Source organism: Methylobacterium sp. E-065, from assembly GCF_022829605.1.
GTDB lineage: Bacteria > Pseudomonadota > Alphaproteobacteria > Rhizobiales > Beijerinckiaceae > Methylobacterium.
Genome location: NZ_JAKSYD010000074.1, coordinates 111,180 through 166,941 on the forward strand (window position 1 = coordinate 111,180; position 55,762 = coordinate 166,941).

Below are 55,762 nucleotides of genomic sequence, written 5' to 3' on the forward strand. Positions count from 1 at the left end.
CTCGACGAGTTTGACCTGCCCGAGGACGTGGTCAACCACCTTTTCCTCGAACAGGGGCGCGCGGAGTTCCGCGAGCGCCTGCGCATTCTTCCGGTAGAAGTCCCAGACCTGCTGCTCCTGGCCCGGGAACTGCCGGACCCGGGCGATGAGGGCCTGGTTCACCTCGTCATCCGAGACCTTGATATCGGCGCTCTCGCCGACCTGCGCAAGCACGAGACCGAGACGGACGCGCCGTTCCGCGATCTTGCGGTATTCGGCCTGGGCCTTCTCCTCGGTGGTGTCCTCGTCCGCGAAGGTCTTGCCCCGGGTCTTGAGGTCCTGCTCGACCTGCGCCCACACGGCGGCGAATTCCTGCGCCACCAGGGAGGGGGGCAGCTCGAAGGCGTACTTGGTGTCCAGCGCGTCGAGGAGGTCCTTCTTGAGGCGGCGGCGCGAGGCCGTCTCGTAGTCCCGGCCGATCGCCTCGGACACGGCCTCACGGAGCTTCTCCAGCGACTCCATGCCCATGGTCTTGGCGAACTCGTCGTCGACCTTGGCCTCGCCCGGCGCCTGGATCTTCGTGACGGTCACGTCGAACTCGGCATCCTTGCCGGCGAGCTGCTCGGCTCCGTACTCGGCCGGGAAGGTCACCTTCACGAGGCGCTTGTCGCCGACCTTGGCGCCGACCAGCTGCTCCTCGAAGCCCGGGATGAACGAGCCCGAGCCGAGCTCCAGGTCGATGCCCTCGCCCTTGCCGCCCTGGAACTCCTCGCCGTCGATCCGGCCGATGAAGTCGATCGTGGCACGGTCGCCGGTCTGAGCCTCGGCGCCCTCATCCCGATCGGCGAACGGACGGCCCTGGCCGGCCATGCGCTCCAGCGCCTCGTCGACCTCCGTGTCGGAGGGCTTGGCGACCTGCTTGGTGAGGCTGACGTCGGACAGATCGGCGAGCTCGAAGCTCGGCATCACCTCGAGGGCCACCTTGAAGGCGAGGTCGCCCTTGGCGTCGAGCGCCTTCTCGACCTCGGCCTGATCGGTCGGGAACTCGACCTGCGGCTCGAGCGCGAGCTTGAGCCCGTTATCGGTCACGATCTTGCGGTTGGCCTCGTTGACGGCGTTCTGCACCACCTCGGCCATCACGGAGCGGCCGTAGACCTTGCGCAGATGCGCGACCGGCACCTTGCCGGGGCGGAAGCCCTTCAGCTGCACCTTGTCCTTCATGCCGGACAGCTCTGTAGTCAGGCGCTCCTCGAGTTCCTGGGCGGCCAGATGAACCTGAAACTCGCGCTTCAGGCCATGGGTGGCGGTCCCTTGGGCGTTGATCTCGGTCACCTGCATCGTCGTCGTCGCTCTTCAAAAAAACCTGGGTTCGCCGACCGGGCCGGCGTCGTGCTCGCGCGGACCGGGATGCCGAGATGTCGGGTGACGGGATCGGGGCGGCCCGCTGGGACCACACCTTCAGGAAAGGCCCTGGTGCGGGCGGAGGGGCTCGAACCCCCACGTCTTGCGACACTGGAACCTAAATCCAGCGCGTCTACCAGTTCCGCCACGCCCGCGCGCGCCGACATCCGGCGCATCGCCGGCCGCCGGAAGCGGGCCCTATAGCATGGGCCGGCGGGGCCGCAGCAAAAAACTTGTGCTGTGGCGCCCGGGCCGCCGCACCGCTATGGAGCGGGTCCGTCGCGAGAAGCAGCCGAGACTTCATGCCGCCATCCCGCCCCGTGCCGCCAGCCGATTCGCAGGCCGGCGCCCCGTCGCGAAGGACCCTGCTGGCGGCTGCCGCCGCCTTCGGGCTCGCGCCCGAACCGGGGCAAGCCCAGCCCCCTGCACCTGCGCCCGCCGCACCTGCGCCCGCCGCACCTGCGGCGGCCCAGGCGGAGCCCCCTGCCCTGCCGGCGGCTCCCGGGAAGGCGCGGTTCCGGCCGGAGCCCGCGCCGGAGACGCCAATCTGGTGCTTCGACGGCAAGGCCCAGCCCCCGACCATCCGGGTGAAGCTCGGCCAGGCGGTGCGGTTGAAGGTCGAGAACCGGACCGACAAGCCCCTGTCGCTGCACTGGCACGGGGTGCGCAACATCAACGCCATGGACGGCGTCGGCGGCGTGACCCAGGCGCCGATCCCGCCCGGCGGCGACTTCCTCTACGCATTCACGCCGCCCGACGCCGGCTCCTTCCTGATCCGGCCCCTGGTGGTCGGCGGCGCGAGCGAGCCCTCGGGCCGCGGGCTCGCCGGCATGTTGGTCGTCGAGGAGATGAACCCGCCGGCGATCGACGCGGATGTCGCCGTCATCCTGCAGGATTGGCGGCTCCAGGACGACGGCACGCTGATGCCGTTCGGGCAGGTGCCGCTCGCCGCGAGCAACGGGCGGCTCGGCAACCTCGTCACGGTCAACGGCAAACCGGTGCCCGATACCTTCGAGGCGCGCCCCGGCGCCCGGGTCCGCCTGCGGCTGGGCAATGCCTGCAACGCCCGGGCGACGCGCATCAAGTTCGAGGGCGTGAAGGTCTATGTGGCGGCGGTCGACGGGCAGCCGACCGACACGTTCGAGCCGCTGCGGGCCACCCTGCCCTTCCCGCCCGGCACCCGCTACGACCTGATGGTCGACTTGCCGGACAATGAGGGCGCCACCTGCGAGATCCAGGCGCTGATCGGCAAGGGCCTGACGCTGGCGAGCGTCACCACGAAGGGCCCCCGGATCACCGAGAAGCGGCCGCCGATCGGACCGATCGGCGAGAACAAGCGGCTGCCGGCCGAGGTCAAGCTTCAGAACGCCCTGCGCCGCGACGTGCTGATCACCGGCGGTGCCTTCGTGCCGAAAGACAAGAAGGACGGGGCCGCCCCCGATCCGGTCTATACCGGCGACCCGCAGAAGATCTGGTCTGTGAACGGGATCAGCGGCACCACCGGCCTTCCGCCGATCTTTACGGTGAAGCGCGGCCAGGTCGTGGTGCTGGCCCTGCGCAACGAGACCGCCTTTCCGCAGGCGCTCCACCTGCACGGGCACTGCTTCCGCCTGCTGCACCCCCTGGATGACGGTTGGGAGCCCTACTGGCTCGACACGTTCCAGTTGCTGGAGGGCCGCACCGCCCGGATCGGCTTCCTGGCCGACAATCCCGGCCGCTGGCTGATCAGCGCCACCGTGCTGGAGCGGTTCGACACCGGCCTCTGGACGTGCTTCGAAGTCACGTAGCGCAGGTTCTTCGCGATCAATCCGCCGAACCAGCCGCAACTTCGAGATCGTTCAGCACCGCCGGCATCAGCTCCGGAATGTCCTCGGCGATCAGCCCCGGCCCGTGACGCAGGCCGGCATCCCCGTGGAGCCAGACGGCGGCGGCGGCGGCCTCGAACGGCTCCATGCCCTGCGCCATCAGGCCGGCGATCAGTCCAGCCAGGACATCGCCCGACCCTGCGGTCCCGAGATAGGGGCTGCCATGATCGTTGATCGCCGCCCGCCCATCCGGGCTGGCGATGACGGTATCGGCACCTTTGTAGACCACGACGGCGCCGGTGAGGGATGCCGCGGCGCGGGCCCGGGCGACCTTGTCGGCCCCCTCGGCCATGGCTGGCGTGCCGTCGAACAGCCGCGCGAACTCGCCGGCATGCGGCGTCAGCACGGCCCGCGCCGCACCGTCCTCCAGATGCGCGGCAAGGAGCCGCGCCTGACCAGAAAAGCTCGTCAGCGCGTCGGCATCGAGGACGAGGCCGCGTCCCGCAGAGGCCGCCACCGCGACGCGTTCCCGGGTCGGCTCGCCGGCGCCGAGACCGGGCCCCGCCAGCACCACGTTGAGGCGCTCGTCGGTGAGCAGGTCATCGAGGTCGTCGGCGATCTCGCAGGGACGCAGCATGATCGCCGTGAGGTGGGCGGCGTTCTCGGCCAGCGCGCCGGCCGGTGAGGCGATCGTGACGAGGCCGGCCCCGATCCGCAGGGCGCCCCGTGCGGCCAGCCGCGCGGCGCCGGTCTTCGTGGCGGGGCCCGACAGCACCAGGGCGTGGCCACGGGTATATTTGTGGCTGGCTCCGGTGAGCCGCGGAAACGCCGTCGCCCACAGGTCGGGGCCGTTCCGGTCGAGCGGCGCCCCGCAGGCGGCCAGACCCGCCTCCAGGGCCGCCGGTCCAGTGCCGATATCGGCGACGCTCAATCGACCGCAGAGGCTTCGCCCCGGCTGCAGCAGGTGGCCCGGCTTGAGTGTCACGAACGTCACGGTCTCGGTCGCCCGGATCGCCGCACCGCGGACGGCCCCGGTATCGCCGTCGATGCCGCTCGGAATGTCGACGGCAAGGATGGGATGTCCGCTGGCGTTCACGGCCTCGACCAGCGCGCGGGCATCCCCGTCGAGGTCCCGCGACAGACCCGCACCGAACAGCGCGTCGATCACGAGATCGCAGGGCGGGAGTTCCCCGGAAACGATCGGTCCGACCGGCCCGGTCCAGGCATTAGCCGCCAGGGCGGCATCGCCCGTCAGCGTTCCGCGATCGCCAAGCAGCCGCAGATCGACCGCGTAGCCGTCCTCGGCCAGGAGGCGCGCGGCCACGAAGCCGTCGCCGCCGTTGTTGCCGGGTCCGCACAGGACGAGGGCGCACCCGCCCGCCGGCAACCGAGCCCGGGCCCGGGCCGCCACCGCGGCGCCGGCCGCCTCCATGAGCGTGCGCCCCGGGATCCCGCCGGCGATAGCCGCGGCATCGACCTGTCTCATGGCCGCAACCGTCAGCAACCGCATGTTGGCCTCCTGTTTGCCCGTGAGCCGACCAGACTTGGCGAAAAGCGCGCCAGAAAACCAGGAAACGCCCGCATGATGTGCAAGAGTCGCACAGAGATCGGGCATTCTGGTTGGACACGCCGTCAAATCGGCATGGCGAACCCGTCACGGGGATGTTAGAAATACTCCGCATCGTAGCGCGGGCCCGGGCGGCATGAAGAAGATCGAAGCGATCATCAAGCCTTTCAAGCTCGACGAGGTGAAGGAGGCGCTCCAGGAGGTCGGCCTCCAGGGCATCACCGTCATCGAGGCGAAGGGTTTCGGCCGCCAGAAGGGCCACACGGAGCTCTATCGGGGCGCCGAATACGTGGTCGACTTCCTTCCGAAGGTGAAGCTCGAGATCGTGCTGTCTGACGCGCTGGTCGAGGGCGCCGTGGAAGCGATCCGCAAGTCGGCCCAGACCGGTCGGATCGGCGACGGCAAGATCTTCGTGTCGACCATCGAGGAAGCGATCCGCATCCGCACCGGTGAGACCGGGACCGACGCGATCTGACGGCGACCGGCGCGCACATCCGTAGCCGCCGCTCCCGATCTGCCTAAGAATGCACACTGCGCGAATGTCCGGCATCGGCGCGCTTCGCCCTGGAGCGCAGCCTCCGGCACCCCACATCCTCGGGAACGGCCGGCACGATCGGTCGCTTGAATTCCGTGCAGGAGGATGTGCAATGGCCGATATGGACCTACGCGAGACGGCCAAGATCTACGATCTGACCGCTTTCCGCCGCGCCCGGGCGTTACCGCGGGTGACCGCGGCGATCAAGCCGGCTGCTGTGCCGAGCTTCGGAGGCGGCGCGTGGTATCATGATGCTGCGATCCGCGAGGACGAGCGGCCGCGCCGATCCTGAGCCATCCGCTCCCGGCACAGCAGGTGACGCGTCCCGTCGGCTCACAGAGCGCGCTCGGCGTCATCCTCGATCGATCGGTTTCGAACTGTCCCTCTGCAGGGTCCGAAAACGGCGAAGCCGGACCCGAGGGCCCGGCTTCGTTGATGGTAGGGTGGGCTCCGCGTCTTACGCGGCTGCAGCGGCCTCGGTCGGCACGGAAGCGACGGTCTTCAGCACCTGCGAGGCGATCTGGTAGGGGTCGCCCTGAGAGTTCGGACGGCGGTCTTCCAAGTATCCCTTGTAGCCGTTGTTGACGAACGAGTGCGGCACGCGGATCGAGGCACCGCGGTCGGCCACGCCGTATGTGAACTCGTGGATCGAGGCGGTCTCGTGCTTGCCGGTCAGGCGCATGTGGTTGTCCGGACCGTAGACAGCGATGTGCTCCTCACGGGCGCTCTTGAACGCCTCCATGAGCTTCTCGAAATACGCCTTCCCGCCATGCTCGCGCAGAAAGGAGGTCGAGAAGTTGCAGTGCATGCCCGAGCCGTTCCAGTCGGTGTCGCCGAGCGGCTTGCAGTGGTACTCGACGTCGATGCCGTACTTCTCGCAAAGGCGCTGCAGCAGGTAGCGGGCCATCCACATCTCGTCGGCGGCCTTCTTGGAGCCCTTGCCGAAAATCTGGAATTCCCACTGCCCCTTGGCCACCTCGGCGTTGATGCCCTCGTGGTTGATGCCGGCATCCAGGCAAAGGTCGAGGTGCTCCTCGACGATCTGGCGGGCGACGTCGCCGACGTTCGAATAACCGACGCCGGTGTAGTACGGGCCCTGCGGAGCCGGGTAGCCCGAGGTCGGGAAGCCGAGCGGGCGGCCGTCCTTGTACAGGAAGTACTCCTGCTCGAAGCCAAACCAGGCGCCGGCATCATCCAGGATGGTGGCGCGCTTGTTGGATGCGTGCGGGGTCGTGCCATCCGGCATCATCACTTCGCACATCACCAGCACGCCGTTCTTCCGGGCCGGATCAGGGAAGTGGCGCACGGGCTTGAGCATGCAGTCGGAGCTGCCGCCCTCGGCCTGCTTCGTGGACGAGCCATCGAAGCCCCACATCGGGAGCTGCTCGAGGGTCGGGAAGCTGTCGAATTCCTTGATCTGCGTCTTACCGCGGAGATTCGGGGTCGGCGTGTACCCGTCGAGCCATATGTACTCGAGCTTGTATTTGGTCATTCCGGTTCTCTCGTCCGTATCGATGCGCGACCGGGGTACCCCTGGGCAACGCGAACGGCTTGCCGCCTCTCCGACGGCCGCCGTCGCGCACGCATAGGTCGTGCCAAACGGACGACCACGCGCTGCGGGTACCGCCTTCGATGTTGGTTTTCGCGATCACGGACGCGAGAGTGCGCCACCATCGAGCCCGATCGTCCCACCACCGCGCCGATTCCCGCGCCCTGCGGGTGGCAACACGCGCCCGTGACGGATATCAAGCGCCGCTCGCTGGTGCTGCCCGACTGAGATCGGGTGCGTCGCGAGCGCGTTTCCGAGCAATCCCTGGAGGATGCCCACGATGACCACTGCGGCCGAGGTGCTGAAGACGATCCGGGACAACGACGTGCGCTACGTGGACTTCCGGTTCACCGATCCGCGCGGCAAGTGGCAGCACGTCACGTTCGACGTGTCGCTCATCGATGAGGAGATCTTCGACGAGGGCACCATGTTCGATGGCTCCTCGATCGCCGGCTGGAAGGCGATCAACGAGTCCGACATGCTGCTCATGCCGGATCCGGCCACCGCCACCCTGGACCCGTTCTTCTCGGCCGCGACCCTGTCGATCGTCTGCGACGTGCTGGAGCCGGCCACCGGCGAGCCCTATTCCCGCGATCCGCGCGGCACCGCCAAGCGCGCCGAGGCCTACCTGCAGCAGACCGGCATCGGCGACACGATCTATGTCGGCCCCGAGGCCGAGTTCTTCGTGTTCGACGACGTGAAGTTCGCCGCCGACCCGTACCGCACCGGCTTCGAGCTCGACTCGACCGAGCTGCCGACCAACGGCTTCACCGATTACGAGGGCGGCAACCTCGGCCACCGGGTGCAGACCAAGGGCGGCTACTTCCCGGTCCCGCCGCAGGATTCGGCGCAGGACATGCGCGGCGAGATGCTGGCCGCCATGCAGTCGATGGGCGTGAAGGTCGAGAAGCATCACCACGAGGTGGCGAGCGCCCAGCACGAGCTCGGCATGAAGTTCGACACCCTGACCCTGCTCGCCGACCACATGCAGATCTACAAGTACTGCATCCACAACGTCGCGCAGAGCTACGGCAAGTCGGCGACCTTCATGCCCAAGCCCGTCTACGGCGACAACGGCTCGGGCATGCACGTCCACCAGTCGATCTGGAAGGACGGCCAGCCGGTCTTCGCCGGCGACAAGTATGCCGGCCTCAGCCAAGAATGCCTCTGGTACATCGGCGGCATCATCCGCCACGCCAAGGCGCTCAACGCCTTCACCAATCCGTCGACCAACTCGTACAAGCGTCTGGTGCCGGGCTACGAGGCACCGGTGCTGCTCGCCTACTCGGCCCGCAACCGCTCGGCGTCCTGCCGCATCCCGTGGACCAAAAGCCCGAAGGCCAAGCGCGTCGAGGTCCGCTTCCCCGACCCGATGGCGAACCCCTACCTCGCCTTCTCGGCGCTGCTGATGGCCGGACTCGACGGCATCCGCAACAAGATCGACCCGGGCCCGGCCATGGACAAGGATCTCTACGAGCTGCCCCCGCGGGAGCTGAAAAAGATCCCGACCGTGTGCGGCTCCCTGCGCGAGGCCCTGACCAGCCTCGACAAGGACCGGGCCTTCCTCAAGGAGGGCGGCGTGTTCTCGGATGACCAGATCGACTCGTTCATTGAGCTGAAGATGGCCGAGGTGCTGCGCTACGAGATGACCCCGCACCCGATCGAGTTCGTCCAGTACTACTCGCTGTAAGATATGAGGAGCCGGGCGCGACGCCCGGCCTGACGTTGTCATGGGCCGGGGCCTTTTAGGAGCTCCGGCCTTTTGTTTGGGCTTCGCGCCAATCGATTACCCGCGGGTCGGGGCAGCAACCCGTTCAGAGGATGGCCGCATGCTCACCCTCGACCATCTCGTCATCGTCGCGCCGGATCTCGCGGAGGGCGTGGCGCATGTCCGCGACAGCCTTGGTCTGTCGATGCCGGAAGGCGGGCGCCATCGCGAGATGGGCACCCGCAACCATCTGCTACGTCTCGGCGATGCGGTTTTCCTGGAGGTGATTGCCGTCGATTCCGAGGCGCCCACCCCATCCCGCGCCCGCTGGTTCGGCCTGAGCGGCCCGGCACGCGTGCGGGCGGACTGGGAAGCAGGCCGGCGGCTGCGGGGCTTCGTCGCCCGCACAGACGATCTCGTCGGCGTGCTCGCCGCCCAGGGCAACTTGCTGGGACAAGCCGCCACGATGACCCGCGGCGCCCTGTCGTGGCGTTTCGGCGTGCGACCGGACGGGGCTTGGCCGGCGGATGGCGCCGCGCCGCACGTAATGGATTGGGGACTCAGCAGCAACCCCGCTCGGACGATGCCGGATTTCGGGGCCCGGCTCGATGCGCTGATCCTGACGCATCCGGATCCGGACGCTGCGCGAGAGCTTCATACAGCGCTCGGGCTCGTGGAGCCTCCGGAGATCGTACGGGGCGACGGCCCGCGCTGGACCGCCCGGATCACGACGCCATCCGGCTTCCGGACGCTGACCTGACCGTCCGGTAGTCCGGCACGGCTTCTCAACTGTGCGAAAAGATGTCCACCTCGGGCCAGCCTTCGAGGTCGAGGCGCGCGCGGGTCGGCAAGAAGGCGAAGCAGGCGGCGGCGAGATCGGTGCGGCCTTCGCGGGCGAGCATCGCGTCGAGCCGATCGCGGGCGGCGTGGAGATGGAGCACGTCGGACGCCGCGTAATCGAGCTGCGCCTGCGACAGGGTCTCGGCGCCCCAGTCGGAGGATTGCTGCTGCTTCGACAGGTCGACGCCAACGAGTTCGCGCACCACGTCCTTGAGCCCGTGGCGGTCGGTATAGGTGCGGGCGAGCTTCGAGGCGATCTTGGTACAGTAGACCGGCTGCGGCATCACGCCGAGGGCCTTGTAGAGCACCGCGACGTCGAACCGCGCGAAGTGGAAGATCTTCAGCACACCCGGATCCGCCAGGACGCGCTTGAGCACCACGGGCTCCAGGCCGCCCTGCGGGACCTGCACCACGTCGGCCGTGCCGTCGCCGGTGGAGATCTGCACCACGCAGAGCCGGTCGCGGTGGGGGTTGAGGCCGAGCGTCTCGGTGTCGATGGCCACCGCCCGGCCTGCATCGTAATTGGCGGGCAGGTCGCCGCGGTGAAGGCGTACGGTCGGGCTCGGCATCTTTTCGGACCTTGAGGGTTTTCGGCCGGTAGCATCGGTGCCAAGTGGCGGCAAGCGAATGGGGTCAGCGGCGGGGAGACAGATATGACGGCAGCCGAGGTGATCGCGACCCTGGGGCTCAAACCCCATCCCGAGGGCGGCCACTACCGCGAGACCTTTCGCGATCCGCGCACCGTCGGCGGCCGCTCGGTCGGCACGGCGATCTACTTCCTGCTCGACCTCGGCGAGGTCTCGACGTGGCACCGGGTCGACGCCACCGAGATCTGGCATTGGCACGCCGGCGCGCCGCTGGTGATCACTACGAGCCCGAACGGGCACGATGCCGAAGCTCGGCATCTCGGACCGGATCTCGCCGCCGGCCAGCGCCCGCAATGCGTGGTGCCGGCGGGCCATTGGCAGACCGCCACCAGCCTTGGCGCCTGGACGCTCGTCGGCTGCACGGTCTCACCGGGCTTCGACTTTTCGGGGTTCGAGATGGCGCCGCCGGATTGGCGGCCGACGCCGCGGAGTTAGACCTGTTTCGGTGCCGCCCGCGAAGCCCGCACCGCCGTCAGCGCGCCAGCCACAATCAGCAGGCAGGCGAGCGCAAGGGCCGGCCCGGGGCTGGCATAGCCCGTGACCACGAGGATCAGCGTCGAGAGAACCGGCGCCGCGTAGGCCGTGACGCCGAGCAGCCGGACGTCGCCGCGCTTGCAGCCGATATCCCAGAGATAGAAAGCAGCCCCGACCGGTCCCAGGCCGAGCAGCAGGACCGCACCCCACTGGATCGCGTCGGCCGGCCAGACCGTCGTCTCGAAGGCGAGGTGGCAGACGAGGCTGAGCGCGGCCGTCGCGAGGCAGAAACCCGCGACCGCGTCGGTCGGCACCTGTCCGACCCGGGCCGAGAGAACCGAATAGCCGGCCCATACGAAGGCCGCCGCGAAGGAGGCCGCGTAGCCCGGCAGCGCCCCGGCGGGGAAGTCGAGATCGCCCCGCCCGGTGAACAGGGCCGCGACGCCGGCGAGACCCAGGAGCGCACCGGCGAGGTGGCCCGGACGCAGCCCCTCGGATCCCGGCAGGCGGGCGGAGAACAGCACGATCAGCAGCGGCCAGAGATAGTTGATCAGCCCGGCCTCGGCCGGCGGCGCGAGGCGCAGGGCGCTGAAGTAGAGGGCGTGATAGCCGAACAGGCCGCCGACCCCGAGCAGCCAGACCGGCCATGGCTGGAGCAGGGCGCGGGCGCGGGCCGGACGCGCGATCCAGACGGCACAGCCGCACAAGCCGCCGAGCAGGAACGTCATGGCGGCGAGCTGGAACGGGGGCACGGCGCCCGACGCCGCCGTGAACAGGGCGAGGAGCGACCAGAGCGCGATCGCGCCAAAGCCCGCCAGAGTCGCGGCGGAGCGGCTCATCGGGCGGGACGATATCGGCGCGGATCCACTCATGACCGGCCGCTACCATGCGGGGCTCTGAGTCGGCGAGACCGCGGGTCAAGCGGGCTTGGCTCGGCCTGATCGCCTCGTCCCTGGGGCACTCCGGCCCGCGGGAGGATTGCGGCTGCGATCATCGAGCGATCGAGCCGGTCGTGACCGGGGACGGCGCCATCCTCCGCCTGCCCCACCAGCTGTGCGGGCAGGTTGGCATCACGGGCGTATTGTAGGACCCGCTCAGGACGGCCTTCTTGTGGTGGCCGCCAGCGCGGCTCAGTCGGCCCACAGCGCCACCAGGGAGAAAAAACCGGCCATCAGGACGTTGACGACGAGGATGCCGGCGATGATCAGGGCGAGCGTCATGGTGGCCTCCGAAGCGGGGCGATCGGGCGAGACATGTGGATTCGGGCGCGGCCCGATCTTCTCGGACCTGCGCCGCATGTGTCGGTTGCCGCTTCAGTGCGGGCTGATCACCCGCATGAGATCGGCGAGGTAATCGACGTTCAGCGGCGTCCAGCCGAGCCGGCGCCGGATCAGGCTGTAGGCCGTGCACAGCGCGGCAACCGAGCCGATGACGGCCAGCGTGAACCAGCGGATGTCGCCGGTGCCGAAGCCGACCGCGACGCCGATCAGCGCCGTCGTCACGAAGATGATCCGGCTCGGGTTGGCCGGGCCGCGCGGCGTCACGTTGGACATGGGAACCTCCCTCGATCCGGATCAGCGGGCGCGGCAGTTGGGGCCGAACCAAGTCATGGTCCGGTGATCCCTGCCGCCGTCAGACGATGCGCCGCAGACGGGAAAGCGCGTGTCGCCGCTCCGCTGGAGGCTCATCACCTTGTAGAAGTCACGCTGGGCGTCGCTGCGTCGGTTCTGCTCGGCGCGCTGGGCCGGCCAGTACCGGCCGCTGGCGGCCTCCGCGGCCGCGCGGTCCTGGTGGAGGCCCATCATGCACTCCGCGAACGCATCGGTGCCGGGCTCGAAGCCGAAGCCGAAGCATTGGTTCTGGTCCATCGCGTGCCGCTCCTGCGGCGTGACGCAGGCTGCGAGACCCAGGGTGCAGGCGGCGGCCAGCGCGATCTTCGCGGCGGTCGGGAGCCGCCACGCGTGCCGGCCACGCGTTTCATCGCGGCACCGCACAGACGAAGCGTTGTTCTCAGAAACAGATTGAACGGAAACTCCACCGTAAAATCGTTTCGTCATTACCCTCGCGGCCCCGTTCTACTATCGGCGCGAACATCCGCGGCGCGATGGAACGAGACCTATACGGGCGCGCCCGGTTTGTTCGTGCCCCAGAGCACGTGAACAATCTGTTCTCCGACAACCCGGCGTGCGCATCCACCCGATATGTAGATGACCGTGAGACCGAGATGCGACAGGAGTCACAGAACCCAAGGCATAATCGATTTACGTAAACTTCTAACGAAATAGTAAGCGGCGATCAGTGTCATTGAGCCGATAAATATTATCTCGATAATATAAATGCGTGAGATATACCGACGATCCCAGGTCCAGAAACAAGAACGGGCGCATCAAATCCGCAGGCGAACGTGCAGGGTCGCGCCGTAAGGCGGGGATGGACGGGCGGGTCCGAATCAAGCGGGCTTCGGCGCCTTTTAGGGTCGGCCGTAGCGCACAGTCTGGCGCGGCTTCGCCGGAAGCGGGCGCGCCAGCGTGAAGGCGGCGCGCCCGGGTACGATCAGACGAAGTGCTGACCGCCGTTGATGGTCAGCGTCGAGCCGTTCACGAAGCCGGCCTCGTCGCTCGCCAGATACTCGACCGCATGCGCGATCTCGTCGGCCTCGCCGAGACGGCCGGTGGGGATCGTGGAGATGATCTTGTTGCGGATCTCCTCCGCCACAGCCATCACCATCTCGGTGGCGATGTAGCCCGGCGCCACCACGTTGACGGTGATGCCCTTCGAGGCGCTCTCCTGCGCGAGCGCCTTGGCGAAGCCGATCACGCCGGCCTTGGCGGCCGAGTAGTTGGTCTGACCGGCCTGGCCCTTCTGACCGTTGATCGACGAGATGATGATGATGCGGCCGAAGTTGCGGCTGCGCATGCCCTCGATCAGCGGACGCGTGCAGGTGAACATCGAGTCGAGGTTGGTCTTGATGACCTGCTGCCACTTCTCGAAGGTCATCTTGTGGAAGGCGCCGTCCCGGGTGATGCCGGCGTTGTTGACGAGGATGTCGATCAGGCCGACCTCGGCCTCGATCGCCTTGATCCCGGCCTCGCAGCTCGCGAGATCACCCACGTCGAACTTGAAGACCGGAATACCGGTCTCGGCCTTGAAGGCGTTGGCGGCTTCGTCGTTGCCGGCGTAATTGGCGGCGACCTTGTAGCCCTTGTCCTTCAGCCGTTTCGAGATCGCCGCGCCGATACCGCGGGTGCCGCCTGTGACGAGGGCGACGCGTCCTTGAGCCATTCTTGTTTCCTCCTGTTCGCATCCCGTGATGCCGCGTGCGGATGGCGTCCGCACGCGAATTTTTGTGATCTTGGCTTTAAGTCTTAGTTGTCGAGAAACCGACGTTACAGATCGATCAGGTCCGCTCGACGCACATCGCCACGCCCATGCCGCCGCCGATGCACAAGGTGGCGAGGCCCTTCTTGGCGTCGCGCCGCTTCATCTCGTGCAGCAGCGTGACGAGGACGCGGGCGCCCGAGGCACCGATCGGGTGGCCGATGGCGATGGCGCCGCCATTGACGTTCACCTTCGCGTCGTCCCAGCCCATGTCCTTGTTCACTGCGAGCGCCTGGGCCGCGAAGGCCTCGTTGGCCTCGATCAGGTCGAGGTCCGACGGCTTCCAGCCGGCCTTCTCCAGGGCCTTGCGGGAAGCCGGGATCGGGCCGGTGCCCATCACCTTGGGATCGACACCCGCCGTCGCCCAGGACTTGATCCGGGCGAGCGGGGTGAGACCGCGGCGCTCGGCCTCCGAGGCCGACATCAGCACGAGGGCAGCCGCGCCGTCGTTGAGGCCGGACGCGTTGGCGGCCGTCACGGTGCCCTCCTTGGAGAAGGCGGGCTTCAGCTTGGCCATCGCCTCAACGGTGGCACCCTCGCGGATGTACTCGTCGGCGTCGACGATCGTGTCGCCCTTCCGGCCCGGCACGGTCACGGGGACGATCTCATCCTTGAAGCGGCCTTCCTTACGGGCGGCCTCGGCCTTGTTCTGCGAGCGGGTCGCGAACTGGTCCTGCTGCTCACGGGTGAGCTGGAAGGCCTGAGCAACGTTCTCGGCGGTCTGACCCATATGGTAGCCGTTGAAGGCGTCCCAGAGCCCGTCCTTGATCATGGTATCGACGAGCTTCACATCGCCCATCTTCTGGCCGGCCCGCAGGTACTGGGCGTGCGGCGACAGTGACATCGACTCCTGGCCACCGGCCACGATGATCTTGGCGTCGCCGTTGGCGATCTGCTGCATGCCGATCGCGACCGTGCGCAGCCCTGAGCCGCAGACTTGATTGAGGCCCCAGGCGGTGGCCGCTTCGGGGATGCCGGCCTTGATGGCGGCCTGGCGCGCCGGGTTCTGGCCGGCGCCGGCGGTGAGCACCTGACCGAAGATCACCTCGTCGACCTCGTCGGGCGAAACCTTGGCGCGCTCGAGGGCGGCCTTGATTGCAGTCGCACCGAGCTCGTGAGCCGGCACCGCCCCGAAGGCGCCGCCGAACGAGCCGACGGGCGTGCGCGCCGCCCCGACGATGACGATCTCTTCGCTGGCTGCCATGTTGCGTTCTCCTCTCGCGAGCCGGCGCGCCTTCCGGGGCGCGCTCTGTGCTGGCACTGGGATGAAGGGCGTGACATCGGCGAAGTCAAGATTGCGCATCGGACCTTGAAATGATGCCGATGACGCGTCCGCGAGACTGAAATGACGCCTGGCGGCGGCGAGGCCTGCATTATTCTGCGTTGAACAGATGCAGTTTGCTGTTTTCTGCGCCGGGGGAAGGCTTTAAGGATCGTGCTGCGGGCGCGAAGATGATCCCGCAGGGCCGCATCGCGCGGACCCTCAAGTCCCGAGATCGCAAGTCGAGAAAGGCCGTTCCCGATGGCGGATACCGTCAAGGCCACACAGACCGTCATCAAAAAGTATGCGAACCGGCGCCTCTACCACACCGGCACCTCGACCTACGTGACGCTGGAGGACCTCTCCACGATGGTCCAGAATGGCGAAGACTTCATCGTGTATGACGCCCGCACCGGCGACGACATCACCCGCTCGGTGCTCACGCAGATCATCTTCGAGCAGGAGAACAAGGCCGGCGCCGAGAATTTGCTGCCGGTGGCGTTCCTGCGCCAGCTTATCCGCTTCTACGGCGACAGCATGCGCACCATGGTGCCGAGCTTCCTGGAATTTTCCATGGCGAATTTCGCCAAGGACCAAGACGGGCTGCGCGAAAAATTTGCGCACAGCTTCGGCCCGGCCGCGTTCCAGAACGCGATCGAGCAGTCGGTCCGCACCAATATGAACTTCTTCGGCGACGCCATGAAGATGTTCACGGGCTTCGCACCGCCCGCCGGGGCACAGCCCGCTCCGTCGCCCGCTCCTGCGCCCTACGGTGGCGGCGAGCTCGACGACCTGAAGCGGCAGATGCTGGAGATGCAGCAGCGCCTGGAGGCGTTGGCGAAGAAATAATCGCTCGCCCGGCGGGACCGGATAGAAGTTGACGAACTCTTAATATCGGTATCACCCTTGCGACACCGGCATGGAAACGTGCGGAGCGTGTCGCGATGGTGCGAGTCGAAGCAGGCAATCGTCTCGGCCCGGCACAGGTTAGGCCTGTGCGGGCAGCGCCGGGCGCCACGGAGGGCGTCAGGTCTGAGACCACGCGCCCGGTTGGACGCTCGCTCGTCGTGATCGATGGGGGACGCCCGGAGGGGCGTGAGAGGGCCGTGCCGGTGGAGCGCACGGCCCTGGGTCAGTCCCGGGCCGGCTTCATCACGCAGTTGCTGACGGCCGATGACCCGACGCTACATCCGTCGCGCCTGGAACGGACCCGGATGGCCGCCGCGTGTTACGCGGAGGCCGCGCGGCGCCTCGCCTGAGGCACCGCGAAAGATCTCAAGCCTCGACGGACTTCACCTTGAGGACCTGACGGCCACGGTACATGCCGGTCTTCAGGTCGATGTGGTGCGGACGGCGCAGCTCGCCCGAATCCTTGTCCTCGACATAGGTCGGCGCCTTGAGGGCGTCGGCCGAGCGGCGCATGCCGCGGCGGGAGGGGGAGGTCTTGCGCTTCGGGACGGCCATGGTGTGATCCTTCGTGACGCCGCGGACAAAGCGGCGCCCGGGCGGCTCCCCAATCGAGGATCGCCACGCGCACCGCGGGATACGGATGAGGGCGCGCTTATAGCTGCGGCGTCAGCTCGTGGCTAGAGCATCGTCCCGAAAGGTGGTGTCCGGTTCCCGGAAAACGACGATGCGGATCAAAAAGCCGTTATCCAGACCGGACTTCCGGACCGGGATGCGGGACACAACCGTTAAGCGCGGGTTCAAATGCGACAGCGCAGATCTGCGTTGCCGGTGCCGCGCAGCGGGCCGTGACTTTTCGGGAGAACGCCATGGCTTCCTCCACCAAGACCCTCGCTCTGCTCGCCCTCCTGTCGAGCCTCGTGGCCGGACCCGTCCTAGCCCAGGCCCCCGCTCCGCAGACGCCCACCACGGCGGCTCCGACCGCCCCTGCCCGGCCCACGGCGCCGAGCGCTCCGGTCGCCGGCTCGCCGAACGCTGCCAAGACGGCTTTGATCGACCTCAACAGTGCCAGTACCGAGGAACTCGATGCCCTGCCCGGCATCGGTGCGGCCCGCGCAGCCGCGATCATCAAGGGCCGTCCCTATCGGGGCAAGGATGATCTCGTCACGAAGAAGATCATCCCGAAGAACGTCTATGACGGCATCAAGGACAAGATCATCGCCAAGCAGAAATAGCCGGGTCCGGCGTTGTCCGATCGCGTTGCGATCGCGCACGGACCTGAGCCTTTGATGCGACGCGCTCTCTCGCACCGAACCGGTATCCACTTCGGCGGAGGACGCTCTACTCGGCGATCGCCCCCTGGGGCATGGAAAAGCCCGGGGGCGTCTTCTCGGCCGCCGCCTTGGGCGGCGCACGCTTGGCGGGGACCTTCTTCCGGGCCTCTGCCTTCGGCGGAGCCTTCACGACGGGCGGCGTCTCGCAGGCGCGGAACGTGAGTTGCGCCAGCGGCGCCCCCTCCTCGCTGACGATCGTCATCGAATCGGGCAGGGTCGGCAGGGTCGGCTGCCACTTGATCGGACCACCCAGCATCGCCTCGATCGCCGCCGGGGCACTCCCGCGCCGCAACGCCGTGAAATCCGGGCCATACGCGGTGGCGACCTTCCCGGCGATCACGACCAGCAACACCTCGTTCACCTCGGGCGTCAGCGGCCTCAGCGGGTTGGTGGTCTGGACCTGCCCGGCCCGGGCGACCACCATCTTGAAGGCCTTGCCGTTCTCGAACCGCGCTGCGCTGGCCCCGCAGGGCTGCCCGGGCGGGAGACCGGCCGACGGCGTCGGATCGTTCATCGCCGGGGACGCAGGCGCTTGAGCAGGCTGCACCGGGATCGTCGGCACCGGGGCCGGCGCGGCCGGGACTTGCTGCGCCGGCGCGGCCCAGACCGCGGGTCCGAGCGACAGGGGAAACGACGCGGCGAGCAACAGGGCGGTGCCCCGACGGACTGGCGACCTCATCGTCCGGATTCCGGAGAATCGTGCCGGGCCGGTTGGTCGCGCCCGGGTCTCGTCAGGGCTCTGATCGGTTCCAATTCGAACGCCTCCAAATCGAGCACGTGCGGATCGGGCAGCCTCTGATCGAGGACCTGCGCCGTCCGATCGATCGGAGTACTGCGCGGGCCGACCGCGCCGAGGAACAGGTCTTCATCCTCCGAATCAAGCTCGGAGCGCATGCGCAGGGGTTCGCGCCGGCCCCGGGCCGCCATCGCGGCGACGGCCACGATGGCGGCGACGAAGATCAGTATCGCCAGGATGATGATCAGGCGCTCCATGAGGCCGGCAGCTCTAACCCGGTCACTCGGTCGCCGCCAGCCCAGGCCACGCGGAACGCTCCTTGCGTGGCCGATCGGACCGGGTCAATGCGGTTTGACCGGAGCCGGAACCGATCGATGCAGCACGAGCCGAGCCGCAAGCCCGAGGATCTTGAGGATCACCTCCTCGGACTGATCGAGGCCGCCCGGGACCAAGCGCGGGAGGACCCGTTCCGCAATCCCGTCCTGGCCGTGACCCTGGCGATCACCCGCCGGTTCGACCGGGGCGAGATCTCGGCGGACGATCTCGGGCCCCTGTTCGCCCGGTTGCGCGCGGAATCCCTGACGGCGCGAGCGGCGCGTCTGCGCAGCTATGTCGGGCTCGCGACCGGGCCCGTCGACCCGGCGGCTTCGGTCCCGGCCCGCTTGGTGACGGCCGCGGCTGACGGGCACGACGGCTTCGACCGCTTCGCGGCCTTCATCCATCGCACCGCCTTCGCGGTGGTGTTCACGGCGCACCCGACCTTCGGCATGCCGCGGGTCGTGGCGAACCTTCTCGCCGAGGCCGCCAGCCTGCCCGATGCGGCTGCCGGAGCCGCGCTGATCGAGCGTGCCGCCGCCCTGTCCACCCGGCCCGATGCGCCCATCACCCTGGATGTCGAGTTCGAGCAGGCCTGCGCGGCGGCCAATAACGGGCGTCTGGCGCTCGACGCTTTCAACGGCGCCCTGCTCGATGCCGCCCGCGCCCGCTGGCCGGAGCGCTGGGCCGAGCTGACGCCCCGCCCGTTCGCGATCGCGAGTTGGGTCGGCTGCGATACGGACGGGCGCACCGATATCGGCTGGTGGGATACCCTGCGCTACCGGCTGATCTCGAAGCGGATGCAGTTCGACCGGGTGATGCGCGAGCTCCCCGGGACCGCCGGCTGCCGGACGGTTCGGGCGCTCGCCGAGGACGCGCTGGCGGCGGTGAACCGCCAGCTCGCGGTGGCGCCGCGGCTCGGCGAAAAGCCGTCCCTCGAATCCGTGCATCGCTTCGCCCTGGCGCTGATCATCGAGCGCGAGCGCGCCCAGACCGATGCGGGCGCCCTGGTGGCGGGCCTCACGGCGGCGCTGGAGACCGCCGACGACGCGGACGACAAGCGCCGGATCGCCATCCTGCGCGCCGGCGTCGCGACGCATGGGCTCTCGAACGCCCTGCCGCACTTCCGGCTCAACGCCAGCCAGATCCACAACGCGGTGCGCCGGGTGATCGACCTCGAGGGCGAGCCCGCCGACGCGGCCCGCCGCCGCTCGCACCTCGCGACCATCCACGCGCTCCTGAACGACGTGCGGCCGGTGGCGGTGGATTTCGGCGCGCTCGCCGCCGAGCGGGCCTCGGCCGCCCGGCTGATGATGACGATCGCGCAGATCCTCAAGCACGTGGACGGCACCCATCCGGTGCGCTTCCTCATCGCCGAGACCGAGACCGGCTACACGCTGCTCGCGGCCCTCTGGCTGGCGCGCCACTACGGCATCGCCGACAAGCTCGAGATCACGCCGCTGTTCGAGACGGCGAGCGCCCTGGAGCAGGGCATCCGGGTGCTCGACGACGCGCTGCGCAATCCGCACTGGCGCCAGTACCTGAAGCGCATCGGCCGGCTGACCGTGCAGTTCGGCTACTCGGATTCGGGGCGTTACGTCGGCCAGCTCGCCGCCACCTTCTGGATCGAGCGGCTGCGCCTGCGCATCACCGAGATGCTGGTTCAGAACGGCCTCGCCGATATCGAACTCGCGATCTTCGACACGCACGGCGAATCGATCGGACGCGGCGCGCATCCGACCTCCTTGCGCGACCGCCTCGCCTATCTCGCGCCCGAGGATGCCCGGGATCGCGCCCGCAAGGCCGGCATCAAGGTCCGGCTCGAATCGAGCTTCCAGGGCACCGACGGCTACCTGTTGTTCGGGACCGAAGCTCTGGCCGAGGCCAGCGTCGCGCGCATCAGTGAGCACGTCTACGCCCTCGACATCGCGGAGGACGATTCCTTCGCGGATTACGCCCTGGGCGACGAGGATTCGGGGGCCGACGCGAAGGACGACCCGATCTATTCCGAGCCCGACTTCGCCCTCGAATTCTTCACCGCGGCCCGCCAGGACATGGAGGCGCTGGTGGACGATCCGGGCTACGCGGCCCTGCTCGGCACCTTCGGCCCGAGCCTGATCGACCGCACCGGCTCGCGTCCGGTGGCCCGCCAGAGCGACAATGGCGGCCCGGCCCGCATCACCCACCCGCGCCAGATGCGGGCGATCCCCAACAACGCGATCCTGCACCAGCTCGGCTTCCTGGCGAACTCCCTCCACGGGATCGGCCGGGCCGCCCAGCGCGGGCCTGACCTGTTCCGCGACCTGCGCCGAGACTCGGTGCGCTTCTCACGGGCCTTCCGGCTGGTGCAGCACGCTGCCTCGGTGGGCGATCTCGACGTGATGCGCGCTTATATCGACACCCTCGACCCGGCCGTGTGGCTGGAGCGGGCGCGGCGCACGCAGAAGGATTTCCGCCGGGACGAGCTGGTGGTGATCGCGGGCGCCCTGGAACGCCTCGATCTCGCCTCCGCGCTTCGCAGCCTGTTCGGGCGCCTGACCCGCGACTGGCTGGACCTGACGGCGGCGGCGCCGGACCTGCCCGTCATGTCGGCGCGGCTGACGCTGCTCCACGCCCTGCGGCTGGCGCTGATCCACCGGATCTGGTTCCTGGCGGTGCACATCCCCGGCTTCCGGCCGCAGGCTGGCATCTCCCGCGAGCAGTTGCTGGAGCGCTTCCTGCGCCTCGACATCGACGGCTGCCTGAAGCTCCTCGACGAAATCTTCCCGGTCACGCCGGATCCGACGCTGGGTCTGAACTTCGGCGAGCCGGCGGGCCCGCGGGATGTCGGCACCTACGAGGCCGAGCACGCCAACCTGTTCCAGCCGATCCGCCGGATGTTCGATCAGGTGCGGGAGATCTCAGGGATGATCCAGCACGAGGTGGGGGCGTTCGGGTAGGTCCGAGCGGGTGAAAAGCCGATCGCCGGGGCAGGGCCGGCGATCATCAACTGGGGCGGTTCATCGATGCCGCACGCAGGTCCCGGCGTTTGGTCGAGGCCCCGGGCCGTCGGTTTTGGTTTGAAGGCAGCTTCGGGCGGTATGCTGCCGGTCCGCTGATGAACCACAAAGCATGGTCGCAGACGTCGCCTTCACGTCCGCCTACGACTTGTCTCAGACGGCGCGTTGCTTGCCGTGCGGGGTCGGCGGCCTCGGAGGAGGAGGCGCTCGGCGGATGCCCGCATCACGAGCGGCGAGGCTGAGCGGGTCGAAAACGGGTTGCTGGCGATTTTGCGTCGGGCTGACTGCCGATCCGGCGGAGCACGCGACAGAGCTGCTCCGCGGAGTAGGGTTTGTGCAGCAACTCGAAGCCGTGGCTGCCCTCCGCGGCGAGAACGTGGCTGTACCCGGAGGTAAGCACGACCGGCAGGTGCGGCAGGCGGCTGCGCAGCGCCTCCGCCAACGCGATCCCGCCCATGCCGGGCATCACCACGTCCGAGAACACGGCATCGAACCCGTCGCCGTCTGCCCCAAGACGGTCCAGCGCCGCCTCGGCGTTGGCCGCCCATTCGGTCGCGTAGCCGAGATCGTGCAGGATCTGGGTGGCAAAGCGGCCAACCTCGACGTTGTCCTCGACCACCAGGATGCGTCGGCCCGCCCCATCGATCGAGGCGTCGAGACTCTGCGGCTCGCGGGTCGGCTGGGCCGGCGCGGCGACCTGGGGCAGGTACAGCGTGAAGGTGGTGCCTGTCCCCAACGCACTGACCACGTCGATGTCGCCGCCGGATTGCTTGGCGAACCCGAACACCTGGGACAGGCCCAGCCCCGTTCCCTTCCCGACCTCCTTGGTCGTGAAGAACGGCTCGAAGATCCGGTCGATCTGGTCCGCCGGGATGCCCGTACCGGTGTCGGTAAGCGACACCGCGGTGAAGTGACTGCGTGAGCCGGCATGGCCGCGGATCCCCGGCATCGGCGCGTCGCAAGCCAACCGCAGCGTCAGGGACCCCTCGCCATCCATCGCGTCGCGGGCATTGACGGCCATGTTCACCAGCGCCGTCTCGAACTGGCTACGGTCGCAATGGATGAAGCATGGGCCGTCGGGCAGCTCGACGGCGACGTGGATGCGGGCCCCGGTGATGGTGTCGAGCATGTCGGCGACGCCGCGCAGGCAGTCACCGACCTCGAAGGTCTCGGGCTTGAGTGCCTGCCGCCGGGCGAAGGCAAGGAGCTGACCGGTGAGCTTGGCCGCGCGATCCACGGTGTCGGAAACCGCGTCCATGTAGCGTCGGCGCCGATCCTCGGCGAGATCCGGACGACGCAGGAAGTCCACCGACGAGCGGATGATGGTGAGCAGATTGTTGAAGTCGTGCGCCACACCGCCGGTGAGCTGGCCGACCGCCTCCATCTTCTGGGACTGCCGTAGGGCCTCTTCGGCGATAGCGCGCTCGTCAACCGCCTCGGCGATCCGGCTCTCCAGCGTCGCGTTCAGCTCGCGCAGCTGCGCTTCGCGCGTGTGCAGCTCGTCGAGCCGCCCCCGTGCCTCGTACTGGCGCCGCCGGCCGCGCAGGGCGGTCGCTGCGACGCTGATCAGTGTCGTGGGATGGAACGGCCGCTCCAGGAAGCTGACGTTGCCGAGGATGCGCGACAACCGGGTCGCGGTCGGGTTCCGGTCCACACCACCCTGACGGGTGAGCATGATGAACGGCATGTCCGACCATGCCGGCTGCCCGGAAATCCATTGGTCGAGCCCGGTAAGGTCGGCGGTCCGGACCGCCTCCTCGGTGATCAGCACCGCCCCGGCGGTCTCGCCGAGTGCGTGCACCAACTCGGGTAGGCCAGGGACGATCACCGCGGTGAGGCCGGCCCCTTCGAGCAGTGCCCGGGCCAGTCCAGCGTCACGTCCGTGCGGTGCCAGGATGAGAATGTGCTCGGATGATGCCTCGTGCGGCGTCACGACAGGTCGCTGCCCTGCAGCACCGTGTCACCATCGCGCTGGATCATCTCCGGCGTACCGCGCAGGACGCCTTGAAAACCCTGCAGCGGCTCGCCGACCCGCAGGCCGGTGTTGGTGATGCGGTACTCGCGGATCGTGTCCTCGTGCGCGCCGGTGCGCTTCTTCACCACCGAGATCGCGCGGCGAACCTTCCCGACTGCCTCGAAGTAGCGCAACAGCACGACGGTGTCGGCGAGGTAGGTGATGTCGACCGGGCTCTTCATATCGCCGACCAGCCCGTGCTGAGCGACCGTCAGGAAGGTCGTGGCACCCTGGCGGTTGAGGTACTGCAGCAACTCGTGGACGTGCAGGATCAGCGCGCCTTCGTCGAGCATCGCAGCCCGGTAGCCATTGAGGCTATCGATCACCACGGTCTTGGCCTGCGCTTCGTCGACCTGCCGACGCACGAGGTGGGCAAACTCACCCGGCGACAGCTCGGCGGCGTCGACCTGCTCGATCGTCAGCAGACCCTGGTCACGCAGGCCGGCGAGATCGAAGCCCATCGCCTTGGTGCGCTCCAGCAGAAGCCCGAGTTCCTCGTCGAACACGAACATCGCCGCCTTCTCGCCCCGTGCGGCCGCGGCGGCGACGTACTGGACCGTGAGCAGGGATTTACCTGCACCGGCCGGCCCGAGGAGCAGGGTGCTCGACCCGGTCTCGACGCCGCCGCCGAGCAGGGCGTCGAGTTCGGGGATGCCGCTGTGCACCGTATCGCGGGTGAACGTGGTCTTGTGCTCCAGGGCGATGAGGCGCGGAAAAACCTCCACGCCGCCGGTGGCGATGTTGAAATCGTGGTAGCCGCCGCGGAAGCGTTGCCCGCGGTACTTCATCACCCGAAGCCGCCGGCGCTCGGCGCCGTAATCGGGCGCCAGCTCCTCCAGGCGGATCACCGCGTGGGCGACGCTGTGGACGGTTTTGTCCAAAGCATCCGCGGTGAGATCGTCGAGCAGCAGCATGGTCGTGTTTTGTTTGGCGAAGTAGTGCTTCAGCGCCAGGATCTGCCGTCGGTAACGCAGCGAGCTGCCGGCGAGCAGGCGGATCTCCGATAAGCTGTCGAGCACGACGCGGGCGGGCTTCACCGCATCGACCTGCTCGAAGACCGCCCGTGTCGCCTCGCCGAGTTCGAGGTCTGAGGCGTACAGCAGGGTCTGCTGCTGCTCGGGATCGAGCAGGCTCTCGGGCGGGATCAGCTCGTAGATCGTGACCGCGTCGGGCAAGCTCCAGCCGTGCGAGCGGGCGGTCTCGTGCAGCTCGTCGGTCGTCTCCGACAGGCTGATGTACAGGCCGCGCTCGCCCCGACGGGCACCCTCCAGCAGAAACCCCAAAGCGATCGTGGTCTTGCCAGTGCCGGGGTTGCCCTCCAGCAGGTAAAGGCGGTTCCGCGCGAGGCCACCCCCGATCACGTCGTCGAGGCCGGTGATACCGAACCTCGCCTTGTCCACGGACACGGCCTTTTGATCGGCATCAGCGGACATGGACGGTCAGCTCTTTCTTCAGGGCGGGCGACAGCCCGGAACAACCTTCGCCATGATGGCACCAAGCTGGATTTTCCAGCCTGGATCACCAACACAGATTAGTATGCTGCCTCAGCGTCAGCGGACCATGTGATCGTCCACCGTAGCGGTTACACCCCCCGACCTGATGTTGACGAAGGGGTGACGAGCGGCCGCTTCGGGCAGGCGCTGACACTGTTCCGAGCAGCCGATTGGGTCCGAAGCAGTCCCCGCCAGCAGCGCCCAGCGCCCCTCAAACCGCCTCCACCCGCAACACCGTCCCCGACAGCCCCACCACCCGAACGCGCCGGCCGACCGGCAGATCCGGCCCTTCGATCCGCCACAGCGTGTCGTCGAAGCGGATGCGCCCCGCCCCCTGCACGATCGGTTCGGCGAGCACGCCCTCGCGCCCGATCAGGCCGCGGTCGGCGCGGTTCAGAACCGCATCGTGGGGTCCGGCCCGGCGGTGCAGGTGGGTGGCCAGCGCGACCAGGGCGACGGCCAGGGCCGAGAACAGCAGCGTCTGGCCCTGCCAGGGGACGGGGATCACCACGGTCGCGAGTCCGGTCGCCACGGCTGCCAGCCCGAGCCAGATCAGGAACACGCCGGGCACCAGGATCTCGGCGCCCGCCAGCACCAGACCGGCGATCACCCAGCTCCAGGCCGGCCCGAGCGCCGCGACGACCGCCAGCGGATCGGCCATGGCTCAGCTCCGCAGCGCGACGTCGGGCGGGGTCGCCGCCCGGCGTGGTGGCGTCCCCTCGCCGAACACCGCGCGGGTGAGCTCGCCGATGCCACCGAGCGTGCCGGCCAAAGCCGCCGCCTCGATCGGCACCACCACGACCCGCTGGTTCGGCGCGGTGGCGAGCGCCCGCACCGCGTCGACATACTTCTCGGCCACCAGAAAGTTCGCCGCCGCGATGTCGCCCTCGGCGATGGCGCGGCTGACCAGCCCGGTCGCCTGCGCCTCGGCCTCGGCGGAGCGCTCGCGTGCCTCGGCGTCGCGGAACGCGGCCTCCTTGCGGCCCTCCGATTCGAGGATCGCCGATTGCTTGCGCCCCTCTGCCCGAAGGATCTCGGCGGCGCGCTGGCCCTCGGCCTCCAGGATCGAGGCACGCTTCTCGCGCTCGGCCTTCATCTGGCGGGCCATCGCCCCCGCGAGGTCGGGCGGGAGCAGGATGTCCTTGATCTCGATCCGGTTGATCTTCACGCCCCAGGGCGCGGCGGCGGCATCCATCACCCGGAGCAGGCGTTCATTGATCTCGTCGCGGTGGGCGAGGAGTTGATCGAGATCCATGCCGCCGACCACCGTGCGGATGTTGGTCATGGTCAGGGTCGTGGCCGCGAGGTCGAGATTCGAGACCTCGTAGGAGGCGCGGGCCGCGTCGAGCACTTGGTAGAAGACCACCGCGTCGATCGTCACCCCGGCATTGTCGCGCGTGAAGGCCTGCTGGCTCGGCACGTCGATCACCTGCTCCATCACGTTGACCCGGCGGCCGACGCGCTCGACGAACGGGATGATCAGCGCGAGGCCGGCCCCGAGGGTGCGGGCGTAGCGCCCGAATCGCTCCACCGTGAAGACGTAGCCCTGCGGCACGATCTTCACCCCGGCCGCAAGGGTCAGGATCACCAGAGCCGCGGCACCGACCGCGAACACGCTCAGCCCGAACGGAAGATACATCGCTCGCCCCTCCCCAACGCTGCAGACCCGGCCGCCGGAATCGCCGCGATGGCGGCTCACGCCCGCGTCGGACGAATGGTCCGGATGAACCGGTATCACATCGGCTTGATCATCTTTGGTTCAGGCCGCCGCGCTTAGGAAGGCTGGCAGCGTCGCCCCCGTCGTCGCCTCGGCCCGTCGATGCAACGCTTGCTGAAGAAACCTGCGACATGATAGCCGCAGCCGCGAAGCGGAAATTAGTCCTTCCAGTTCGTGGTGATCGGTAGATATCCCTACCCTATCAGAGTTGGTGCGCGCGTGAAGATTGCTGTCCTCGCACATCTCAAATACCCGATCGGCCAGCCTTATGCCGGCGGTCTGGAGATGCACACGCACCTGCTGACCGTCGCGCTGAAGCGGCTCGGACACGATGTGACCCTGTTCGCCAGCCGCGGTTCGGACCCGGCGCTCGACCCGGTGATGCTCTGCGACCCCACCGGGGACGCGCTGCTGGACCCCGAGCGCGAGGAGGCGATCGACCGCGCCGAGCACGATGCCTACCGGCGGATGATGGACATGGTCGCGGCCGGCGGGTTCGACCTCGTGCACAACAACGCCCTGCACGCCCTGCCCCTGCAGGAGAGCGCCCGGCTCGGTCTGCCCTGGCTCACGGTGCTGCACACGCCCCCCTTCGAGGCCTTGGTGCGCGGCATCGTCCAGGCCGATCCCGACATGGCGTTCCTGGCGGTCTCGCCGTCCCTGGCGCAGGAATGGGCAACGCTCGTCCCCGACGCGCAGGTGGTCGATAACGGCGTCGATCTCTCGAACTTTGCGTTCAACGCGGCGGCCGACGCGCCGCCCTACGCCTTCTGGTCCGGCCGGATCGTGCCCGAGAAGGGGCTGCACCTCGCCATCGACGCCGCGCGGGCGGCCAGCCTGCCGCTGGTCTTCGCCGGGCCGAAACTCAACCCGGCCTATTGGGACGCCGAGATCGCGCCGCGGCTCGGGCCGGACCTGACGCATCTCGGCCATCTCTCCCACCGGGATCTCGCCCATCATCTCGGCCGGGCCCGGGTGGCGATCGTGTCGCCGCGCTGGGAGGAGCCGTTCGGCCTCGTGGTGGCGGAGGCCCTGGCCTGCGGCACGCCGGTGGCCGCCTTCCGCCGGGGCGCGATGCCCGACATCCTCGATGCGCAATGCGGCCGCCTGGCCGATCCGGACGACGCGCAGGATCTCTCCGTGGCGATCCGGGAGGCCGCCCGCCTGTCGCGGCGCGCCTGCCGGGACCGGGCCGAGGCGCTCTACGACGCCACCGCCATGACCGCGCGCTATCTCGAAGCCTACGAGGCCGTCATGGCGCGCTGCGCCGAGCGGGCCCGGCCGACCCTGCGCGTCGCGGGCGGGCGAGGCTGAGATGAGCGGCCGGCCCGATCTCTCCCGCTGCGTCGTCTGCATCCCGGCGCGGAACGAGGCGGAGCGCCTGCCGCTCCTGCTCGCGTCGCTCGACGGTCAGACCGGGCTGGCGACGCGACTGCGCGTCGTCGTCCTGGCCAACAACTGCACGGATGGGACAATCGCGGCTCTCCGGGCCGGGCAGACCTCGGGCGCCTGGACGGCGCTGGAGATCCGGCTGATCGAGGCGGTTCTCTCCGGGGCGGACGCCCATGTCGGCACCGCGCGCCGCATGGCGCTCGAGACGGGCGCGGACTGGCTCACACACGATGGCGTCCGGGACGGGGTTCTGCTCACCACCGACGCGGATGCCCGCCTGCCGGCCAACTGGGTTGCGGCGAACCTGCGGGCGCTCGAACACGCGGACGTCGTCGGCGGCCGCCTCGTGATCGACGAAGACGGCGATGCGGATCCCCGGCTTGCCGATCTCCACGCCCGGATCGAGCGTTACTGGTCCGGGGTCCGGCGCCTGGAGGATCTGCTCGATCCGCCGCCCTACGACCCCGCCCCGCGCCACGGCGACCATACCGGCGCCAGCCTCGCCGTTCCCGTGGCGCTCTACCGCGCGGTCGGCGGTCTGCCGCCGCTCCCCTGCGGCGAGGACAACGCGCTTGTCGGGCTGCTGCGCGCCCACGGTGCCCGCCTGCGCCACTCTCCGGATGTACGCGTGCTGGTCTCGGCCCGGCACCAGGGCCGGGTTTCTGGCGGGATGGCCACCGAGATGGCCCGCCGCGCCCGCGTTCTCGCCGGCGAGGCCTATCTGCTGCCGGAGGCCGCCCACTGGCAGGCGCTGATCCTGCGCCGGGCGGCCCTGCGCCGGGCCTTCCACCTCCAGCCTCCGACCCGCGCCGCCGCCTGCGCGCGGCTCGGCCTCGACGCCGACGATCTCGCGGCGATCGGCGAATGCCCCAACGACATCGCCTTCGTCGAGCGGGCCGACCGGATCCTCGAATCACGCAGTCCGCCGGCGCGGGAATGCCCCCTCGACCGGGCGCTCGCCGACCTCGACAGCCTGGCCCTGTCGCTGAAGGACGCCGCGTGACCCGCGGCATCGGCTGGTACGTCCACCATCAGGGCGCCGGCCATCTCCAGCGGGCGCGGGCCGTGGCCGCCGCCCTGCCCCGGCCCTGCACGATCCTCGGCACCCTCGCCGGCTTCGACACCGCCGGGCTCGACAGCCTCGACCTGCCCGACGACCGGCCGCTCGGCGCCGCAACCTTCGAGGGCCGGGACGGCGCGGCCGAACGGCCGGAGGCATTCCATTACGCACCCCTGAACCATCCCGGGCTCCGGACCCGCATGGCGCGGATCGCCGAGTGGGCGGCGCGAACCGACCCGGCACTCCTCGTGGTCGATGTCTCGGTGGAGGTCGCGTTGTTTGCGCGCCTGCTCTCGGTCCCGACGCTGGTGGTGCGGCTCGCCGGAACCCGGACCGACCAGCCACATCTGGAAGCGTTTCGGAGTGCGAACCGGCTGCTCGCACCGTTTCCCGCGGCGCTGGACGGCGCGGGTGTTCCAGACTGGGTCCGCGCCAAGACGGACTACGCAGGTTTCCTCGGCGGATCGGCCCAGGCCGCCCCCGCGGCGAGCCGCGACATCGTGGTGGTGTTCGGGCGCGGTGGCGCGGGGGGCGACCTGTCCGCCCTCGCCGCGGCAGCGCGGTCCGTGCCCGACCGATTCTGGCACGTCCTCGGACCGGTCTCGGGCACCGGCCCGACCCCCGCCAACCTGCACCTGCACGGCTGGGTCTCGGACGTCGAACGCTGGATCGCCCGAGCGGACCTGCTGATCGGCGGCGGCGGCGACGGCGTCGTGGCCCTGGCGGCGGCCCATGCCCGACGGTTCCTCTGCCTGCCGGAGATGCGGGCCTACGGCGAGCAGACCGAAAAGGCTGCCGCCCTCGCCCGGCTCGGCGCCGCCATCGTGCACGAGGGCTGGCCGCCGGCCTCGGCATGGCCGGATCTGATCCGGGCGGGGCTCGCCCTCGATCCGACGGCGATCGGCCGATTGCACGCTTCGACCGCTGTGGCCGACTGTGCCGCAGCAATCAATGCGCTGGCTGCTTCGTTCGAGCGCGCATGAAAAAGGCGCCTGCCGGATCGGCAGACGCCTGTTCGGCGCGACGGGACTCGGTGCCGGATCTTACGAGATCAGGTCCAGCTTGGACGCCTCGATCCCGTCGGCCCGGATCGTGTCCGGAACCGCAGAGAAATCCCGGTATCCGGCCTCACGCGCCATGGCGTCGAGGGCTGTCTGCTCGTCGTTGGCAGCGTCGGTCCAGAGCACCGCGCCGCTCTTCGTCTGCTTGATCTGAAAGATGCTCATCGAACCTTCTCCGGCGACGAGAGAACCATTGTTGAGACAACGCCGCGGTTCGCGGCGGGTTGCAGGCAATCCGTTGGAAAAGCGCTAGGTCTCGTCGCCCCACCTCATGCGGCGCGTGGTCCGGCGACGGCCTCTTGAGCAGGCGCTATACTCGCCTGCGTCGAAGACCCTGCGCCATGAAATCGCCGACCTACTCAGCGAGGGAGTGGCGTAACCAATCGAGCGCCGACCGTGAGGCCCCCGTCGTGACATCTTTCCGTTGGCGTGCGTATCGCCTCGGCCTTCTGTGCGGGCTCGCGGTTCTCGCCTCGGCACCGGCTTTGGCCGTCGAGAGCGCCGCCGTTCCCGATGCCGCCGCCATTGCCCCCGCGGTCACCGTCGTTCCGGCCGAGAGCCGCGAGATCGTCGAGCGGGCCATCGTCACCGGCACGCTGGTGCCCCGGGACGAGATCCTGGTCTCCCCTGAGGTCGAAGGGCTGCGCATCACCGAGTTGCTCGTCGAGGAGGGCGACCGCGTCACCAAGGGCCAGGTGCTCGCCCGGCTGTCCCTGGAGATGCTCGCCACCCAGGAAGCCTCGAACGCGGCGGCGATCGCCCGGGCCCAGGCGGCGATCGTCCAGGCTCAGAGCCAGATCGTCCAGGCGGAGGCCGCCAATGTCGAGGCCAAGCAGGCCTTGGAACGCGCTCAGTCGCTCGCCAAGACCGGCAACGCCACCGCGGCCGTGCTGGAGCAGCGCGTCTCGGCGGCGCAGGGGGCGGAGGGCCGCCTCGCCGCCGCAAAGGGTGGGGTGCAATCGGCCCAGGCCGACCTCGCCACCGCCCGGGCCGCCGGCTCCGAGATCGCTCTGCGGCGTGCCCGCGCCGATATCCGGGCCCCGGAGGCCGGGGTCGTCAACCGTCGCACCGCCCGGATCGGCGCCACCGCCACGGCAGTCGGCGAGCCCCTGTTCCGGCTGATTGCCCGCGGCGAGATCGAACTGGAGGGCGAGGTGCCTGAAACCTCGCTGGCGCGAATCCAGGTCGGCAACCCGGCGAGCCTCGATCTGGATGATGGCCGGCATCTCCAGGGCAAGGTGCGCCGCGTCTACCCGGAGGTCGACCGCGCGACCCGCCTCGGCAAGGTCCGCATCCGCCTCGGCGACGATCCGGCCCTGCGCATCGGTGCGTTTGCCCGCGGCAGCGTCGAGGTGGCGCGCCGCACGGGTATCGCGGTCCCGGTTTCCAGCCTGCTTTACGCAGCTGACGGCCGGGCCAGCGTGCTGGTGGTGAAGGACGGCCGCGTCGAAGCGCGGACGGTCGCCCCGGGCCTGTCGGCGGATGGGTTCACGGAACTCCGCTCGGGCGTCGCCGCGGGCGAGAGCGTGGTGGCCCGCGCCGGCAGCTTCCTGCGCGACGGCGACCGGGTGCGCGCCGTTCCGTCGCCGAGCAATACCCCCATGGCCGCCCCGATGGCCGACGCGGACCCGCGGTAGGACCGATCCATGCGCCTCAACGTCTCCGCCTGGGCGATCCGCAAGCCGCTGCCCTCGGTGGTGCTGTTCCTCGTCCTGATGATCCTCGGGCTGGTGAGCTTCCGCGCCCTGCCGATCACCCGGTTCCCGAACATCGACATCCCGATCGTCTCGGTGACGATCACCCAATCGGGCGCCGCGCCGGCCGAGCTTCAGACCCAGGTCACCAAGTGGGTCGAGGACTCGATCGCGGGCGTGAAGGGCGTCAAGCACATCCTGTCGACGATCACGGAGGGCATCTCCACCACCACGATCGAGTTCCGGCTGGAGGTGAACCAGGATCGCGCGACCAACGACGTCAAGGACGCCATCGCCAAGATCCGCCAGAACCTGCCGCGGACCATCGACGAGCCGATCGTCTCGCGCGTCGAGATCGCCGGCCTGCCGATCATGGTCTACGGCGCCTCCGCGCCCGCCATGACGCCGGAGGACCTGTCGTGGTTCGTGGACGACGTGGTCGCCCGGGGCTTGCAGAGCGTGAAGGGCGTAGGCGGCGTCGAGCGCCTCGGCGGCGTCGCCCGCGAGATCCGCGTCACCCTGAAGCCCGACCGGCTGCTGGCGCTGGGCATCACCGCAGCCGATGTGAACCGGCAGCTCCGCTTGACCTCGGCCGACATGGCCGGCGGCCGGGCCGAGGTCGGCGGCCAGGAGCAGTCGATCCGCGCGCTCGCCGCCTCGGGGAGCCTCGACACGCTGGCCAAGACCTCCATCGTGGTGCCGGGTAACCGCAAGGTCCGCCTCGATGAGCTCGCGACCCTGTCGGACACCGCCGAGGAGCCCCGCACCTTCGCACGCTTCAACGGCGAGCCGGTGGTGGCCTTCGCGATTTCCCGGGCGAGCGGTGCCAGCGACGCCGTTGTCGCGGAGGGTGTGGCCAAGAAGATCGCGGCGCTGCATGCGGCCAATCCCGACGTGCGCTTCGACCTGATCGACACCAGCGTCGTCAACACGATCGGCAATTACCACTCGGCCATGATGGGCCTGATCGAGGGCTCCATCCTCGCGGTCGTGGTGGTGCTGCTGTTCCTGCGCGACTGGCGCGCGACGCTGATCGCCGCGGTTGCGCTGCCGCTCTCGGTCCTGCCGACCTTCTGGGTGATGAGCGCGCTGGGCTTCTCGCTGAATGCGGTCAGCCTCCTGGCGATCACCCTGGTCACCGGCATCCTGGTGGACGACGCGATCGTCGAGATCGAGAACATCGTCCGCCACATGCGGATGGGGAAATCGCCCTATCGCGCCGCCCTGGAAGCCGCCGACGAGATCGGGCTCGCGGTCATCGCGATCACGGCGACCATCATGGCGATCTTCTCGCCCGTGTCGTTCATGGGCGGCATCGCCGGGCAGTATTTCAAGCAGTTCGGCCTGACCATCGCGGCGGCGGTGTTCATGTCGCTGCTGGTCGCGCGGCTGATCACGCCGCTGCTGGCCGCCTACTTCCTGCGCGACCACGGGCCGGACCACGAGCGGGACGGGGTCGTGATGCGCGGCTACACGCGCCTCGTGGCGTGGTCGGTGCGGCACAAGTTCATCACGCTGGTGCTCGGCATCGCGTGCTTCGCCGCGTCCATCGCCTCCACGGGTCTCCTGCCCGCGGGCTTCCTGCCGGCCGAGGATCAGGCACGCACGCTGTTCGTCCTCGAACTGCCGCCCGGCGCCCGGCTCCCCGATACGGTGAGGCTGAGCGACGCGATCGAGCAGAAGATCCGGGCGCTGCCCGAGGTGAAGAGCGTGTTCGTGGATGGCGGCCGGCAATTGCCCGGCAAGAAGGAGGTGCGGCTCGCGACGCTGACCATCAACCTCACGCCGAAGAACACCCGCCACCGCACGCAGAAGCAGGTCGATGCCGAGATCGCCGCGATCCTGCGTGAGGAACCGGATCTCCGCTTCTGGGCGCTGCGTGAGAATGGGCAGCGCGATCTGGCGTTGATCATCGCGGGCCCCGACAAGGCGGTCGTCGCCGATGTCGCCGCGCGGCTCCAGCGCGAGGCGGCGCAGATCCCGCACCTCGTCAACGTCATGTCGACGGCGCCGCTCGATCGCACCGAGGTCCGGATCCGGCCGAAGCCGGCGGTGGCGGCCGATCTGGGCGTCTCCACCGACACGATCGCCGAGACCGTGCGGGTCGGCACGATCGGCGACATCGGCATGAACCTCGCCAAGTTCAACGCCACCGACCGGCAGATCCCCATCCGCGTGCAGCTCCCCGAGAGCCTGCGCGGCCGGCTCTCTGAGTTCGAGACGCTGAAGGTTCCGGTGAAGGGCGGGGCCGCCGTGCCGCTCGCCACCGTTGCCGATATCAGCCTCGGCCAGGGGCCGACCGGCATCGACCGCTACGACCGCGCGGTGCGTGTCGCCCTCGAAGGCGACATGCAGGGCACGGACGCGCTGGCCGAGCTGATCAGCCAAGTGATGAATCTCCCCGCTGCGAAGAACCTGCCCCCCGGGGTGACGATCAGCCAGACCGGCGACGCCGAGGTGATGGGCGAGGTCTTCGAGGGCTTCGCGCTGGCCATGGGCGCCGGGCTGATGATGGTGTTCGGCGTGCTGATCCTGCTGTTCGGCAACTTCCTGCAGCCGCTGACCATCCTGTTCTCGCTGCCGCTCTCCATCGGCGGCGCGATCCTGGCGCTGCTGATCTGCCACATGCCGATCTCGATGCCGGTGGTGATCGGCATCCTGATGCTGATGGGCGTGGTCACCAAGAACGCCATCATGCTGGTGGATTTCGCCGTGGAGCAGATCCGCGCCGGAGTCGATCGCAACGAGGCGATCGTGGACGCCGGCCGCAAGCGCGCCCGGCCGATCGTGATGACCACGATCGCCATGGCGGCCGGGATGGTGCCCTCCGCGCTGGCCTACGGGATCGGCGGCGAGTTCCGCGCGCCCATGGCGGTGGCGGTGATCGGCGGGCTGATCGTCTCCACGGTGCTGTCGTTGGTCTTCGTGCCGGCGATCTTCGTGCTGATGGACGATCTCTCGCGCTTGCTGAAGCGGCTGTTCGGCCGCTTCGTGGGCGAGCGGGACGATCCGGAGGATGCAATGGCGTTCGATCCGGCGCATCCGGCCAATGACGGGCGTCCCGCGCCGCCGCGGATCGCCGCGGAATAGGCGATCCGCATTGCGCACCGCGCCGCGATGCGCTGTGACTCCCGCCGGCGAATCGAACACGGAACGGGGTAGCGATGTCGGGTGGTCATGGGGCGGTCGAGGGTTCGAACAAGCGTGTCGCGCTGCTGATCTCGATCCTGGCTTTGTTCCTCGCCTTCAGCGAGACCCTGGGCAAGGCATCGCAGACGGACTCGATCGGGTCCAATGTCGAGGCCGCCAATCAATGGGCCTATTTCCAGGCCCGCACGATCCGCTCGACGGTGCTCAAGACCGCCGACGAGGCGCTGGCGCTCGTGCCACCCGGTCCGAACCAGGACGCCATCGCGGCCAAGCGCGCCGAATGGGCCAAGACCTTGGCACGCTGGGATTCCGAGCCGTCGACCGGCGAGGGTCGCAAGGAACTGTCCGAGAAGGCCAAGGCCTCCGAAGGCCGGCGCGATCTCGCCTTGCTGCGCTATCACCATTACGAGCTCGCCTCCGCGGCGTTCCAGATCGGTATCGTGCTGGCCTCCGCGGAGGTGATCACCGGGATCGCGATCCTGGTCTTCGCCGGCGGCTTCCTGGGGCTGGCCGGTGCGGCGCTCCTCGGCTTCGGCTATCTCGCGCCGCACGCGCTGCCGTTCTTCCACTGAACACCGACCACCCGGAACGGCGGCCCGAGGCCGTGATCGATCACGATTGATCCGTCCGACACTCACGCACTGGACGCGCGCGCCAGAAGCTTATGTTGTCGGCATCTTCCAGGGGGAACGATGTCAGACCATTCCGAAGACCAAGGTCGCCTGACGCGCGTCGCCAGCGCGATCTTCATGCACACCGAACATGCGATTTACGCGGCGCTCGGGCTCTTGTTGGCGCTCACGGCCCTGGTGGCGCTGATCGACGCCGCCGGCCTGACCTGGGAAGCCCTGCGCGCGCTCGGCGGCGCACAGCAGATCCTGGAGGTGGTCGACCGGCTGCTGTTCCTGCTGATGCTGATCGAGATCCTGCATACGGTGCGCGTCTCGATGCAGTCGGGCACGCTGACCTGCGAGCCGTTCCTGATCGTCGGGCTGATCGCCTCGATCCGGCGGGTTCTGGTCATCACCCTCCAATCGTCGGAGATCATGCACGCCAAGGATTGGTCCCCCGAAAAACAGGCGCTGTTCCAGGCCTCGATGATCGAGCTGGGTGTGCTGGCGGGGCTGATCCTCACGATGGTGTTCGCGATCTTCCTGCTCCACCGCGCCCGCGACGACGGCCGGCCGGCCGGTGAGGAAAACCCAAGCGGCGAAGCCTGACAGCATCGCGGCTCGGCGGCAAAGCACCTGCCAAGCAGAGTCGCGCGTGCTATGCTCGATTCCATGAGCCTCGTCTCGCTCGATACTCTGGCGATCGCACGGAAGCTGCAGGCGGCCGGGTTTTCCGACGTCCAGGCCGACGCGGTCACGGGTGTGATTCGCGATGCGCGCGAGGGCGACCTGACGACCCTCGTGACGAAGTCCGATCTCAGCGCTGAGACCGCTTTGATCCGGTCCGATCTCAGTGCCGAAACCGCTTTGATCCGATCCGATCTGAAAGCGGAGACCGCTCATGTCCGGTCCGATCTGACCGCTGAGATTGCCCTCGTTCGATCCGATCTCAGCACCGAAATGGCTCTGGTCCGGTCCGATCTGAAGGCGGAGATTGCCGTCGTCAGGTCTGAGTTCAGAACCGAGATCGCCGACACGCGGTACGAGATCCTGAAATGGGTACTGTCCGCGATCGGCTTTCAGACCATCGTGGTCGTCGGCGCAATCGTAGCGCTGACCAAGGGGCTGCACTGATCAGGCGCGCAGGCATCGCTCAATTCATCCGCAGGATCGCGGCGTTGAGCAGCGTCGCGAAGGCGACCCAGACGGCGTAGGGCACGAGGAGCCAGGCCGCGAGCCGGTCGAACCGCCACGTCAGCCGGATGGTCCAGAGCACCATCACCAGCAGCATCGCAACCACGATCAGCCCGGCGCCGATCGCGTGGGCGGAGAAGAAGACCGGCGTCCACGCGGCGTTGAGCGCGATCTGGACCAGGAAGGCCGCGAGCGCCAGCCACCAGCCCTTGCGGCTCGGCCCGGTGCGCGGCATCGCGCCGAGCAGCCGCCAGAGCGCGATCGCGATCATCGTGTACAGGATCGTCCAGGCCACCGGGAAAACCCAGTCCGGCGGGTTGAACACCGGCTTGTTCAGGCTCGCGTACCAGCCGGGGATCTCGGCCTGGGTCGAGACCGAGCCGATCGCCGCGGTCACCGCGATCGGCAGGATCGCCGCCGCGAGCCTGAGCCAGCGCGGCAGGGCGGAGCCTTCGGGGACCTGTGTGGCGGCGGCTGTCATCGTGTGGGTCTCCGGGGCGTGCGGCTTGTCGAAGGCGGCGGCCCGTGGCACGCGCCCCACTCCATCCGCCGAGAATCTCCAGATGACACAGCCTTACGCGCCGCAGGCACCGACGGATACACAGCCCGACGGAACGCCGGCTTTCGCGCGAAAGAGCCTCGCCGCCCAGGCGATGGGCCGGATCGAGCCCGAGACCCGGGCCGTGGTGATGCCGCTCCACGTCGCAACGACTTTCATCCGCGACCCCGACAACGGCTACAGCTCGGGCTACTGCTACGCCCGTCCCGACAACGCCACGGTGCGCGAGGCCGAATCCGTCCTGGCGATGCTGGAGGCGGCCGAAGCCGGCACCCTGCTGTTCGGTTCCGGAATGGCGGCGGCGACCGCGGTGTTCGGCGCCCTCGAACCGGGCGATCATGTGGTCGCCGGCACCGTCATGTACTGGGCGCTCAAGCGTTGGCTGCGCGAGGAGGCGCCCCGGCGCGGGCTGAGCCTGACCTTCGTGGACACGGACGATACCGAAGCGCTTCGCGGCGCGGTCCAGCCGGGACAGACCAAGCTCGTCTGGATCGAGACGCCCGGCAACCCGCTCTGGACGGTCACCGACATCGCCGCCGCCGCCGAGATCGCCCATGCGGCCGGCGCCCGACTGGCGGTCGATTCCACCGCGGCCTCGCCGGTGCACACGCGCCCGCTCGAACTCGGCGCCGACATCGTGATGCATTCGGCCACCAAGATCCTCAACGGTCATTCCGACGTGGTGGCGGGCGTGCTGGCGGCTGCGCGGGACGACGCGTTCTGGGCGCGGATTCGCGGGATCCGCGCCGGCAGCGGCGGCATCCTCGGGCCGTTCGAGGCCTACCTGCTGATGCGCTCGCTGCGCACCCTGCACCTGCGGGCGGCGGCGCAGTCCGCCGGCGCCCTGCGGCTGGCCGAGCGCCTGCGCGGGCACCCGCAGGTGACCCACGTCCTCTACCCGGGCTTGGCCGACGATCCCGGGCATGCGGTCGCCCGCCGCCAGATGCGGGACGGGTTCGGCTTCATGCTGTCGATCCGGATCGCGGGCGGCGAGGCCGGCGCCATCGCGGCGGCGGCGCGCGTGCGGCTGTGGAAGCGCGCCACCTCGCTCGGAGGCGTCGAGAGCCTGATCGAGCATCGCGCCTCGGTCGAGGGTCCGGGCAGCCCCTGCCCGACGGACCTGCTGCGCCTGTCCACCGGCATCGAGGATACCGACGACCTGTACGCGGATCTGGATCAGGCGCTGCGCGCGGGTCACACGGGTCTCTGATCAGCCTGGACGCAACACTTCTTGAGCCGGAGACGGAGTGGATGGCAGCGCCGTCCCAGTGTTTGAGGCCAAGCGTTCCGGGACATCGGCCTCACAAAGCGCGCCGCTTTCCCGGACGCCTGGATCGCAGTGGAAGGCGATCCGGGACCCAGCACCCAAAGCGCAGCGCAGCGGCACCGAATATCGACGCTTCGCGCCGTCTCACGCTGGATCCCAGGTCACATTCCGCCCACGCTCCATCTGCCCGGGACAGGGGTGCGCCAGGATGACCCCGGTAAGTCGCCTCTGATTCGCCGAACATCCCAGGAGCGCAGGATCTGGCAGATCCCTCCCGTCCCGCTCGCTCAGGCAGCCTTCACGCTGCCGAGGAAGGTGCTGACCTCCTGCGTCAGACTTTCGGAATGCCGCGACAGGCCCTGCGCGGCGCTCAGAACCTGGGCGGCGGCCTCGCCGGTCCGGCTCGCCCCCTCGCGGACACCCGCGATGTTCCGGGTCACGTCCTCGGTGCCGCGGGACGCCTCCTGCACGTTGCGGGTGATCGCCCGGGTCGCCGCGCCCTGCTCATCCATCGCTGCGGCGACAGCGGTCGCGTAGCTCGACATCTCGCCGATGATCCGGCTGATCGCCTCGATCTCAACGACCGCCTCGTCGGTGGCGCTCTGGATCTCACCGATCCGCTCACCGATCTCACCAGTGGCCTTCGCGGTCTGCTCGGCCAGTTCCTTGACCTCGCCGGCGACCACCGCGAAGCCCCGCCCGGCGTCGCCCGCCCGCGCCGCCTCGATCGTCGCGTTCAGCGCCAGCAGGTTGGTCTGGCTGGCGATGTTGGCGATCACGTCCACGAAGGTGGCGATGCGGCCAGCCGTGGAGGCCAGTCGGCGGACCGTGGCACCGCTGCGCGTCGCGCCCTCGACCGCCCGCTCGGCGATCTGCGCCGAGCGGGTCACCTGCTCGACGATCTCCTGCACGGAGGCGGCCATCTCCTCGGTCGCGGATGCCACGGTCTGCATGTTGCCGGAGGTTTGCTCGGCCGCGCCCGCCACCGTCACGGCCTGCTGCGTGGCTTGATCCGCCACGCCCGCCATGGTCCGGGCAGTGACCTCCATGTCGCCGGCGGCCTCCGCCAAGCTCCGGGTCAAAGCCGAAATCGTATCCTCGAAGCGCGTGGTGATCTGATCGAGCAAAGCGGCCCGACGCGTCTTGGCTTCGGTCTCGACGGCGGCGGCTTCGTCGGCCGCCTGTTTGGCCAGCATCGCATCCTTGAAGATCTGCACGGACCGGATCATCGCGCCGACCTCATCCCGCCGCTGTCCTCCGGTGACGGTCGCGGTCAAATCACCGGCCGCCAGCCGGCCCATCAGGGCAGTGGTGTGATCGAGGGGACGGATCACCCGGATCAGCACGGTGTGCAGGCCGAACAGGAGGGCAAGGGCCGCCGCCGCCAGGAAGGCGATCAGGATCAGTCTGGCCCGAGACGCCGCCTCCCGCGCCTCCTCGTACCCGGCGCGCGCCGCCCGGAGTTGCAGGTCCGTCAGCTTCGACAGGGCCGCGACGGTCGGCGCCATCATCTGGTTGAGGCCGAGATGTGCCGCACTGTAGCCGTCGAGGTTCCCTGCGCGAAGCCGCTCCAGGATTCCGGCAACGATCACCGCGTTCCGATCGATCTGCGCCTGCATGGCGGCAGCCCGCCGCTTCTCCTCCGGCGTGAGCTTGGTTGCGAGATAAGCGGCCCATTGCTGGTTGAGGTTGGCCAAGCCCGCCTCGATGCGGCCCGCGGCCTCTTGGGGTTTAGCGGCCTGTTCCCGCGCCTCACGCGAAGCGTCGACGATCCGGTCGTAGGCCTCACGGATGCCCAGAAACTGGCTGAGCGGCACCACGCGATCCTCGTACGCCGACCGGAGACTGTCGTTGCTGCTGGACAGGGCCAGCTGACCGATCACGACGGAAGCCAGCAGGAGGGTTCCGAGCAGGGTCAGCAGAACAATCAGCCGCCCCTTGATCGTATTGACCCTCATCATGTTCGCTCCCCTGACATTCACGTGATGCCATAGGGCCATACCGGCCTGCGTTCCAGTTTTTTGCAACATGAAAGCTCATATTCTATCGAACGATGTCTTTAAGATCATGCCATCGCATCGCTCAATAATTGATCTCGATTGACTGATATCTACATTACAAGCTAGATTGATTAGCGATGCATCCGGCATCTCCGCCGGCCGGCATCGGTCCAGATGGGACAGTACCGCCAGCTTCCGGTGCGTCGGACGATCAGACACGGACATCCGCGCGGCGCCGTTGCCGCTGGCGGGTGCCGAAAGGCAGATTGGCGCGTTCTGAACGGGTAGCCTTCCGCGGGCCTCCCTCTCTCGCGAGTCACGACCACCATGAAGCCGACGTCCTCCGCCCTTGCCGCCCTCCTGCTCGGGGTCATCGCCGGACCTGCCCAAGCCGACGCTGTTCCGGATCTCGATGTCGAGCAAACCTGCCGTTCGGCGCAGGTCGCCAACACGTCGATCAGCGATCAGGCCAATTACGACGGCTGCCTTCGCTCGGAGCGGGAGGCCAAGAAGGAGGCCGCGCGGAACTGGGGCAACTACACCCCGGCGGCCAAGCGGCAGTGCCAGAACCAGTTCAAGGCAGGCGGCTATCCCTCCTACGTCGAGATGGTGACCTGCCTGGAACTCGCCTCCGGTACGGTCCCGACCCAGAGCAACGACGGCGGCGCGGCCGTCGGCGGCCCCGGGTCACCGCGGGACGTGAAGGCGCAGCGGGAAGGCGGCGCCAACCTCACCAAGGAGCCGCCGGCGACCCAGCGCACGAACCCCCTGAAGGTGCTGGACGGCAAGTAGGCCGCACACCCGCGCATGCATCAGGCGCCGACGCGCAAGCCGGTGAACGCGTGCTATGGGCCGAAGTCCAGCCCCTCAACGCGCCGCCCGCATCCGTGAACGCCCTCGCCATCATCGCCCCGATCTTCGGGATCGTCCTGATCGGCTGGATCGCGGCGCTCGCGGGACTGCTCTCCGACAAGGTCAGCGATGGCCTGTCGGAATACGTCTTCGCGGTCGCCGTGCCGGCGCTGATCATCGCGACGCTGACGAAGCCGGGCATGAGCGGCACCGTGGCGTGGTCCTACTGGGTCTCGTATTTCGGCGGGGCCGGCCTGTCGTGGTTCGTCGGCACGCTGATCGCCCGGCGGCGGGCCGGGATCGAGCGGCGGGGCGCGATCCTGCACGGCTTCGCGGCCAGCCAATCGAACACCGTGTTCGTCGGCGTGCCGATGATCCTCCAGGCCTACGGCGAGGACGGCGCGTTCCCGCTGTTCATGCTGCTCGCCGTCCATTTGCCGCTGATGATGGGCAGCGCGACGTTCCTGATCGAGTCCGATTCCGGCCTGCCGATCCTGGCGCGGATCCGGGGCCTCGCCCTGGTGCTGCTGAAGAATCCGATCTTCGTGGCGCTCCTCGTCGGCATGGCCATGAAGAGCCTGGGTGTCACCCCCGCCGGGATGGTCCGATCCCTGATCGATGCCTTCGCGGGCACCGCCTCGACCTGCGCGCTGGTGGCGCTCGGCGCCGGATTGAAGCGCTACCGGGTTCTGTTCGATCTCAAGGGGGCGCTGGTGATCGCGCTGCTGAAGAACATCCTGCACCCGCTGGCGGTGTGGGTGCTGGCCTTCCACGTCTTCAACATGCCGCCGGCCTATGCCGGGGTCGCCACGCTGTTCGCCGCCATGCCGGTTGGGATCAACGCCTACCTGCTGGCGGCCCGCTACCGGACCGAGACCGGAATGGTGGCGGCCTCCGTGCTGGTGTCCACCCTGCTGGCGCCGCTCACGACCCTGGCCTGGCTGATGCTCCTCGGCCGGGCGTGACGGCGGCGCCCCGGCGTCACCGCGCGCGTTGGACGACGGCCGGTGCGGGTCTACTGTGTCGCCAAGCGCGAGCCCGCGAGGCTCCACGCAACCCTGCAGGCGAGGATCCCCATGAACGCTCCGATGCGCCCCCCGGGCAGCGCCTCCCCCTCGGCCCCGGCCTCGGCGGCCTTCGTCTGGGACGATCCCTTCCTGCTGGAGGACCAGCTCACCGAGGATGAGCGGGCGATCCGCGACGTCGCCCAGAGCTTCGCGCAGGAACAGCTCCTGCCCGGGATCGTCGAGGCCTACGCCACCGAGAAGACCGATCCGGGCCTGTTCCGGAAGATGGGTGAACTCGGCCTGCTGGGCGTCACCCTGCCGGAGGAATACGGCTGTGCGGGTGCCTCCTACGTGGCCTACGGCCTCGTGGCGCGGGCGGTCGAGGCGGTGGATTCCGGCTACCGCTCGATGATGAGCGTGCAATCCTCCCTCGTGATGTACCCGATCCACGCCTACGGCTCGGAGGCGCAGCGCCGGAAATTCCTGCCGAAGCTCGCCTCGGGCGAATGGATCGGCTGCTTCGGCTTGACCGAGCCCGATGCCGGATCGGATCCGGCCGGCATGAAGACCAAGGCGGAGAAGATCGACGGCGGCTACCGGATCTCGGGCGCCAAGATGTGGATCTCGAACGCGCCCTTCGCGGACGTGTTCGTGGTCTGGGCCAAGTCCGAGGCCCATGAGGGCGCGATCCGCGGCTTCGTCCTGGAAAAGGGCATGAAGGGCCTCTCCACCCCGACCCTCAAGGGCAAGCTCTCCCTGCGCGCCTCCACCACCGGCGAGATCGTCATGGAGGGGGTCGAGGTCGGCGAAGACGCGCTGCTGCCCAACGTCTCCGGGCTGAAGGGGCCGTTCGGCTGCCTCAACCGGGCGCGCTACGGCATCTCCTGGGGCGCGATGGGCGCCGCCGAGGATTGCTGGCACCGGGCGCGTAGCTACACGCTGGAGCGCAAGCAGTTCGGCCGGCCCCTGGCGCAGACGCAGTTGGTCCAGAAGAAGCTCGCCGACATGCAGACCGAGATCGCACTCGGCCTCCAGGCCTCGCTCCGGGTCGGGCGGCTGATGGACGAGGGCAGGATGGCCCCGGAGATGATCTCACTGGTCAAGCGCAACAATTGCGGCAAGGCGCTCGATATCGCCCGCACGGCCCGCGACATGCACGGCGGCAACGGCATCATGGGTGAGTACCACGTGATGCGCCACGCCCAGAACCTCGAAACGGTTAACACCTACGAGGGCACGCACGACGTCCACGCGCTGATCCTGGGCCGGGCGCAGACGGGGTTGCAGGCGTTCTTTTGAGGGGGTGACGGTTCCGTCGCTCGAGCGGACCATGGTCGTTCACGCATCGCCGGCCGACACGCGCTCACCGCGCCTGAGAAGGGTCAGGGCGACACAGGTTTGATGTCTCAGCGGGCTCGACCTTCGGCAGAATGAGACACGGGCCCCCTCTCCCGTGCGGGAGAGGGGGCCTGTCGCGCTCCGTCATCAGCGGGGTGCCTCGGATCCGTGTAGCTCAGAGCGACAGGGAAGAAGGTCGTGAGTGCCGGCCGGACCCGCGGCGTGAACGCCTCATCCCCGTGCCGATGCGCGAGTGCCAAGATTCTCCGCGAGGCGGACGAGATACCCGTCGGGATCCTGCACGAGGCATTCCCGCTGGCCGTGTTCCGCGTCTCCGACTCTATACCACGCTGCGCGCGGCGCCTCGAACAGCGGCCAGTCTGCCGCTTCGAGCGCAGCGAGGACCGGATCCAGCGGCTCGATCATCGTCTGCAGATTCATGCCTCGGCCAAGCGGATAGTCCAGCGCGGCGGTTTCCCAGCTGCCGTTGCGTTGGCACAGCATGATCTGCGCGGCGCCGCGCGTCAGGAAGGCGAAGCGCGCGGCCGGGCGATCGTAGGCGATCGCGAAGCCGAGCAACCCGCACCAGAAACGCAGGCTCGCATCGAGATCCGTCACATACAGCTCCGGAACGAGGGCCCCGATCCCGCCCTGCGGCGCACCGCCTGAGCCGGAGGATCGCGCCCGGGCGGTGGGATCGGTCAGGGGGTTCACCTCGGTCATCGAACCGCTCCGGCGTGCATCGGGTGGCCAGGAGCAGCGCCGGGCCAGCCTTCCCGCAACCGCAACCCGGGCCGACCCTGATCCTACCGCGATTCGGGGGAACGGCGGCTCATTCCCCGCTCTCATCCCCGGCGAGCGACCATTCCAGCACCCGGGCGAGATGGTCGTAGGACCCGTACTTGCTCGCGTATTGCGGATAGGGCCGGGCCGTGTAGGCCGCGTCCCCGGTCATGAACCGCGCGATCAGGTCCCGCAGCCGCTCGGCATGCTCGGTGACGATCGCGGCGACGTCGCGCGCCTCGCCGCGCGGCGGCTTGACCGGCAACGGAAGGAAGGGTTTCCGGCCACCCGAGGCGTGGATGTAGAGCAGGTCGGGCGGCGTCTTGACCTTCGGCAGATCCGCGAAGGCGCCGTGCATCAGCATCGCCGCCTCCAGGGTCAGCTGCGGCGAGAACCCCGAAAAGATCATCTTCGCCGAGGGCGGGGCGCCGGTCTTGTAGTCAACGATGCAGGCGCTGCCGTCCGGGCGCAGCTCGATCCGGTCGGCCCGGGCGCGCAGCGTGAAGCTCTCGCGACCCATCGGGATCACCCAGCGGCCCGACACCTCCGGATGGATCTGGGTCAGGCCGGGCCGGCGCTGCGCCTCCCAGTCCAGATAGGCGCCGGCCATACGCTGGTAGCGCGGCCACCACTCGGCGTAGAGGTTCGGATACTCCGCCTCAATCTCCGCGAAGGCGTTCAACGCGAGATCGAACAGCCGCTCCGTGGCATCCCGGGGCAGGTCCCGCGGATGGCGGCGGGCGAACTCGGCGAAGACCTCGTGGACCAGGGAGCCGCGGGTGGCGACGCCCGGCGCCGCCGCCAGCGGGTCCAGGGGATCGAGCCCGAGGACGTGGCGGGCGAAGATGCTGTAGGGGTCGCGCACCAGCGTTTCGATCTCGGTGACGCTGAGCGAACGCGGGAACAGGGCCGGATCCGGCTTCGGCGCGGGCCGCTTCAACCTCGGCTGCACCGGCGCTGCGTCGAGCCGGGCGGCGAGGCCGGCGAGACGGCGGCCCGCCACGAGCACCGCGTCCCAGTTCGTATCCCCGGCCAGCGCGCGCAGACGCTGGATCAGTCGCGACGGCACGGTCGGCGCGCCTTCGCGCTTCAGCGCCCGCGTGATCACCGCATCCCGGCAGCCCAAAGCCTGCACGAAGTCGTGCGCCATCTGGCCGATCCGCCGCTCGGGCGGGTTGAGGCCGACCCGCTCGCGCATCGGCCGGTTGAGGAACGCGTCGGTCAGGGTGCGCACCGGCCAGACACCCTCGTCGAGGCCGCCGAGCACCACGCGGTCCACCGAGAGCAGGCGCGCCTCCAGCAGGCCGAGGATGCGCAGCCGCGGATGCGGCGCCTCGCCCGAACAGGCGACCACCCGCTCCCGGGCAAGCGACGTGAAGAAGGTCGCGTAATCGTCGAACCGGCCAGGCATCAGGCCGGGCTCGGCCAGTTCCAGGTCGTCGAACAGGGCGTCGAGGCAGGACAGGGAGCCATCCGACTCCGTCTGCGGGGCATCCTCCGGCCCGGACACCAGACGGTCGCACGCCTCCCGGTGGCGGGCGGCCGTGGTCACCAGATCGCAATCCCCCGCGCCGTCCGGCCCCGGGAAATCCTCGAACACGTGGTCGAGCCGATCGAGCAGGTCGGCGGCGAGGTCCCAGTCGATGTCCTTGAGGCGTCGCTTGGCCCGGGGCCGGTGCTCCGGTGGCCCGGCGCGCTCCGCCGCGAGCGCATTGCGCAACCCCGAGAAACCCGGCGCCGGGACCGGGCCACGCAGCAGGCCGATCTCCAGGGCCGCCGCGCCCCGGACCACGTCGGCGCGCGGCAGGCCGAGCTGAACCATGGGATGCGAGAGCAGCGCGATCAGTCGGGCCGGGATCGCGTCCGCCTGCTTGCGGGCGAGGTCGGCGGCGAGTTCGGCGGCTAGCCGCGCCAGGCGTCCGGCCGGGCTTCCGGCCAGCGCCAGGCCCGCCGAATCCTCCGCCACGATGCCCCAGCGCAGCAGTTCCACCGCCACCCGGCCGGCGAGGCCCCGGTCCGGCGTGACCAGGGCCGCGGTGGCACCGGGCGTCTGGAGGGCCTCGCGTAACGCCACGGCGGCGATCAGCGCCTCTTCCCGCTCGTCGGCGGCCTCGACCAGCGCCAGCCCGTCGAGGCCGAGGCGGGCGTTGGTGTCGCGCTCGGACGGATCGAGCGCCGCCCAGGCGTCGGTGGTGTCGGCCGGCCGCAGCGCCTGCGACAGCAGGGCGGCCCGGGCCACCTGCCCGGGATCGGGTTCGCCGAGGGCGACGATCTCGCTGCGGGCGAGGTTGAGATTGTCCGGCCCGAGCAGCCGGTGCGGCACCGCCTGCGGGTGGCCGTGGGCGATGATCCGCGTAAACCCCTCGCCGGTGTCGATACCGTCCCAGCCGGCCGCGTCGAGGTCGAGGTCGAGACCGGGCAGCACCACGGCACCCCGGGGCAGCTTCGCCACGGCGGCGATCAGGCGGGCGGTGGCGGGGACAGAGCCCAGCGACCCGGCCACGATCACCGGATCCTGCGTGACGCCGCGCGACAGGCGCCGCTCTTCCGCCAGGATAAGGCCGCGGGCACGCGCGACGGGATCGGCGAGACCCCGCTCGGCGAGCAGCTTCGGCCAGTTCTCGGCGGCGATCTGCACGAAGTCGAGGGTCAGGCCGAAGTAGCGGGAATACTCGGCCTCCACGGCGGCGCCGATCTCCGACCAGGGCAGGCCCTCGACGGTGAGCGCGTCCATCAGCCGTTCGAGGTCGCCCGCGAGACCAATGGCGTCGGCCGGGGAGGACGGGACGAGGAACGGCACCTCGGCGTCCAGCGGCAGCAGGGTGCGATCCACCGTCCTGGCCCAGGCCTGGACAAGGCGAGCGAGGATCAGCCGGCGCTCCAGCGGGGCCATCGGCGCGCTGAGCGGGTCGGCGTTCGCCTCCAGCAGCGGCTCGGCGGCGAGGTCGAGTTCCGCCTCGTCGGCCTCGCCGAGCGGGATCATCCGGGGCAGCAGCGTAGCCTGCCCGGGGGCATCGCGGCCGAGTCGTTCGGCCAGGATGGCTGACAGCGCCCGGGTGGCGCGGCGGGTCGGCAGGTAGAGGGTGACGGCAGCCAGCGCCAGCGGATCGCTCGCCACCGGCCCGACGAGTTGGCCGGAGAGCAGCGCCTCGGCCAACGTCGGCAGGAACGGGACACCGCGGGTGATGGTGAAGACGGCCTGTCGAGCGGGCATGGGCGGAGTTCTACGCCCCCGGCGGGGTTCCGGACAGGGGGCGATGGGCCGCTGCGTGTGCCGGGCCGTTCGTTTCGCGCGCCTCCCCCCGCAGACGGTACGACATTCACGCTTCGCTGGCCGAGAGGCCCTCTCCTCCCCCTTGCGGGGAGGAGTTGGAGGTGGGGGTGTCGCAGGAGGCACCATTGCGCCTCATCCTGAGCCACCCCCACCCCTGACCCCTCCCTGTGAGGGGGAGGGAAAAGCGCTTTAAACTGTGAGGGTTCGACTTTAGAGTAAGAAGTGCAAATCCGCTCGTTGCGGGGGGGGCTGCGCCTGACCGGTGTCCTTACGCTCGCTTACGCTCGCGTCGAGCGGTCGCCCGTCATTGAAGACAAGAAAATCCTGTTCGAACTTTTCAGCCGTGTAGGCGCCGAAAACGGTGCGCGGCAGGCGGGGATCCTCCGGATCGGCCAGCAGCGGGATTAGATCGTCTACGCGTCCTGCGGGGTCGGTCAGACCCCGATCCACTTCATCGCGATGATCGTGCCCGTCACGGTGAGCGCGCCGCCGATGCGGGTCGCGATCTGCGCGAAGGGCATCAGCGCCATCCGGTTCGCCGCCGTGAGGATCGCGACATCGCCGGTGCCGCCCTGGCCGCTGTGGCAGGCGTTCACGATGGCGGTCTCGATCGGGTACATCCCGAGCCAGCGCCCGACGAAGAAGCCGGTGGTCATCAGCGTCGCCACGGTCGACACGATGGTGATCAGGTTCACCAGCGTGAACGCGGCCATCAGCTCGTGCCAGGGGGTGAGCGCCACGCCGATGGCGAAGAGCAGCGGATAGGTCATCGAGACCTGCACGAACTTGTAGACCACGAAGCCGCCGGCCTGGAGATGGGGCGACACAGCGCTGGCAAGCTTGGCGAACACCGCCAGGAACAGCATCGCCACCGGCGCCGGCAGGCCGACCAGGTGGTGGGCCATGACGCCGAGCAGGTAGAGCGTGATGGCGGTCAGCCCCGCGGCGCCGATCGTGGCGGGATCGATCTGGCCCCGCGCCGCCTCGGACTTGGCCTGGGCGTCGCTGGACTTGAGGCCGTCCGAGTCCGGCTGGAGCCGGCCCTCGCCGGTGAGGTGGGGATAGCGCTTGCCCACCGAGTTCAGGGTGCCCGCGAAGATGATCGCGGTGAGCGAGCCCAGCATCACCGGCGGCAGGACCTGGGCGAAGATCACGCCCTGCTGCTGGCCGAGGATCGCCGCGTAGCCGATCGACAGCGGGATCGCTCCCTCGCCGACGCCCCCGGCCATGATCGGCACCACGATGAAGAAGAAGGTCTTGTAGGGGCCGAGGCCGAGCAGCGTGCCGACCAGCGTACCCACGATGGCCGCCGCCACCGAACCGGTCGCCAGCGGCGCGAAGATCTTGAGGAAGCCCTTGATCAGGACCTCCCGGTCCATGCCGAGGATCGAGCCGACGATGATCGTGGCGATGTAGATGTAGAGGAAGTTGGTGAACTTGGTGAAGTCGGTGATCGCCTTCACCATCTGCGGTGGGACGAGCGCGTAGTAGACCAGCGCCGAGGGGATGAAGGTCGCGAAGATCGCGCCCGCACCGATATTCCGGAGGATCGGGATGCGCTTGCCGATCTCCGCGCAGGTGAAGCCGCCCATCACCAGCACGGCGATCATGGTCGGCCCATCCGGCTTGATCTCGCCCTCCTGGACGAGGATCACGATCAGCGCCGCCAGGATGACGTAGACCGGCAGCGGTATGATGCCGATCTTGGTGTCGACGAGGCGCCACCAGCGATCCGGCCAGAACCGGGCCGGGCGCCTCTCCTCGACCCGTGTCTCGACCGCTGACGGGATCGGCCTTGGCGAGGCGGTGCTGGTCATGGACGTCCCCCCGGATGCCTCTCAACGCGTCGGCAATTCACGGCCTCCGCGCATGATTTCGCGCCGGCCGATAACCGTCGCGTCACGTCACGACCCGCACAGCCGGCGGAAATAAAGTGACATTCGGCGTATCAGTGCGGGCGGAGGGCGGCAACGCGCTGCCGGGAACAAAGAGCCCGACCTGTTCCGCGGGTGGGGATTAAAAACGCACGCACCACGAGGGCGATACAGGCCGCCGGGTCCTTCGCGGCGCGCGGACGCTCACCCCGGCGAGGCCCGTGCCCACGAAGAAAGGCCCGGCGCAGAGCCGGGCCTGATTGGTGTTGGCGTCGACGGGAGTTCCCCCGCCGACGCAGGGGATCAGAAGTCGCGCTGGACGCGGAACCGGACGTGGGTCATCGAATCCTGCGTGGCGGTCCGAACCGCGAAGGTACCGTTGTTGATGCCGGCCACGTTGGCATAGGCCGTCGGGCTCTTGTCGGAGTCGATCACCCGACCGTTCTTGACGCCCATCTGGGTGTAGAAGGCCTCGACGCCGATATCGAGATCGGCCACCAGATGAGGCTCGCGCCGGCCGCGACCTGGTAGGTATCGCGCAGGGCTTGGCTGAGCTGGTAGAACCGGGTGCCCGGGACGCCGACGGCGTTCACGCCGAAGCCGCCCGTGCCGTTCGCACTCGCGAGGCCGTACAGGGCTCCCTGGGCCAAGCGGGCACCGGCGGAGAAATCCTGCTCGCCGTAAGAGGCGAAGACGGCTGAGCGCCACTCGGGCGACCAGTAGTGCAGGAACGACGCGACCGCCGAGAAACTGGTCGAGGTCTGGAGCTGGCCGGTGAACGGGTTGATCGACGCGTCCGCGAAGTACTGCTCGAACTTCTGCGTGTCGAAGCCCGTGTTGGATTGCCTGTAGCAACCCGCGATCATGCAGTACCCGGTGTAGCTCTGGGCACCGTTGGCGTAGGCACCCTGCAGATAGAGGGTGTCGCCGGAAGCGATCGCGGGCAGGTTGATCTTCACGCCGCCCTGGACGCCCCAGCCCTGGACCGAACGGGTGTGCGGGATGCCGGTGAGCACGCCGCCCGTGCCGGCCGCGGTCGCGGTCGACAGGTTGCCGACATTGATCTCGTGCGTGGCGGCGGAGAGCTGCGCGGAGCCCCAGGCCTGATCGACCCGCAGGGCAGCGACGAAGTCAGGCAGCCTTGAGCGCTGGATCGGATCGACGTTGCCATAGCGCGTCGGCAGATTGTTGGCGTAGGCCACGAACACGGGGCTCACCGGCGGCCCGGAGAGCGGCGCGAAGACCGGCGAGCGGGTGTAGACCGGGTCTTCGACCGAGAGCGTCGCCGAAAGGCCGTCTCCGAAGGTCGCCGTGTAGGCGAGCAGGTTGGTGGACGAATTATCGGATCCCGAGGTTGCGCCGTAATACTCGAAGTCGTGGGCGTAGAAATCGAAGAACGACGACGCGCGGCCGGCGGTCAGCCCGGCGAACTGGATAAACGCCTTGTCGACGTTCACGTATTGCTGCACGCGGCCCGCCTCGTCGACGCCGGTGGCGCCGTAGGCCTGGCCGATGCGCAGCATGGTCCCGGAGTGGACCACGCCGGTACGGGAGGCGGCATCGAGCCGCGCGAAGGCGCGGAGCGCGCCGTAGGCGGTCTGGGTGCGCGCATCGAGATTGATGCGCAGCAGGCCGCGATACCCCGACGTGTCGCCGCTGGCGCCCGGCTGCCGGCTGGACGCGGTCTGGTAGGCCCCCTCGAACCGGGCGCGGCCCGAGATGCGCAGGCAGGTGTCGGTCCCGGGAATGTAGAAGAAGCCGGCCCCGTAGGCGGTGCAGACGCGGACGTACTCGATCGGCGCGGCCTTCTTGACCGGCAGGTCAGCCGCCTGCGCGGCACCCGTCATCGCGAAGGCCGCGGCGGATCCGAGCAGGATATGCTTGAATGATGTCATTGAATTCCCCAGAGCTTAAAATTCCACGACGGCCGATTTCCAAGCCAATTGAATTTTTGGCAGTATTCTCCTGCCTTGTTTTATGATAGATGATAATTTCTACGATCAGATCGCAGATTTTATCTCTTCGATCATCCTGATGCCCGGCAAAATTATCGGCAACGGCGAATCATATTTCAATTTTATCTTGGGCTTATCTGTTGCTTAGGTGCAACAAAACATAGATTATCTTCAACTTATGTATAGCTTAAATGAGATGGTGCGAACTTTTGTGTATTTTGCTTCTCTTGTCGGCAGTGAAAATTATTAGCCGGAGCAGATCGGCGGATAAATGTTGTGATTTTTGCGGATCACACGGTCGCTTCAGGGAGCGGGTCGCTCCCCTGACCACGTTCGCACCGTGCTGCGCGCCGCCTGTCGATCGGCGCGACCGGCTAAAAGCCCTGAAACTTGGCTGTGATTCGCTCGCCGCGTTGAAAAGCAGCGATCGCGCGACTCGGCATCCCCGAATCGCAGTCCATGCCGGCACCGCGGAGGCGCGCGCAGCGGGCGGCCATGCCCAGCACCGTCATAAAAAAGGCCCGGCATGGCCAGGCCTGAAAGTCATGCTGCACGGGGCCGGCGTCGGGACCGAAATCCCGGCGCCGGGCTCTTGGATCAGAAGTCGCGTTGGACGCGCAGGCGAACCGAGGAGACAGAGTCCTGGGTGACCGTCCGCGGCACAAACGTTCCGGCGTTGATCCCGGCGACGTTGCTGTAGGCCGTCGGACTCTCGTCCTTGTCGATCACCCGACCGTTCTTGACGCCGATCTGCGTGTAGTAGCCCTCGACGCCGATATCGAGGTCCTTGACGGGCGACCAGATCAGGCTCGCACCGGCGACGATCTGGTAGGTGTTCCGCAGCGCCTCGCTCAGGTAGTAGAACCGCGTACCAGGGGCGCCGACCACGAGGTTGCCACCGATATTGGCCAGGGACGAGGCCACGCCCTGGGCGGCGCGGGCGCTCTGCGAGAAGCTCTGCTCGCCGTAGCTGGAGAACACGGCCGAACGCCATTCCGGGGTCCAGTAGTGCAGATAGGACCCGACCACCGTGAAGCTCTGCGATGTCTGCAGCTGCCCGGTGAACGGGTTGATCGTCGCGTCGGCGAAGAACTGGTTGAACTTCTGGCCCTGAAGGGTCGCAGTGGTCTGCGTGTACGAGCCGGTGAATGACGAGTAACCGGTGTAGAGCTGAGCGCCCTCGCCATAGGCACCCTGCAGGTACAGGGCGTCGCCCGGAGCGATGAACGGTGCGTTGACCTTCAGGCCACCCTGAACGGCCCAGCCCTGGGTGTTCCGGGCATGCTCGATCGGCGCGATCGGCTGACCGGACGCCTGACTCTCGTTGCCGACGTTGAGTTCATGGGTCGCGGCGGTGAGCTGGGCCGAACCCCAGGCCTGGTCGAGGCGCAGCGCACCGACGAAGTCGGGCAGGCGCGTACGCTGGATGGTGTCGACGTAGCCGTAGCCGGTCGGGAGGCCGCGGGTGTTGTAGGTGATGAAGACCGGCGTCGGCTGGTTGGTGACCGCCAGGACCGCCACACCGCCGATCCCGCCATTCGTGGCGACGCCGACACTGTAGGGCGAGAAGATCGGGGTACGGCGGTAGATCGGGTCTTCGACCGAGAGCGTCGCCGACAGGCCATTACCAAACGTAGCCGTGTAGGCCAGCAGGTTCGTAGAAGCGACATCCGACCCCGCGGAAGCACCGGCGAACTCGAAATCGTGCGCGTAGAAGTCGAAGAACGAGGAAGCGCGACCGGCGGTCAGGCCAGCGAACTGGATGAACGCCTTGTCGACGTTCACGTACTGCGAGTCGCGGCCGAAGCTGTCGTTGCCGAGGCCGGGATAGGCCTGGCCGATCCGCTGCTGCGTGCCGGACTGGCCGACGCCGGAATAGCCGGTGCGTGCGCCGGCATCGAGGCGGGTGAAGGCGCGGAGCGTGCCGTAGGCGGTCTGGGTGCGGGCATCGAGGTTGATGCGCATCCGGCCCTGGTATCCCGACGTGTCGCCATTACCGGTCCCGCGCGAGTTGCTGGGCATGTACCCGCCCTCGAACCGGGCGCGGCCCGAGATGCGCAGGCAGGTGTCGGTGCCGGGGATGTAGAAGAAGCCGGCACCGTAGGCGGTGCAGACGCGGACGTACTCGATCGGCACGGCCTTCTTGACCGGCAGATCGGCTGCGTGCGCGGCGCCCACTGCCGCGAACGCGGCGGAAGAACCGAGCAACGAGCTCTTCAAGAGCTTCATATATATCTCCAAGGATTCGAGACCCGATATCGCCATCCACGCAGTCTATTTCTGCGCTAATAGCTTATTTTTGCACAACTCGCCTGTTGATGGCAAAGCCGTTCGGGACCCCGAGGTCGAGATGCACCGATGCGTGAGCACATTGTGCAAACGACGTCGCATCCGCAACTTTGATCGACGCTAAACAATAGTGTTGGCGGAAAGCGTTGTATGCTTGCCACAAAACTAAGACTTACATTTAAGCGAGTCAGTTTTCTGATTTATGATTTTTCGATAATTACCAACGACGTATTATTTTATCTATCTTGTTTTGAGCAGCAGAAGTGCAATTCAGGTGGCCATTGTTTTGTCGCGGTCTACGGCGCGCCCGAACCGCGACGGCACGGTCGCGGCGGCGCTGATCTGCACCCTAGGCGGGCAACGCCCACCTCTGCGCACAACCGATTTGTAAATGACGTCGCCACCGCGGATCCCACGCGGAGTGCCTAGCGATTCTGATTCTCGACCGGATCGCGGCGCGACCGCGCTTTGCGTCAGGGATGCTCGCATCGCGCGCCTGCGCGGCCACCCCTTGGAGCCGCGGCTCGGCTCACCTTGCGCCGAGGGGCAAACGCCACCGGGCTGCCAAAGCGGCCCGGGCGAGGAGTCCGACAGGTATCGTCAAGGATGCTGCCCCGCGCTGATCCGGCCCGCGCAAACACGGAAAATCCGGGTCGCAACGCTCCGGTTCAGCATCGGCGGGAATTTGCGCCGCGCTGGCCCGGTCCCGCGTACGGCGCCATTGGGCCTCAAGGCGGCGCGGATGCGCTCGGCCTTACCTACGGTACGCGCGGGATCGTCGAACCACCCGGCGCAACAAAAAAGGCCCGGCCGAAGCCGAGCCTTGCGCTGTGATGGATGAGGCAAGCGGCCGGGGCAGAAGCCCCGGCGCCTGGGATCAGAAGTCGCGCTGGACGCGGAACCGGACCTGCGAGACCGAGTCCTGCGTGGCGGTACGGACCGCGAAGGTACCGTTGTTGATGCCGGCGACGTTGGCGTAGGCGGTCGGGCTCTTGTCGAGATCGATCGCCCGGCCGTTCTTCAGGCCGATCTGGGTGTAGAACGCCTCCACGCCGATATCGAGATCCTTGACCGGCGACCAGATGATGCTGCCACCTGCCACGAACTGGTAGGTGTCGCGCAGCGCCTGGCTCAGGTTGTAGAACCGGGTGCCGGGCGTGCCGACGGCGTTGGCGCCGAACGGGTTGCTGCCGGCCAGCGTGCTGGTGAGGTTGTAGATCGCGCCCTGGGCGAGGCGTGCGCCCTGGCCGAAGCTCTGCTCGCCGTAGGAACCGAAGAAGGCCGAGCGCCACTCCGGCGACCAGTAGTGGAGGTACGACGCGACCGCCGTGAAGCTGGTCGAGGTCTGCAGCTGGCCGGTGAACGGGTTGACCGTCGCGTCAGCGAAGTACTGGGCGAACTTCTGGCCCTGGATGGTCGTGGTGCTCTGCGTGTACGAGCCGGTGTAGGAGGAGTAGCCGGTGTAGAGCTGCGCGCCTTCGCCGTAGGCACCCTGCAGGTACAGGGCGTCGCCCGGGGCGATGAACGGCGCGTTGATCTTCAGACCGCCCTGCACCGCGAACCCTTGAACGTTGCGGGTATGCGCCGGGGCGACGATAGCGCCAGTACCGGTGCTGGCGGCGGTCGAGAGATTGCCGACGTTCAGCTCGTGGGTGGCGGCCGAGAGCTGGGCCGAACCCCAGGCCTGATCGAGGCGCACGACGCCGACGAAGTCGGGCAGGCGCGAGCGCTCGATGCTGTCGAT

46 protein-coding genes, 1 tRNA gene and 1 pseudogene (1 of these 48 running past the window's edge) are annotated in these 55,762 nt (G+C 68.6%); 22 read left to right on the forward strand and 26 right to left on the reverse strand.

Annotated elements, in window-relative coordinates; all coding sequences use genetic code 11:
• Both tig and MKK84_RS07520 read right to left on the reverse strand, forming a co-directional pair.
• Positions 1–1,317: the 5' portion of a trigger factor gene (gene tig, locus MKK84_RS07515; protein ID WP_243918211.1), read on the reverse strand. It extends 120 nt beyond the left edge of the window; the window shows 1,317 of its 1,437 coding nt (coding positions 1–1,317); its start codon is at positions 1,315–1,317; its stop codon lies off the left edge, out of view.
• A gap of 133 nt (positions 1,318–1,450) precedes the next feature.
• Positions 1,451–1,535 (reverse strand) — tRNA-Leu (locus tag MKK84_RS07520).
• A gap of 147 nt (positions 1,536–1,682) precedes the next feature.
• On the opposite strand from MKK84_RS07520, the gene MKK84_RS07525 reads away from it, so the two are divergent.
• Positions 1,683–3,167 (forward strand): multicopper oxidase family protein, encoded by a 1,485-nt coding sequence (locus MKK84_RS07525; protein WP_243918213.1) that lies wholly within the window; start codon positions 1,683–1,685, stop codon positions 3,165–3,167.
• Positions 3,168–3,183: 16 nt separating this feature from the next.
• Here the strand turns inward: MKK84_RS07525 and MKK84_RS07530 are convergent, their stop codons facing one another.
• Positions 3,184–4,695 (reverse strand): NAD(P)H-hydrate dehydratase, encoded by a 1,512-nt coding sequence (locus MKK84_RS07530; protein WP_243918215.1) that lies wholly within the window; start codon positions 4,693–4,695, stop codon positions 3,184–3,186.
• A gap of 193 nt (positions 4,696–4,888) precedes the next feature.
• On the opposite strand from MKK84_RS07530, the gene MKK84_RS07535 reads away from it, so the two are divergent.
• Both MKK84_RS07535 and MKK84_RS07540 read left to right on the forward strand, forming a co-directional pair.
• Entirely contained in the window at positions 4,889–5,227 is a 339-nt protein-coding gene (locus MKK84_RS07535; RefSeq protein WP_003600526.1) for a P-II family nitrogen regulator, read from the forward strand.
• A gap of 172 nt (positions 5,228–5,399) precedes the next feature.
• The gene (locus tag MKK84_RS07540; protein WP_243918217.1) at positions 5,400–5,579 is read left to right on the forward strand and encodes a DUF2735 domain-containing protein; all 180 of its coding nucleotides are present in this window, start codon (positions 5,400–5,402) and stop codon (positions 5,577–5,579) included.
• Between the two features lie 165 nt (positions 5,580–5,744).
• On the opposite strand, the gene MKK84_RS07545 is transcribed toward MKK84_RS07540, so the two are convergent.
• Complete coding sequence (locus MKK84_RS07545) at positions 5,745–6,779, reverse strand: glutamine synthetase beta-grasp domain-containing protein (protein ID WP_243918226.1); 1,035 nt, start codon at positions 6,777–6,779, stop codon at positions 5,745–5,747.
• A gap of 337 nt (positions 6,780–7,116) precedes the next feature.
• Between MKK84_RS07545 and glnA the strand changes: the two genes are divergently transcribed.
• The gene (gene glnA, locus MKK84_RS07550; RefSeq protein ID WP_243918229.1) at positions 7,117–8,526 is read left to right on the forward strand and encodes a type I glutamate--ammonia ligase; all 1,410 of its coding nucleotides are present in this window, start codon (positions 7,117–7,119) and stop codon (positions 8,524–8,526) included.
• Positions 8,527–8,665: 139 nt separating this feature from the next.
• The gene (locus MKK84_RS07555) at positions 8,666–9,304 is read left to right on the forward strand and encodes a VOC family protein (RefSeq protein ID WP_243918230.1); all 639 of its coding nucleotides are present in this window, start codon (positions 8,666–8,668) and stop codon (positions 9,302–9,304) included.
• A gap of 25 nt (positions 9,305–9,329) precedes the next feature.
• On the opposite strand, the gene MKK84_RS07560 is transcribed toward MKK84_RS07555, so the two are convergent.
• Positions 9,330–9,953 carry a ribonuclease D gene (locus MKK84_RS07560; RefSeq protein ID WP_243918232.1) on the reverse strand — a complete coding sequence of 208 codons (624 nt, stop codon included), beginning with the start codon at positions 9,951–9,953 and terminating at the stop codon, positions 9,330–9,332.
• An 84-nt stretch (positions 9,954–10,037) separates the two neighbouring features.
• On the opposite strand from MKK84_RS07560, the gene MKK84_RS07565 reads away from it, so the two are divergent.
• Positions 10,038–10,466: a cupin domain-containing protein gene (locus MKK84_RS07565; protein ID WP_243918234.1), complete on the forward strand. Its 429-nt coding sequence runs from the start codon at positions 10,038–10,040 to the stop codon at positions 10,464–10,466.
• On the opposite strand, the gene MKK84_RS07570 is transcribed toward MKK84_RS07565, so the two are convergent.
• The 5 genes from MKK84_RS07570 to MKK84_RS07590 form a co-directional block, all read right to left on the reverse strand.
• On the reverse strand, positions 10,463–11,344 hold the full coding sequence (locus MKK84_RS07570) for a DMT family transporter (protein ID WP_243918236.1): 882 nt from the start codon (positions 11,342–11,344) through the stop codon (positions 10,463–10,465). The two genes, MKK84_RS07565 and MKK84_RS07570, sit on opposite strands and share 4 nt — an antisense overlap.
• A 474-nt stretch (positions 11,345–11,818) precedes the next feature.
• A complete protein-coding gene (locus MKK84_RS07575; RefSeq protein ID WP_243918238.1) occupies positions 11,819–12,058 on the reverse strand; it encodes a hypothetical protein in 240 nt (79 codons plus the stop codon).
• A 21-nt stretch (positions 12,059–12,079) separates the two neighbouring features.
• A complete protein-coding gene (locus MKK84_RS07580) occupies positions 12,080–12,373 on the reverse strand; it encodes a hypothetical protein (protein WP_243918240.1) in 294 nt (97 codons plus the stop codon).
• A 685-nt stretch (positions 12,374–13,058) separates the two neighbouring features.
• Positions 13,059–13,787, reverse strand: coding sequence for an acetoacetyl-CoA reductase (phbB, locus tag MKK84_RS07585; protein WP_243918242.1), 729 nt, complete (start codon positions 13,785–13,787; stop codon positions 13,059–13,061).
• A 115-nt stretch (positions 13,788–13,902) separates the two neighbouring features.
• The gene (locus tag MKK84_RS07590) at positions 13,903–15,087 is read right to left on the reverse strand and encodes an acetyl-CoA C-acetyltransferase (RefSeq protein WP_243918244.1); all 1,185 of its coding nucleotides are present in this window, start codon (positions 15,085–15,087) and stop codon (positions 13,903–13,905) included.
• 318 nt (positions 15,088–15,405) lie between these two features.
• On the opposite strand from MKK84_RS07590, the gene phaR reads away from it, so the two are divergent.
• Both phaR and MKK84_RS07600 read left to right on the forward strand, forming a co-directional pair.
• A complete protein-coding gene (phaR, locus tag MKK84_RS07595) occupies positions 15,406–15,993 on the forward strand; it encodes a polyhydroxyalkanoate synthesis repressor PhaR (RefSeq protein WP_243918246.1) in 588 nt (195 codons plus the stop codon).
• A 95-nt stretch (positions 15,994–16,088) separates the two neighbouring features.
• Positions 16,089–16,403, forward strand: coding sequence for a hypothetical protein (locus MKK84_RS07600; protein ID WP_243918248.1), 315 nt, complete (start codon positions 16,089–16,091; stop codon positions 16,401–16,403).
• 16 nt (positions 16,404–16,419) lie between these two features.
• Here MKK84_RS07600 and rpmF read toward each other — a convergent pair whose 3' ends face one another.
• The gene (gene rpmF / locus MKK84_RS07605; protein ID WP_147910024.1) at positions 16,420–16,608 is read right to left on the reverse strand and encodes a 50S ribosomal protein L32; all 189 of its coding nucleotides are present in this window, start codon (positions 16,606–16,608) and stop codon (positions 16,420–16,422) included.
• Positions 16,609–16,919: 311 nt separating this feature from the next.
• On the opposite strand from rpmF, the gene MKK84_RS07610 reads away from it, so the two are divergent.
• Entirely contained in the window at positions 16,920–17,285 is a 366-nt protein-coding gene (locus tag MKK84_RS07610; protein ID WP_243918250.1) for a helix-hairpin-helix domain-containing protein, read from the forward strand.
• Positions 17,286–17,391: 106 nt separating this feature from the next.
• Here MKK84_RS07610 and MKK84_RS07615 read toward each other — a convergent pair whose 3' ends face one another.
• Positions 17,392–18,063 (reverse strand): hypothetical protein, encoded by a 672-nt coding sequence (locus MKK84_RS07615; protein WP_243918253.1) that lies wholly within the window; start codon positions 18,061–18,063, stop codon positions 17,392–17,394.
• Entirely contained in the window at positions 18,060–18,377 is a 318-nt protein-coding gene (locus tag MKK84_RS07620) for a hypothetical protein (protein ID WP_243918255.1), read from the reverse strand. Before MKK84_RS07620 ends, MKK84_RS07615 begins: the two co-directional genes overlap by 4 nt.
• 117 nt (positions 18,378–18,494) lie before the next feature.
• Here MKK84_RS07620 and MKK84_RS07625 point away from each other — a divergent pair, with 117 nt between their 5' ends.
• Positions 18,495–21,374 (forward strand): phosphoenolpyruvate carboxylase, encoded by a 2,880-nt coding sequence (locus MKK84_RS07625; RefSeq protein WP_243918256.1) that lies wholly within the window; start codon positions 18,495–18,497, stop codon positions 21,372–21,374.
• Positions 21,375–21,657: 283 nt separating this feature from the next.
• On the opposite strand, the gene MKK84_RS07630 is transcribed toward MKK84_RS07625, so the two are convergent.
• The 4 genes from MKK84_RS07630 to MKK84_RS07645 form a co-directional block, all read right to left on the reverse strand.
• Positions 21,658–23,367 (reverse strand): ATP-binding protein, encoded by a 1,710-nt coding sequence (locus MKK84_RS07630; RefSeq protein ID WP_313899320.1) that lies wholly within the window; start codon positions 23,365–23,367, stop codon positions 21,658–21,660.
• Positions 23,364–24,881, reverse strand: a complete 1,518-nt coding sequence (locus MKK84_RS07635) for an ATPase domain-containing protein (RefSeq protein ID WP_243918258.1) — start codon at positions 24,879–24,881, stop codon at positions 23,364–23,366. The genes MKK84_RS07630 and MKK84_RS07635 overlap by 4 nt, the downstream gene beginning before the upstream one ends.
• 271 nt (positions 24,882–25,152) lie before the next feature.
• A complete protein-coding gene (locus tag MKK84_RS07640) occupies positions 25,153–25,602 on the reverse strand; it encodes an NfeD family protein (protein ID WP_243918260.1) in 450 nt (149 codons plus the stop codon).
• Between the two features lie 3 nt (positions 25,603–25,605).
• Positions 25,606–26,580 carry an SPFH domain-containing protein gene (locus tag MKK84_RS07645; RefSeq protein ID WP_243918262.1) on the reverse strand — a complete coding sequence of 325 codons (975 nt, stop codon included), beginning with the start codon at positions 26,578–26,580 and terminating at the stop codon, positions 25,606–25,608.
• A gap of 297 nt (positions 26,581–26,877) precedes the next feature.
• Between MKK84_RS07645 and MKK84_RS07650 the strand changes: the two genes are divergently transcribed.
• The 3 genes from MKK84_RS07650 to MKK84_RS07660 are packed head-to-tail and all read left to right on the forward strand — an operon-like array spanning position 26,878 to position 30,093.
• Entirely contained in the window at positions 26,878–27,972 is a 1,095-nt protein-coding gene (locus tag MKK84_RS07650) for a glycosyltransferase (RefSeq protein ID WP_243918264.1), read from the forward strand.
• A 1-nt stretch (position 27,973) separates the two neighbouring features.
• On the forward strand, positions 27,974–29,053 hold the full coding sequence (locus MKK84_RS07655; protein WP_243918266.1) for a glycosyltransferase: 1,080 nt from the start codon (positions 27,974–27,976) through the stop codon (positions 29,051–29,053).
• On the forward strand, positions 29,050–30,093 hold the full coding sequence (locus tag MKK84_RS07660) for a glycosyltransferase (RefSeq protein WP_243918276.1): 1,044 nt from the start codon (positions 29,050–29,052) through the stop codon (positions 30,091–30,093). Before MKK84_RS07655 ends, MKK84_RS07660 begins: the two co-directional genes overlap by 4 nt.
• Positions 30,094–30,153: 60 nt before the next feature.
• Here the strand turns inward: MKK84_RS07660 and MKK84_RS07665 are convergent, their stop codons facing one another.
• Positions 30,154–30,336, reverse strand: coding sequence for a hypothetical protein (locus MKK84_RS07665; RefSeq protein ID WP_243918278.1), 183 nt, complete (start codon positions 30,334–30,336; stop codon positions 30,154–30,156).
• A gap of 176 nt (positions 30,337–30,512) precedes the next feature.
• On the opposite strand from MKK84_RS07665, the gene MKK84_RS07670 reads away from it, so the two are divergent.
• The 5 genes from MKK84_RS07670 (at position 30,513) to MKK84_RS07690 (ending at position 36,760) form a co-directional block, all read left to right on the forward strand.
• Positions 30,513–31,808: an efflux RND transporter periplasmic adaptor subunit gene (locus MKK84_RS07670; protein WP_243918280.1), complete on the forward strand. Its 1,296-nt coding sequence runs from the start codon at positions 30,513–30,515 to the stop codon at positions 31,806–31,808.
• A gap of 9 nt (positions 31,809–31,817) precedes the next feature.
• On the forward strand, positions 31,818–34,955 hold the full coding sequence (locus MKK84_RS07675; protein ID WP_243918282.1) for an efflux RND transporter permease subunit: 3,138 nt from the start codon (positions 31,818–31,820) through the stop codon (positions 34,953–34,955).
• Between the two features lie 74 nt (positions 34,956–35,029).
• Positions 35,030–35,587 carry a DUF4337 domain-containing protein gene (locus MKK84_RS07680; protein WP_243918284.1) on the forward strand — a complete coding sequence of 186 codons (558 nt, stop codon included), beginning with the start codon at positions 35,030–35,032 and terminating at the stop codon, positions 35,585–35,587.
• Between the two features lie 120 nt (positions 35,588–35,707).
• Positions 35,708–36,235 carry a phosphate-starvation-inducible PsiE family protein gene (locus MKK84_RS07685; RefSeq protein WP_243918287.1) on the forward strand — a complete coding sequence of 176 codons (528 nt, stop codon included), beginning with the start codon at positions 35,708–35,710 and terminating at the stop codon, positions 36,233–36,235.
• 51 nt (positions 36,236–36,286) lie between these two features.
• Positions 36,287–36,760: a coiled-coil domain-containing protein gene (locus MKK84_RS07690; protein ID WP_243918289.1), complete on the forward strand. Its 474-nt coding sequence runs from the start codon at positions 36,287–36,289 to the stop codon at positions 36,758–36,760.
• 19 nt (positions 36,761–36,779) lie between these two features.
• On the opposite strand, the gene MKK84_RS07695 is transcribed toward MKK84_RS07690, so the two are convergent.
• Positions 36,780–37,301: a TspO/MBR family protein gene (locus MKK84_RS07695; protein ID WP_243918357.1), complete on the reverse strand. Its 522-nt coding sequence runs from the start codon at positions 37,299–37,301 to the stop codon at positions 36,780–36,782.
• 82 nt (positions 37,302–37,383) lie between these two features.
• Here MKK84_RS07695 and MKK84_RS07700 point away from each other — a divergent pair, with 82 nt between their 5' ends.
• The gene (locus MKK84_RS07700; RefSeq protein ID WP_243918291.1) at positions 37,384–38,589 is read left to right on the forward strand and encodes a trans-sulfuration enzyme family protein; all 1,206 of its coding nucleotides are present in this window, start codon (positions 37,384–37,386) and stop codon (positions 38,587–38,589) included.
• A 344-nt stretch (positions 38,590–38,933) separates the two neighbouring features.
• On the opposite strand, the gene MKK84_RS07705 is transcribed toward MKK84_RS07700, so the two are convergent.
• Positions 38,934–40,607 carry a methyl-accepting chemotaxis protein gene (locus MKK84_RS07705; protein ID WP_243918293.1) on the reverse strand — a complete coding sequence of 558 codons (1,674 nt, stop codon included), beginning with the start codon at positions 40,605–40,607 and terminating at the stop codon, positions 38,934–38,936.
• Positions 40,608–40,973: 366 nt separating this feature from the next.
• Here MKK84_RS07705 and MKK84_RS07710 point away from each other — a divergent pair, with 366 nt between their 5' ends.
• From MKK84_RS07710 to MKK84_RS07720, 3 genes are all read left to right on the forward strand, one after another.
• On the forward strand, positions 40,974–41,438 hold the full coding sequence (locus MKK84_RS07710) for a hypothetical protein (protein ID WP_243918302.1): 465 nt from the start codon (positions 40,974–40,976) through the stop codon (positions 41,436–41,438).
• Positions 41,439–41,533: 95 nt separating this feature from the next.
• The gene (locus MKK84_RS07715) at positions 41,534–42,463 is read left to right on the forward strand and encodes an AEC family transporter (RefSeq protein ID WP_243918359.1); all 930 of its coding nucleotides are present in this window, start codon (positions 41,534–41,536) and stop codon (positions 42,461–42,463) included.
• A 111-nt stretch (positions 42,464–42,574) separates the two neighbouring features.
• Complete coding sequence (locus MKK84_RS07720) at positions 42,575–43,804, forward strand: acyl-CoA dehydrogenase (protein ID WP_243918304.1); 1,230 nt, start codon at positions 42,575–42,577, stop codon at positions 43,802–43,804.
• A 270-nt stretch (positions 43,805–44,074) separates the two neighbouring features.
• On the opposite strand, the gene MKK84_RS07725 is transcribed toward MKK84_RS07720, so the two are convergent.
• The 6 genes and pseudogenes from MKK84_RS07725 to MKK84_RS07750 form a co-directional block, all read right to left on the reverse strand.
• Positions 44,075–44,566 (reverse strand): bleomycin resistance protein, encoded by a 492-nt coding sequence (locus tag MKK84_RS07725; RefSeq protein WP_243918311.1) that lies wholly within the window; start codon positions 44,564–44,566, stop codon positions 44,075–44,077.
• A gap of 109 nt (positions 44,567–44,675) precedes the next feature.
• Positions 44,676–47,840 (reverse strand): double-strand break repair protein AddB, encoded by a 3,165-nt coding sequence (gene addB, locus MKK84_RS07730; protein ID WP_243918325.1) that lies wholly within the window; start codon positions 47,838–47,840, stop codon positions 44,676–44,678.
• Positions 47,841–48,334: 494 nt separating this feature from the next.
• Complete coding sequence (locus tag MKK84_RS07735; RefSeq protein ID WP_243918327.1) at positions 48,335–49,717, reverse strand: 2-hydroxycarboxylate transporter family protein; 1,383 nt, start codon at positions 49,715–49,717, stop codon at positions 48,335–48,337.
• Positions 49,718–50,077: 360 nt separating this feature from the next.
• Positions 50,078–51,669 (reverse strand): annotated as a pseudogene (locus MKK84_RS07740) (porin).
• A gap of 657 nt (positions 51,670–52,326) precedes the next feature.
• Positions 52,327–53,958, reverse strand: a complete 1,632-nt coding sequence (locus MKK84_RS07745) for a porin (protein ID WP_243918329.1) — start codon at positions 53,956–53,958, stop codon at positions 52,327–52,329.
• A 937-nt stretch (positions 53,959–54,895) separates the two neighbouring features.
• Positions 54,896–55,762: porin (locus MKK84_RS07750; protein WP_243918337.1), on the reverse strand; the 867-nt coding region annotated here is incomplete at its 5' end.

Excerpts from the sequence above, each read along its gene's own strand:
- MKK84_RS07525 (WP_243918213.1), top strand. The coding sequence starts at position 1,683 with ATGCCGCCATCCCGCCCCGTGCCGCCAGCCGATTCGCAGGCCGGCGCC.
- MKK84_RS07530 (WP_243918215.1), bottom strand. The coding sequence starts at position 4,695 with ATGCGGTTGCTGACGGTTGCGGCCATGAGACAGGTCGATGCCGCGGCT.
- MKK84_RS07535 (WP_003600526.1), top strand. The coding sequence starts at position 4,889 with ATGAAGAAGATCGAAGCGATCATCAAGCCTTTCAAGCTCGACGAGGTG.
- MKK84_RS07540 (WP_243918217.1), top strand. The coding sequence starts at position 5,400 with ATGGCCGATATGGACCTACGCGAGACGGCCAAGATCTACGATCTGACC.
- MKK84_RS07545 (WP_243918226.1), bottom strand. The coding sequence starts at position 6,779 with ATGACCAAATACAAGCTCGAGTACATATGGCTCGACGGGTACACGCCG.
- glnA (WP_243918229.1), top strand. The coding sequence starts at position 7,117 with ATGACCACTGCGGCCGAGGTGCTGAAGACGATCCGGGACAACGACGTG.
- MKK84_RS07555 (WP_243918230.1), top strand. The coding sequence starts at position 8,666 with ATGCTCACCCTCGACCATCTCGTCATCGTCGCGCCGGATCTCGCGGAG.
- MKK84_RS07560 (WP_243918232.1), bottom strand. The coding sequence starts at position 9,953 with ATGCCGAGCCCGACCGTACGCCTTCACCGCGGCGACCTGCCCGCCAAT.
- MKK84_RS07565 (WP_243918234.1), top strand. The coding sequence starts at position 10,038 with ATGACGGCAGCCGAGGTGATCGCGACCCTGGGGCTCAAACCCCATCCC.
- MKK84_RS07570 (WP_243918236.1), bottom strand. The coding sequence starts at position 11,344 with ATGAGCCGCTCCGCCGCGACTCTGGCGGGCTTTGGCGCGATCGCGCTC.
- MKK84_RS07575 (WP_243918238.1), bottom strand. The coding sequence starts at position 12,058 with ATGTCCAACGTGACGCCGCGCGGCCCGGCCAACCCGAGCCGGATCATC.
- MKK84_RS07580 (WP_243918240.1), bottom strand. The coding sequence starts at position 12,373 with ATGGACCAGAACCAATGCTTCGGCTTCGGCTTCGAGCCCGGCACCGAT.
- phbB (WP_243918242.1), bottom strand. The coding sequence starts at position 13,787 with ATGGCTCAAGGACGCGTCGCCCTCGTCACAGGCGGCACCCGCGGTATC.
- MKK84_RS07590 (WP_243918244.1), bottom strand. The coding sequence starts at position 15,087 with ATGGCAGCCAGCGAAGAGATCGTCATCGTCGGGGCGGCGCGCACGCCC.
- phaR (WP_243918246.1), top strand. The coding sequence starts at position 15,406 with ATGGCGGATACCGTCAAGGCCACACAGACCGTCATCAAAAAGTATGCG.
- MKK84_RS07600 (WP_243918248.1), top strand. The coding sequence starts at position 16,089 with ATGGTGCGAGTCGAAGCAGGCAATCGTCTCGGCCCGGCACAGGTTAGG.
- rpmF (WP_147910024.1), bottom strand. The coding sequence starts at position 16,608 with ATGGCCGTCCCGAAGCGCAAGACCTCCCCCTCCCGCCGCGGCATGCGC.
- MKK84_RS07610 (WP_243918250.1), top strand. The coding sequence starts at position 16,920 with ATGGCTTCCTCCACCAAGACCCTCGCTCTGCTCGCCCTCCTGTCGAGC.
- MKK84_RS07615 (WP_243918253.1), bottom strand. The coding sequence starts at position 18,063 with ATGAGGTCGCCAGTCCGTCGGGGCACCGCCCTGTTGCTCGCCGCGTCG.
- MKK84_RS07620 (WP_243918255.1), bottom strand. The coding sequence starts at position 18,377 with ATGGAGCGCCTGATCATCATCCTGGCGATACTGATCTTCGTCGCCGCC.
- MKK84_RS07625 (WP_243918256.1), top strand. The coding sequence starts at position 18,495 with ATGCAGCACGAGCCGAGCCGCAAGCCCGAGGATCTTGAGGATCACCTC.
- MKK84_RS07635 (WP_243918258.1), bottom strand. The coding sequence starts at position 24,881 with ATGTCCGCTGATGCCGATCAAAAGGCCGTGTCCGTGGACAAGGCGAGG.
- MKK84_RS07640 (WP_243918260.1), bottom strand. The coding sequence starts at position 25,602 with ATGGCCGATCCGCTGGCGGTCGTCGCGGCGCTCGGGCCGGCCTGGAGC.
- MKK84_RS07645 (WP_243918262.1), bottom strand. The coding sequence starts at position 26,580 with ATGTATCTTCCGTTCGGGCTGAGCGTGTTCGCGGTCGGTGCCGCGGCT.
- MKK84_RS07655 (WP_243918266.1), top strand. The coding sequence starts at position 27,974 with ATGAGCGGCCGGCCCGATCTCTCCCGCTGCGTCGTCTGCATCCCGGCG.
- MKK84_RS07665 (WP_243918278.1), bottom strand. The coding sequence starts at position 30,336 with ATGAGCATCTTTCAGATCAAGCAGACGAAGAGCGGCGCGGTGCTCTGG.
- MKK84_RS07670 (WP_243918280.1), top strand. The coding sequence starts at position 30,513 with ATGAAATCGCCGACCTACTCAGCGAGGGAGTGGCGTAACCAATCGAGC.
- MKK84_RS07675 (WP_243918282.1), top strand. The coding sequence starts at position 31,818 with ATGCGCCTCAACGTCTCCGCCTGGGCGATCCGCAAGCCGCTGCCCTCG.
- MKK84_RS07680 (WP_243918284.1), top strand. The coding sequence starts at position 35,030 with ATGTCGGGTGGTCATGGGGCGGTCGAGGGTTCGAACAAGCGTGTCGCG.
- MKK84_RS07685 (WP_243918287.1), top strand. The coding sequence starts at position 35,708 with ATGTCAGACCATTCCGAAGACCAAGGTCGCCTGACGCGCGTCGCCAGC.
- MKK84_RS07690 (WP_243918289.1), top strand. The coding sequence starts at position 36,287 with ATGCTCGATTCCATGAGCCTCGTCTCGCTCGATACTCTGGCGATCGCA.
- MKK84_RS07695 (WP_243918357.1), bottom strand. The coding sequence starts at position 37,301 with ATGACAGCCGCCGCCACACAGGTCCCCGAAGGCTCCGCCCTGCCGCGC.
- MKK84_RS07700 (WP_243918291.1), top strand. The coding sequence starts at position 37,384 with ATGACACAGCCTTACGCGCCGCAGGCACCGACGGATACACAGCCCGAC.
- MKK84_RS07705 (WP_243918293.1), bottom strand. The coding sequence starts at position 40,607 with ATGATGAGGGTCAATACGATCAAGGGGCGGCTGATTGTTCTGCTGACC.
- MKK84_RS07710 (WP_243918302.1), top strand. The coding sequence starts at position 40,974 with ATGAAGCCGACGTCCTCCGCCCTTGCCGCCCTCCTGCTCGGGGTCATC.
- MKK84_RS07720 (WP_243918304.1), top strand. The coding sequence starts at position 42,575 with ATGAACGCTCCGATGCGCCCCCCGGGCAGCGCCTCCCCCTCGGCCCCG.
- MKK84_RS07725 (WP_243918311.1), bottom strand. The coding sequence starts at position 44,566 with ATGACCGAGGTGAACCCCCTGACCGATCCCACCGCCCGGGCGCGATCC.
- addB (WP_243918325.1), bottom strand. The coding sequence starts at position 47,840 with ATGCCCGCTCGACAGGCCGTCTTCACCATCACCCGCGGTGTCCCGTTC.
- MKK84_RS07735 (WP_243918327.1), bottom strand. The coding sequence starts at position 49,717 with ATGACCAGCACCGCCTCGCCAAGGCCGATCCCGTCAGCGGTCGAGACA.
- MKK84_RS07745 (WP_243918329.1), bottom strand. The coding sequence starts at position 53,958 with ATGAAGCTCTTGAAGAGCTCGTTGCTCGGTTCTTCCGCCGCGTTCGCG.